Origin of the sequence: Streptomyces xiamenensis, assembly GCF_000993785.3 — a bacterium.
GTDB lineage: Bacteria > Actinomycetota > Actinomycetes > Streptomycetales > Streptomycetaceae > Streptomyces > Streptomyces xiamenensis.
Genome location: NZ_CP009922.3, coordinates 3685119 through 3739103, shown reverse-complemented (window position 1 = coordinate 3739103; position 53985 = coordinate 3685119). Strand labels below are relative to the sequence as shown.

At 71.1% G+C, this 53985-nt stretch carries 61 protein-coding genes and 1 riboswitch (2 of these 62 running past the window's edge); of the genes, 26 read left to right on the top strand and 35 right to left on the bottom strand.

Features of this window, described 5'->3' with window-relative positions; all coding sequences use genetic code 11:
• From SXIM_RS17345 to SXIM_RS17330, 4 genes are all read left to right on the top strand, one after another.
• Positions 1-487: the 3' portion of a response regulator transcription factor gene (locus tag SXIM_RS17345; protein ID WP_030728672.1), read on the top strand. The gene continues 191 nt to the left of window position 1, outside the view; the window shows 487 of its 678 coding nt (coding positions 192-678); its start codon lies off the left edge, out of view; its stop codon occupies positions 485-487.
• The gene (locus SXIM_RS17340) at positions 385-2064 is read left to right on the top strand and encodes an ATP-binding protein (protein ID WP_375878097.1); all 1680 of its coding nucleotides are present in this window, start codon (positions 385-387) and stop codon (positions 2062-2064) included. Before SXIM_RS17345 ends, SXIM_RS17340 begins: the two co-directional genes overlap by 103 nt.
• Complete coding sequence (locus SXIM_RS17335; protein ID WP_030728678.1) at positions 2061-2714, top strand: hypothetical protein; 654 nt, start codon at positions 2061-2063, stop codon at positions 2712-2714. The genes SXIM_RS17340 and SXIM_RS17335 overlap by 4 nt, the downstream gene beginning before the upstream one ends.
• A gap of 61 nt (positions 2715-2775) precedes the next feature.
• Positions 2776-3423: a VanZ family protein gene (locus SXIM_RS17330; protein ID WP_052385087.1), complete on the top strand. Its 648-nt coding sequence runs from the start codon at positions 2776-2778 to the stop codon at positions 3421-3423.
• A gap of 156 nt (positions 3424-3579) precedes the next feature.
• Here SXIM_RS17330 and SXIM_RS17325 read toward each other — a convergent pair whose 3' ends face one another.
• The 3 genes from SXIM_RS17325 to SXIM_RS17315 all read right to left on the bottom strand — a co-directional run bounded on the left by SXIM_RS17325 (position 3580) and on the right by SXIM_RS17315 (position 6536).
• Positions 3580-3915 carry a hypothetical protein gene (locus SXIM_RS17325; RefSeq protein ID WP_030728684.1) on the bottom strand — a complete coding sequence of 112 codons (336 nt, stop codon included), beginning with the start codon at positions 3913-3915 and terminating at the stop codon, positions 3580-3582.
• A gap of 340 nt (positions 3916-4255) precedes the next feature.
• Positions 4256-5404, bottom strand: coding sequence for an adenosine deaminase (locus SXIM_RS17320; protein ID WP_030728688.1), 1149 nt, complete (start codon positions 5402-5404; stop codon positions 4256-4258).
• 115 nt (positions 5405-5519) lie between these two features.
• Entirely contained in the window at positions 5520-6536 is a 1017-nt protein-coding gene (locus tag SXIM_RS17315) for a LysR family transcriptional regulator (RefSeq protein ID WP_030728690.1), read from the bottom strand.
• Positions 6537-6629: 93 nt separating this feature from the next.
• Between SXIM_RS17315 and SXIM_RS17310 the strand changes: the two genes are divergently transcribed.
• The 4 genes from SXIM_RS17310 to SXIM_RS17295 all read left to right on the top strand — a co-directional run bounded on the left by SXIM_RS17310 (position 6630) and on the right by SXIM_RS17295 (position 10711).
• On the top strand, positions 6630-7958 hold the full coding sequence (locus tag SXIM_RS17310) for an MFS transporter (RefSeq protein ID WP_030728693.1): 1329 nt from the start codon (positions 6630-6632) through the stop codon (positions 7956-7958).
• A gap of 212 nt (positions 7959-8170) precedes the next feature.
• Entirely contained in the window at positions 8171-8659 is a 489-nt protein-coding gene (locus tag SXIM_RS17305; protein WP_148236129.1) for a hypothetical protein, read from the top strand.
• Between the two features lie 149 nt (positions 8660-8808).
• A complete protein-coding gene (thrS, locus tag SXIM_RS17300; RefSeq protein WP_046724627.1) occupies positions 8809-10035 on the top strand; it encodes a threonine--tRNA ligase in 1227 nt (408 codons plus the stop codon).
• Positions 10036-10090: 55 nt separating this feature from the next.
• Positions 10091-10711 (top strand): AAA family ATPase, encoded by a 621-nt coding sequence (locus tag SXIM_RS17295; protein ID WP_078635250.1) that lies wholly within the window; start codon positions 10091-10093, stop codon positions 10709-10711.
• A 53-nt stretch (positions 10712-10764) separates the two neighbouring features.
• On the opposite strand, the gene SXIM_RS17290 is transcribed toward SXIM_RS17295, so the two are convergent.
• Together SXIM_RS17290 and SXIM_RS27485 are read right to left on the bottom strand one after the other, a co-directional pair.
• Positions 10765-11079, bottom strand: a complete 315-nt coding sequence (locus SXIM_RS17290) for a DMT family transporter (RefSeq protein WP_046724626.1) — start codon at positions 11077-11079, stop codon at positions 10765-10767.
• A 12-nt stretch (positions 11080-11091) separates the two neighbouring features.
• Positions 11092-11165: riboswitch (guanidine-III (ykkC-III) riboswitch) on the bottom strand.
• Positions 11166-11200: 35 nt separating this feature from the next.
• Positions 11201-11341, bottom strand: coding sequence for a hypothetical protein (locus SXIM_RS27485; protein ID WP_158707989.1), 141 nt, complete (start codon positions 11339-11341; stop codon positions 11201-11203).
• Between the two features lie 506 nt (positions 11342-11847).
• On the opposite strand from SXIM_RS27485, the gene SXIM_RS17285 reads away from it, so the two are divergent.
• Complete coding sequence (locus SXIM_RS17285) at positions 11848-12093, top strand: DUF7848 domain-containing protein (RefSeq protein ID WP_078635252.1); 246 nt, start codon at positions 11848-11850, stop codon at positions 12091-12093.
• On the opposite strand, the gene SXIM_RS17280 is transcribed toward SXIM_RS17285, so the two are convergent.
• Positions 12047-12520: a winged helix-turn-helix transcriptional regulator gene (locus SXIM_RS17280; RefSeq protein WP_078846958.1), complete on the bottom strand. Its 474-nt coding sequence runs from the start codon at positions 12518-12520 to the stop codon at positions 12047-12049. The two genes, SXIM_RS17285 and SXIM_RS17280, sit on opposite strands and share 47 nt — an antisense overlap.
• Positions 12521-12618: 98 nt before the next feature.
• Between SXIM_RS17280 and SXIM_RS17275 the strand changes: the two genes are divergently transcribed.
• Positions 12619-14067 carry an MFS transporter gene (locus tag SXIM_RS17275; RefSeq protein WP_046724624.1) on the top strand — a complete coding sequence of 483 codons (1449 nt, stop codon included), beginning with the start codon at positions 12619-12621 and terminating at the stop codon, positions 14065-14067.
• On the opposite strand, the gene SXIM_RS17270 is transcribed toward SXIM_RS17275, so the two are convergent.
• Genes SXIM_RS17270 through SXIM_RS17260 form a run of 3 tightly spaced genes read right to left on the bottom strand, consistent with a single transcriptional unit; the run spans position 14048 to position 15692 of the window.
• Entirely contained in the window at positions 14048-14791 is a 744-nt protein-coding gene (locus SXIM_RS17270; RefSeq protein WP_046724623.1) for a cation efflux transmembrane domain-containing protein, read from the bottom strand. The two genes, SXIM_RS17275 and SXIM_RS17270, sit on opposite strands and share 20 nt — an antisense overlap.
• Positions 14791-15126, bottom strand: coding sequence for an ArsR/SmtB family transcription factor (locus SXIM_RS17265; protein WP_030728717.1), 336 nt, complete (start codon positions 15124-15126; stop codon positions 14791-14793). The genes SXIM_RS17270 and SXIM_RS17265 overlap by 1 nt, the downstream gene beginning before the upstream one ends.
• Positions 15127-15182: 56 nt before the next feature.
• Positions 15183-15692, bottom strand: coding sequence for a tetratricopeptide repeat protein (locus tag SXIM_RS17260; protein WP_030728720.1), 510 nt, complete (start codon positions 15690-15692; stop codon positions 15183-15185).
• Positions 15693-15743: 51 nt separating this feature from the next.
• Here SXIM_RS17260 and SXIM_RS17255 point away from each other — a divergent pair, with 51 nt between their 5' ends.
• Positions 15744-16160, top strand: a complete 417-nt coding sequence (locus SXIM_RS17255; RefSeq protein WP_046724622.1) for a GNAT family N-acetyltransferase — start codon at positions 15744-15746, stop codon at positions 16158-16160.
• A 144-nt stretch (positions 16161-16304) separates the two neighbouring features.
• Here SXIM_RS17255 and SXIM_RS17250 read toward each other — a convergent pair whose 3' ends face one another.
• Both SXIM_RS17250 and SXIM_RS17245 read right to left on the bottom strand, forming a co-directional pair.
• Positions 16305-17684, bottom strand: coding sequence for a GntP family permease (locus tag SXIM_RS17250; RefSeq protein WP_030728726.1), 1380 nt, complete (start codon positions 17682-17684; stop codon positions 16305-16307).
• Between the two features lie 57 nt (positions 17685-17741).
• Positions 17742-18251 (bottom strand): gluconokinase, encoded by a 510-nt coding sequence (locus SXIM_RS17245; RefSeq protein ID WP_030728730.1) that lies wholly within the window; start codon positions 18249-18251, stop codon positions 17742-17744.
• 164 nt (positions 18252-18415) lie between these two features.
• Between SXIM_RS17245 and SXIM_RS17240 the strand changes: the two genes are divergently transcribed.
• Positions 18416-19150: a FadR/GntR family transcriptional regulator gene (locus SXIM_RS17240; RefSeq protein ID WP_234306792.1), complete on the top strand. Its 735-nt coding sequence runs from the start codon at positions 18416-18418 to the stop codon at positions 19148-19150.
• Between the two features lie 42 nt (positions 19151-19192).
• Here the strand turns inward: SXIM_RS17240 and SXIM_RS17235 are convergent, their stop codons facing one another.
• From SXIM_RS17235 to SXIM_RS17190, 10 genes are all read right to left on the bottom strand, one after another.
• A complete protein-coding gene (locus SXIM_RS17235; RefSeq protein WP_046724621.1) occupies positions 19193-20053 on the bottom strand; it encodes an LppU/SCO3897 family protein in 861 nt (286 codons plus the stop codon).
• A gap of 72 nt (positions 20054-20125) precedes the next feature.
• Positions 20126-21451: a magnesium transporter gene (mgtE, locus tag SXIM_RS17230; RefSeq protein ID WP_030728735.1), complete on the bottom strand. Its 1326-nt coding sequence runs from the start codon at positions 21449-21451 to the stop codon at positions 20126-20128.
• 271 nt (positions 21452-21722) lie between these two features.
• Positions 21723-23006 carry a thymidine phosphorylase gene (locus SXIM_RS17225; RefSeq protein ID WP_030728736.1) on the bottom strand — a complete coding sequence of 428 codons (1284 nt, stop codon included), beginning with the start codon at positions 23004-23006 and terminating at the stop codon, positions 21723-21725.
• A 4-nt stretch (positions 23007-23010) separates the two neighbouring features.
• The gene (locus tag SXIM_RS17220; RefSeq protein WP_030728742.1) at positions 23011-23400 is read right to left on the bottom strand and encodes a cytidine deaminase; all 390 of its coding nucleotides are present in this window, start codon (positions 23398-23400) and stop codon (positions 23011-23013) included.
• Positions 23401-24711: an ABC transporter permease gene (locus tag SXIM_RS17215; RefSeq protein ID WP_030728744.1), complete on the bottom strand. Its 1311-nt coding sequence runs from the start codon at positions 24709-24711 to the stop codon at positions 23401-23403.
• Positions 24708-25853: an ABC transporter permease gene (locus SXIM_RS17210; RefSeq protein ID WP_030728747.1), complete on the bottom strand. Its 1146-nt coding sequence runs from the start codon at positions 25851-25853 to the stop codon at positions 24708-24710. The genes SXIM_RS17215 and SXIM_RS17210 overlap by 4 nt, the downstream gene beginning before the upstream one ends.
• Positions 25850-27436 (bottom strand): ABC transporter ATP-binding protein, encoded by a 1587-nt coding sequence (locus SXIM_RS17205; RefSeq protein ID WP_046724620.1) that lies wholly within the window; start codon positions 27434-27436, stop codon positions 25850-25852. Before SXIM_RS17205 ends, SXIM_RS17210 begins: the two co-directional genes overlap by 4 nt.
• Positions 27437-27540: 104 nt before the next feature.
• Complete coding sequence (locus SXIM_RS17200) at positions 27541-28593, bottom strand: BMP family lipoprotein (protein ID WP_030728753.1); 1053 nt, start codon at positions 28591-28593, stop codon at positions 27541-27543.
• A gap of 212 nt (positions 28594-28805) precedes the next feature.
• Positions 28806-30044, bottom strand: a complete 1239-nt coding sequence (locus tag SXIM_RS17195; RefSeq protein ID WP_030728756.1) for a M20 family metallopeptidase — start codon at positions 30042-30044, stop codon at positions 28806-28808.
• Positions 30045-30147: 103 nt separating this feature from the next.
• The gene (locus SXIM_RS17190) at positions 30148-31305 is read right to left on the bottom strand and encodes an oxidoreductase (protein ID WP_046724619.1); all 1158 of its coding nucleotides are present in this window, start codon (positions 31303-31305) and stop codon (positions 30148-30150) included.
• Positions 31306-31366: 61 nt separating this feature from the next.
• Between SXIM_RS17190 and SXIM_RS17185 the strand changes: the two genes are divergently transcribed.
• Positions 31367-31741: a MerR family transcriptional regulator gene (locus tag SXIM_RS17185; protein WP_030728765.1), complete on the top strand. Its 375-nt coding sequence runs from the start codon at positions 31367-31369 to the stop codon at positions 31739-31741.
• 88 nt (positions 31742-31829) lie between these two features.
• Here SXIM_RS17185 and SXIM_RS17180 read toward each other — a convergent pair whose 3' ends face one another.
• From SXIM_RS17180 to SXIM_RS17120, 12 genes are all read right to left on the bottom strand, one after another.
• Positions 31830-32867, bottom strand: coding sequence for a hypothetical protein (locus tag SXIM_RS17180; RefSeq protein WP_046724618.1), 1038 nt, complete (start codon positions 32865-32867; stop codon positions 31830-31832).
• 38 nt (positions 32868-32905) lie between these two features.
• A complete protein-coding gene (locus SXIM_RS17175; protein WP_030728776.1) occupies positions 32906-33841 on the bottom strand; it encodes an N-acetylneuraminate synthase family protein in 936 nt (311 codons plus the stop codon).
• Positions 33838-35013 carry an acylneuraminate cytidylyltransferase gene (locus tag SXIM_RS17170; protein WP_030728778.1) on the bottom strand — a complete coding sequence of 392 codons (1176 nt, stop codon included), beginning with the start codon at positions 35011-35013 and terminating at the stop codon, positions 33838-33840. Before SXIM_RS17170 ends, SXIM_RS17175 begins: the two co-directional genes overlap by 4 nt.
• A 74-nt stretch (positions 35014-35087) precedes the next feature.
• Complete coding sequence (locus SXIM_RS17165) at positions 35088-36359, bottom strand: DUF6716 putative glycosyltransferase (protein ID WP_046724617.1); 1272 nt, start codon at positions 36357-36359, stop codon at positions 35088-35090.
• Between the two features lie 733 nt (positions 36360-37092).
• Positions 37093-37731: a GTP-binding protein gene (locus tag SXIM_RS17155; protein WP_046724616.1), complete on the bottom strand. Its 639-nt coding sequence runs from the start codon at positions 37729-37731 to the stop codon at positions 37093-37095.
• Positions 37709-38071 carry a DUF742 domain-containing protein gene (locus SXIM_RS17150; protein ID WP_030728787.1) on the bottom strand — a complete coding sequence of 121 codons (363 nt, stop codon included), beginning with the start codon at positions 38069-38071 and terminating at the stop codon, positions 37709-37711. Before SXIM_RS17150 ends, SXIM_RS17155 begins: the two co-directional genes overlap by 23 nt.
• 6 nt (positions 38072-38077) lie before the next feature.
• The gene (locus SXIM_RS17145) at positions 38078-38488 is read right to left on the bottom strand and encodes a roadblock/LC7 domain-containing protein (RefSeq protein WP_030728791.1); all 411 of its coding nucleotides are present in this window, start codon (positions 38486-38488) and stop codon (positions 38078-38080) included.
• 6 nt (positions 38489-38494) lie between these two features.
• Entirely contained in the window at positions 38495-39481 is a 987-nt protein-coding gene (locus SXIM_RS28575) for an ATP-binding protein (RefSeq protein ID WP_053116234.1), read from the bottom strand.
• Positions 39367-40161 (bottom strand): hypothetical protein, encoded by a 795-nt coding sequence (locus tag SXIM_RS17135; RefSeq protein WP_148236128.1) that lies wholly within the window; start codon positions 40159-40161, stop codon positions 39367-39369. The genes SXIM_RS28575 and SXIM_RS17135 overlap by 115 nt, the downstream gene beginning before the upstream one ends.
• Before the next feature lie 199 nt (positions 40162-40360).
• Positions 40361-41944 (bottom strand): acyl-CoA mutase large subunit family protein, encoded by a 1584-nt coding sequence (locus tag SXIM_RS17130; protein ID WP_030728795.1) that lies wholly within the window; start codon positions 41942-41944, stop codon positions 40361-40363.
• Between the two features lie 181 nt (positions 41945-42125).
• Positions 42126-42809 (bottom strand): RNA polymerase sigma factor, encoded by a 684-nt coding sequence (locus SXIM_RS17125; RefSeq protein ID WP_046725735.1) that lies wholly within the window; start codon positions 42807-42809, stop codon positions 42126-42128.
• A gap of 397 nt (positions 42810-43206) precedes the next feature.
• On the bottom strand, positions 43207-44808 hold the full coding sequence (locus SXIM_RS17120) for a family 20 glycosylhydrolase (protein WP_078846955.1): 1602 nt from the start codon (positions 44806-44808) through the stop codon (positions 43207-43209).
• 212 nt (positions 44809-45020) lie between these two features.
• On the opposite strand from SXIM_RS17120, the gene sdhC reads away from it, so the two are divergent.
• The 4 genes from sdhC to SXIM_RS17100 are packed head-to-tail and all read left to right on the top strand — an operon-like array spanning position 45021 to position 48425.
• On the top strand, positions 45021-45401 hold the full coding sequence (sdhC, locus tag SXIM_RS17115) for a succinate dehydrogenase, cytochrome b556 subunit (RefSeq protein ID WP_078635258.1): 381 nt from the start codon (positions 45021-45023) through the stop codon (positions 45399-45401).
• A gap of 6 nt (positions 45402-45407) precedes the next feature.
• Entirely contained in the window at positions 45408-45869 is a 462-nt protein-coding gene (locus tag SXIM_RS17110) for a succinate dehydrogenase hydrophobic membrane anchor subunit (protein ID WP_030728806.1), read from the top strand.
• Between the two features lie 22 nt (positions 45870-45891).
• The gene (gene sdhA, locus SXIM_RS17105; protein WP_030728809.1) at positions 45892-47646 is read left to right on the top strand and encodes a succinate dehydrogenase flavoprotein subunit; all 1755 of its coding nucleotides are present in this window, start codon (positions 45892-45894) and stop codon (positions 47644-47646) included.
• Complete coding sequence (locus tag SXIM_RS17100; protein WP_030728811.1) at positions 47646-48425, top strand: succinate dehydrogenase iron-sulfur subunit; 780 nt, start codon at positions 47646-47648, stop codon at positions 48423-48425. Before sdhA ends, SXIM_RS17100 begins: the two co-directional genes overlap by 1 nt.
• A gap of 106 nt (positions 48426-48531) precedes the next feature.
• On the opposite strand, the gene SXIM_RS17095 is transcribed toward SXIM_RS17100, so the two are convergent.
• Positions 48532-48882, bottom strand: a complete 351-nt coding sequence (locus tag SXIM_RS17095) for a hypothetical protein (protein ID WP_078635341.1) — start codon at positions 48880-48882, stop codon at positions 48532-48534.
• On the bottom strand, positions 48879-49295 hold the full coding sequence (locus SXIM_RS17090; protein WP_342783605.1) for an ATP-binding protein: 417 nt from the start codon (positions 49293-49295) through the stop codon (positions 48879-48881). Before SXIM_RS17090 ends, SXIM_RS17095 begins: the two co-directional genes overlap by 4 nt.
• A gap of 183 nt (positions 49296-49478) precedes the next feature.
• Here SXIM_RS17090 and SXIM_RS17085 point away from each other — a divergent pair, with 183 nt between their 5' ends.
• The 9 genes from SXIM_RS17085 to SXIM_RS17045 all read left to right on the top strand — a co-directional run.
• Complete coding sequence (locus tag SXIM_RS17085; RefSeq protein WP_043177059.1) at positions 49479-50312, top strand: helix-turn-helix domain-containing protein; 834 nt, start codon at positions 49479-49481, stop codon at positions 50310-50312.
• The gene (locus tag SXIM_RS17080) at positions 50309-50512 is read left to right on the top strand and encodes a DUF397 domain-containing protein (RefSeq protein ID WP_030728819.1); all 204 of its coding nucleotides are present in this window, start codon (positions 50309-50311) and stop codon (positions 50510-50512) included. Before SXIM_RS17085 ends, SXIM_RS17080 begins: the two co-directional genes overlap by 4 nt.
• Before the next feature lie 112 nt (positions 50513-50624).
• Positions 50625-50846 carry a hypothetical protein gene (locus SXIM_RS28190; protein ID WP_078635260.1) on the top strand — a complete coding sequence of 74 codons (222 nt, stop codon included), beginning with the start codon at positions 50625-50627 and terminating at the stop codon, positions 50844-50846.
• Positions 50830-51354: a DUF6879 family protein gene (locus tag SXIM_RS17070; protein ID WP_046724615.1), complete on the top strand. Its 525-nt coding sequence runs from the start codon at positions 50830-50832 to the stop codon at positions 51352-51354. Before SXIM_RS28190 ends, SXIM_RS17070 begins: the two co-directional genes overlap by 17 nt.
• Positions 51344-52177 (top strand): helix-turn-helix domain-containing protein, encoded by an 834-nt coding sequence (locus tag SXIM_RS17065; RefSeq protein ID WP_046724614.1) that lies wholly within the window; start codon positions 51344-51346, stop codon positions 52175-52177. The genes SXIM_RS17070 and SXIM_RS17065 overlap by 11 nt, the downstream gene beginning before the upstream one ends.
• 163 nt (positions 52178-52340) lie before the next feature.
• Complete coding sequence (locus tag SXIM_RS17060; RefSeq protein ID WP_053116335.1) at positions 52341-52838, top strand: glycine-rich domain-containing protein; 498 nt, start codon at positions 52341-52343, stop codon at positions 52836-52838.
• Between the two features lie 31 nt (positions 52839-52869).
• Complete coding sequence (locus tag SXIM_RS17055; protein WP_078846954.1) at positions 52870-53151, top strand: hypothetical protein; 282 nt, start codon at positions 52870-52872, stop codon at positions 53149-53151.
• Positions 53152-53405: 254 nt separating this feature from the next.
• The gene (locus tag SXIM_RS17050) at positions 53406-53948 is read left to right on the top strand and encodes a CYTH domain-containing protein (RefSeq protein WP_078847099.1); all 543 of its coding nucleotides are present in this window, start codon (positions 53406-53408) and stop codon (positions 53946-53948) included.
• 10 nt (positions 53949-53958) lie between these two features.
• Positions 53959-53985: the 5' end (the start) of a radical SAM protein gene (locus SXIM_RS17045; RefSeq protein ID WP_046724611.1), read on the top strand. Its footprint extends 1095 nt past the window's final position; 27 of the gene's 1122 nt are visible here — the first part of the coding sequence; its start codon is at positions 53959-53961; the stop codon falls past the right edge of the window.

Below are 53985 nucleotides of genomic sequence, written 5' to 3'. Positions count from 1 at the left end.
TCGTCGCATTCGCCGCACCGACCAGCTGCCCATCATCCTGCTCACCGCGCGCAGCGACGACATCGATGTCGTCGTCGGCCTCGAATCGGGCGCCGACGACTACGTGGTCAAACCCGTCCAGGGCCGGGTGCTGGACGCCCGGATCCGCGCCGTCATGCGACGCGGCGAGCGCGAGTCCCACGACGCGGCCACCTTCGGCGCCATCGTCATCGACCGCGCCGCCATGACCGTCACCAAGAACGGCGAGGACCTCCAGCTCACCCCCACCGAGCTGCGGCTCCTGCTCGAACTCAGCCGCCGCCCCGGTCAGGCGCTGTCCCGGCAGCAACTGCTGCGCCTGGTGTGGGAACACGACTACCTCGGTGACTCCCGGCTGGTGGACGCCTGCGTCCAGCGGCTGCGCGCCAAGGTCGAGGACGTGCCGTCCTCCCCGAAGCTGATCCGCACGGTGCGCGGCGTGGGCTACCGGCTGGACACTCCTTCGTGACACGGCGCGCCAGGGGCAGGTTCATACGGAGCGCACTGCGGCTCACCTCGCTGCGACTGCGCCTGGTCACGGTGTTCGCCCTGGTGGCGCTGGTCGCCGCCGTGTCGGTGTCCGGCATCGCGTACTGGCTCAACCGCGACGCCGTCCTCACCCGCGCGCAGAACTCGGCCCTCAAGGACTTCTCCCAGGCGCTGGGCGACGGCGCGGGCGGGCTCCCCGAGGATCCCGCCTGCGAAATGCTGCGCGACATGGGCACGATCATGACCAGCGGCAACCAGACCTATCAGGTGGTGCTGGTCGACCGGGGCGGCGAGGACGGCGACTGCGTCATCGAGACCGCCCCCAAGAGCTTCCGGCTCGACATGGTGCCGGCTTCCCTCGTCGACGCGGTGCACCAGCGGCGCGAGGACACCGAAGCCCCGTACCACCTGTACTGGCAGCGGGTGGAGATCGACGGCGACCCGTATCTCATCGGCGGCGCGCAGGTCATCGACGGCGGCCCGACCGGCTACCTGCTGGCCTCCCTCATACCGGAGCGCGACGATCTCAACTCGCTCGCCTGGTCGCTGGGCATCGCCACCGCGCTGGCCGTCATCGGCTCGGCGCTGCTCGCCCAGGCCGCCGCCACCACGGTGCTGCGGCCCGTGGCCCGGCTGAGCAACGCGGCGCAGCGGCTGGGCGAGGGCAAGCTGCACACCCGTCTCGAGGAGCGCGGCGCGGACGAACTGGCGGAGCTGTCCCGTACGTTCAACGCCGCCGCGGAGTCCCTGGAGCGCCGGGTGGAGGATCTGCGGGCCCGGGAGGCCGCCAGCCGCCGCTTCGTCGCCGACATGTCGCACGAACTGCGCACCCCGATGACCGCGATCACCGCCGTCACCGATGTGCTGGAGGAAGAGGTCGACAGCCTCGACCCGATGGTCGCCCCGGCCGTCCAGCTGGTGGTGAGCGAGACCCGCCGCCTCAACAGCCTGGTCGAGAACCTGATGGAGGTCACCCGCTTCGACGCGGGCACCGCCAAGATGGTCCTGGACGACGTCAACATCGCCGATCAGCTCACCCACTGCATCGACGCCCGCGCCTGGCTGGACGCCGTCGAGCTGGACGCCGACCGCACGATCACCGCCCGGCTCGACCCGCGCCGCCTGGATGTCATCCTCGCCAATCTGATCGGCAACGCCCTCAAGCACGGCGGCGGCCGGTCGGTACGCGTCTCGGTGCGCGAGGAGAGCGACGAGGCGCTGGGCCGTGACGATGTCGTGGTGGAGGTCGCCGACCAGGGGCCCGGCATCCCGCAGGAGGTGCTGCCACACGTCTTCGACCGCTTCTACAAGGCGAGCGCGTCGCGACCGCGCTCCGAGGGCAGCGGTCTTGGGCTGTCGATCGCGCTGGAGAACGCCCATCTGCACGGCGGCGAGATCTCGGCGGCGAACGCCCCGGGCGGCGGTGCGGTGTTCACCCTGCGGCTGCCGCGCCAGCCCCCCAGTGAGAACGACGAGGACACGGACACCGACGGCGGGGACGACGGGGATGGCGGCGGCGCCGAGGGCGGCCGTCCGGGAGAGGAACGCAGCAGGTGAGGGCAGGTACGGAACGCACACGGCGGACGCGGCGCACCGGGCGGGCGGGCCGGACCACCGGGCTCGGTGTGGCCGCCGCGCTCCTCGCGCTGGCCGGCGCCACCGGGTGCGGCATCCGCTCCACCAATGTGCCGGTGGACGCCGGACCCGCCCCCTCCCGAGCGAGCTGCGACACCACCATGGAGACCTCCGGCACCGCCGGGACGGTACTCACCGGCGGGGCCGAGGTGTTCCTGGTCTGCGGCACCCGGGTGGAGGCCGTCTCGCGCACCGTGGACACGGCGGAGGTCGGCTCCGACCGGCTGCGGATGGCCGCCGCCCTGCTGACCGAGTTGCAGAACGACCCGGGCGGGGACGAGCAGGCGGCCGGGTTCACCAGCGCCGTGCCCCTGGATCTCGCCGTCTCCGGCCCGGTCGGCGACGACCCGGAGACGGTGCTGCGGCTGAGCCAGCGCCCCAGCGAACTGCCGGCGTTCGCCCTCGCCCAGATCATCTGCACCTTCGCCGGGGTGGAGGGCCTCGGCAACGGCCACGCCGTGGTGCTGGGCGGCCCCGCCGACTCCCCCGACCCCCGCCCGCAGACGTACCCGTGCAGCGCGGCGATGCGGCACAGCCCCGAGTCGGCGCCCTCGGTGGGCCGCTCGCTGTAGGCGCCGCAGGTCACATCGAGCGCGGGGAACCGTACCGGGGGGCAGGGGCGTCCTGGAATCCGTGCACCGTCATCACGGCGGCCCGGCGGGGCTCGCCAAGCGCGAAAGCGGTCATCGCGGCGAGATCCGCGACCAGAAGGTCGACCCGAGGGTTCGGGTGGTGGCCTTCGTCCTGCTCACCGTGTACCTCGCCGTCGTGGGCTGGCTGATGCTGCGCCCGCGGTCCGTGATGTGGGTGTCACCGCCCAATCTGGAGCCGCTGGCCACCATCCGCGCCGACCTCGCGGCGGGGCCCGGGCAGGCGCTGCGCACCATCGGCACGGGCCTGGGTGTCTTCGCCCCGCTGGGGGTGCTGCTGCCGCTGCTGGGCCGGCGGCTGGGCGGCACCCGCTTCGTCTCGCTCTTCCGCACGGTGTTCGCGGCGGCGATGATCTCGCTCGGGATCGAACTCATGCAGTCGCTGGAACCCACCCGGGTCGCCGATGTGGACTCGCTGCTGCTGAACGCCTCCGGGGTCACCCTCACGCATCTGCTGTGCTACGGGAAGCTGCGGGATCTGCTGCTGCGCGACACCACTCCGCCCTCGCCGTCCCCGCGTCCCGAACCCGACGCCGTGCCGGCGCCGATCGGTTCGGCGGCGCCGTTCCGGCGGCCCGAGCCGCGGCGCGGTACGGCCCACCGGGTCGGACTCGCCCCCGGCGCGCGGTAGCGTGGAGGGCAGCACGGCAGCACCACGAACGAGAAGGGCCGCACCCCACGGCTGGGGGTACGGCCCTTCTTTCGTGCGTGTCCCGGGTCCGGGACCGGGTGGCCCCGGACCCGGCTGCGCCCCGGTCCCGGCCCGGGGAGCGGGGAGCGGCTGGTGTCAGCCGAGCAGCCCGCCCTTGAGCGCGCCCGCGGGCAGCCCGCCGAGCAGACCGCTGGTGGCCTGGTTGAGCACATCGCCCTGGCCGCCGAGCAGGCTGTTGGCGTCGGTGGTGCCGTTCAGCGGCTTGGTGACCTCCTGGAGGCCGGCGGCGGCGTTCCCGCCGTTACCGGTGAGACCGCCGGCCACCTCGCCCAGCGGCACGGCCTTCACGACCTGACCGGTGGTCCCGGCCACCAGCTCCTCGCCCAGCGCGTGGGCGGAACCCGCACCGGTGGCGGCGAGCGCGGCACCGACAGCGGCGGCACCCAGGGTCTTCACGGTGGTGTGCTTCATGAGTCACTACGTCCTTGTGTGGGGTGGGATGTCAGCGGCGAGGCCGTGTCCGACACATAGCGCCGGTCAGGCCCGCGGCGGCTGGTGCGGTGCATCGCAAGGCAGAGAGTCGCCCTCATAGCGGGTTATTCGGGCGATTCGACAACGCAGCGAGGTGCCGTGCCAGGCGTCGCGGGCCAGGCGGGATGTGTCAGACGCGGCCTAGGGCCCGAGGGCGAACGTAGCCACTGAAAGCCCGCGCCGCAAAGGATCGAAATGTCTCGCGCGTCCCGCCCGCCGGTCGGATCAACTGCCTTTCGCGGCAGGCCCACACGCCGCGGCACGTCACCATCCGGCCAGGTCAGGCAGGGTTCTCCGACACGGATGGGAACAGCCACTCGGAGCGTAGTGCGGCATATCCCGGCTTGATCACCTCGTTGATCATCGCCAGACGTTCATCAAAAGGAATGAACGCCGACTTCATGGCATTCACCGTGAACCACTGAAGATCGTCGAGCGAATACTGGAACGTCCGTACGAGATGCTCGAATTCACGGCTCATGCTCGTATCGCTCATCAGCCGGTTGTCGGTATTGACCGTCACCCGGAAACGCAGCCGCCGCAGCAGACCGATGGGGTGCTCGCCGTACGAGGTCGCCGCCCCCGTCTGGAGGTTGGAGGTCGGGCACATCTCCAGCGGGATCCGCTTGTCACGGACGTACGCCGCCAGCCGCCCGAGCCGTACCGCGCCGTCGTCGCCGACCTCGATGTCATCGATGATCCGCACCCCGTGGCCCAGCCGGTCGGCGCCGCACCACTGGAGCGCCTGCCAGATCGAGGGCAGCCCGAACGCCTCGCCCGCGTGGATGGTGAAGTGGTTGTTCTCGCGCTTGAGGTACTCGAACGCGTCCAGGTGACGGGTGGGCGGGAACCCGGCCTCGGCGCCCGCGATGTCGAAGCCGGCCACGCCGCGATCGCGGTAACGGTTGGCGAGTTCGGCGATCTCGAACGCGCGGGCGGCGTGCCGCATGGCGGTGAGCAGCGCGGCGGTACGGATGCGGTGGCCGGCCGCGGCGGCGCGCCGTTCACCCTCCCGGAACCCCTCGTTGACGGCCTCGACGACCTCCTCCAGGGTGAGCCCGTCCTCCAGATGCTGCTCGGGGGCGTACCGGATCTCCGCGTATACCACCCCGTCGGCCGCCAGGTCTTCCACGCATTCGGCCGCCACCCGGACGAGCGCGTCCCGGCGCTGCATCACGGCGCAGGTGTGTGCGAACGTCTCCAGATAGCGCGGCAGCGAGCCGGAGTCGGCCGCCTCGCGGAACCAGACCGCCAGCTTGCCGGGATCGGTGGCCGGAAGCCGGTCGTAGCCCTGCTCGGCGGCGAGTTCGACGATGGTGGCCGGGCGCAGCCCGCCGTCGAGGTGGTCGTGGAGCAGGACCTTGGGGGCGCGCAGGATCTGTTCCCGGTTCGGCACCGGGGCATGGCGGGACGGAGAACTCTGAGTCATCCCGGCACTGTAGCGCCTACGCGCGTAGATGAGGGGGAGGAAACCCGTCGTCCCGCGGCCGCGGGGCGGGCGGTCCGGGGCCGGGGCGGGGGCGCGCCCGCGGCTCCCGCTCGGCCTACGCCTCCCGCCCCGGGTCCGGATCCATGCGGCCGGTCCCCGCGAACCGGCCGCGCCGCCCCAGCAGGAACCGCTTGAAGTCGGCGACCGGACGGGTGTCCGGGTGCCCCGCCAGCCAGGCGACACCGATCTCGCGCACCGCCCGGGGAGCCGTCACCACCAGATCGCGGGCGGTGGGCCGGGGCACCATGGGCGGCGGCAGCAGCGCCACCCCCAGCCCGGCGGCGACCAGGCCGCGCAGCGTCTCCGGCTCCTCCCCCTCGAAGGCGATCTTCGGTATGAACCCGGCCCGCGCGCACAGCACATCCGTCAGCTTCCGCAGTCCGTAACCGGGTTCGAGGGTGACGAAGGGCTCGTCCGCCGCCTCGGCCAGCCGCACCCGTTTGCGGTTGGCGAGCCGGTGCCCGGCCGGTACGACCAGGAACAGCCGCTGCTCGTCCAGGCGCCGCGTCACCAGGTCGGGGGCCTCGGGGATCGGGGAGGTCAGGCACAGGTCCAGCTCGCCCAGCCGCATCCGCTCGATCATGTCCTCGCCGTAGCTCTGGACGAGCGCGAACCGCACCCGGGGGTGGTCCACGCGGAACTCCCGGATGAGGGCGGGTACGGTTTCCGGACCCATGGTGTGCAGGAACCCGAACGCCACCTTGCCGGCCGCCGGATCCGCGTCCGCGCGCACCGCCTCCGCCGCGCGGCCGATCTCGCCGAGCGAGCGCTCCACGGAGCGGGCGAAGGCCCGGCCCGCCGGGGTGAGGCTGACGTTGCGGCCGTGCCGGGCGAGCAACGCCACCCCCAGGTCGGCCTCCAGCCGGGCCATGGCACGGCTGAGCGTGGACTGCGGTACGCCGAGTTCGCGCGCGGCCTGGGTGATGTGCTCGTGCCGGGCGACGGCGGCGAACTGGGCGAGGCGCGGGCTGAGCAGCGCGGCCCACGCCTCGGGCGGTACGTCGGCACCCGCCGCGATACCGCCGCCCGCGCTTGTTACACGAATGTCTTTTCCGTTGCCCGGATATGACATGGACCCCCACCACCTGCATTGATGCACTGGAGCATCAATCATCGCAGCTTTGTGCATTGGACGCATGAAAGGCGCCGTCCTAATTTTGACGACATGCCCACCGCAGCAGCCACGAAGGTGTCGGCCACCGCCGACCCCGCTCTAGTCCAGGCCCCGAGCCCTCACCCGAAGCCCACCCCGGCACCGACCACGACCGCGACCGTCCCGGCGACCCGCACCCCGGCCGCCGCCCCGGTCCCGCGCCTCCGCGTCAACCTGGCCCTCTTCGCCCTCGGCGTGGCCACCTTCGCGCTGCTGTTCTCCACCCAGGCACTCCTGCCCGACCTCGCCACCGCCTTCTCGGTGGCCCCGGGCCAGGCCAGTTGGACCATCTCGGCCACCACCATCGCCCTGGCCGCCGCCGTCCTGCCGCTGAGCGCGCTCAGCGAACGCTTCGGCCGCCAGCAGCTGATGACGGTCTCAGTGGCCGTCGCCGTGGCCCTGGCCCTGGTCATCCCCTTCGCCCCCGACCTCACCACGCTGATCGCCCTGCGCACCCTCCAGGGCGCGGCCATCGCCGGCATCCCGGCCTCCGCCGTCGCCTACCTCTCGGAGGAGCTGGACGCCCGCTCCACGGTCGGCGCGGTCGGCCTGTTCATCGCGGGCAACAGCGTGGGCGGCATGCTCGGCCGCATCCTCACCGGCTGGGTCGCCGAGGGCTGGGGCTGGCGCGCCGCGCTCGCCGCCGTCGCCGTCCTCGCGCTGGCCGCCGCCGTGCTCTACCGGCTGCTGCTGCCCCGGGCCCGCAACTTCACCCCCACCGCGCTGCGGCCCCGCGCCCTGCTCGCGACGGTGCGCACCCACCTGTCCGAGCCGCTGCTGGTGCGGCTGTTCGCGATCGGGCTGCTGCTGATGTCGGCGTTCAGCGCCGTCTACACGGTGATCGGCTTCCGGCTGGTGGCGGAGCCGTTCGGCCTGTCCGCCGGGCTCATCGGCTCGGTGTTCGTCATCTACCTGGTGGGCACCTGCTCCTCCTCGGTGACCGGCCCCATGGTCGAACGCCTCGGCCGGCGCGGCGCCCTCTACCTCGCCATCACCACCGTGACCGGCGGGCTGCTGCTGAGCCTGGTCGACAACCTGGCGACCGTGCTGCTCTCCCTGGTGCTGATCACCGGCGGCTTCTTCTTCGGCCACGCCGTCGCCTCCGGCTCGGTGAGCCGGGCCGTGACCCACGGGCGGGCGCAGGCCTCGGCGCTGTACCAGGTGGCGTACTACCTGGGCAACAGCGCGGGCGGCACGCTCGGCGCGGTCATCTTCCACCGGGCCGGCTGGGAGGGTGTGGTGGCCTTCGGTCTCGTCGCGCTGCTGACCACCGCGGGCATCACGCTGTACGCCACTGGGCGCGCCCGGGTGGTGCGCCGGCGCGAGGCCGCCCTCGCCTGACACAACGGCACAAGGGCGGAACCGCCCGCCCCCGGGGGACGTGATAGAGGCCACACTCCTTCCCCCGGGGGGACTTCGATGGCCAGTGGTACATCGCGCGGCGCCGTCGCCGCACTGCTCAACGCCAGCGGGCCGGGTTACCCGACCGTGGCAGGAAGCGCTCCCCTCAACGGGGTGCGCGGAAGTCAAGACATCGAGACGAGCCTGTGCTGATGCGCGTCGAGCCGATGGGACCGGTGCTCGCCGCCCTCGCGAACCTCTTCGGTACGGGCCTGCTGGGGGGCGGCGGGTGGCTGGCGGTGTCCTTCGCCCACGGCGCCCTCGCCGACGCCGCGACGACGGTGGACGCCGTCGTCTTCGGGGCCGTGGCGCTGTTCGGGGCACTCGTCGCGTACGTGGGCCTGGGCACGCTGCTCCACAACCGGGACCGGCGGCGCTCCACCCGCCGACTGGCCACCCAAGGGGTGGACGGGGCCGCCGAGGTGATCGCCATCGGCCCCGAGGACATCACCCCGGACGGCCTGAGCACCCAGCACGAGCTGCGGCTGCGCGTCACGGGTCCCGGCTTCGAGCCGTTCGAAGCGAGCAGCACGGAGCCGGACGCCCACTTCCCCGGCCTGGTGGTGGGCAGCCGCCTGGCCGTCGTCGTCCATCCGCCCAGCCGGGAATTCACCCTGCACCGGGCCGACCCCGTCTGTTAGGGTCCGCGGCATGAAGCGCGCTGCCAGCACGACGACGCCGGAGAGTGTCCCGGCGCGCTGACCCATGTCTGAGTCCGAAGCCCCGGGGCGAGTGCCCCGGGGCTTCGCCGTGTGGTCACCCGCCCCTCCCCCGGAGGGAGACCACCACCATGACCACCGACGCACCCGATCACCGCACCCTGGGCCGCGCGCTGGGCCTGTTCGACTCCGACAAGCTCATGGGCGCGGGTCTGCCGTACTGGCTGCCCGCGGGCGCGGCCGTACGCCACGCGCTGGAGCGCTACATCCACGAGGCCGAACGCCGGGCCGGCTACCGGCATGTGTACTCGCCGGTGCTGGGCAAGCGCGAGCTGTACGAGATCTCCGGCCACTGGGACCACTACCGCGAGGACATGTTCCCGCCGATGGACCTGGGCGGCGGCGAGCAGATGCTGCTGCGGCCCAGCCTGTGCCCGCACCACGCGCTCATCTACCGCTCCCGCGCGCACAGTTACCGCGAGCTGCCGCTGCGGATGGCCGAGCTGGGCGGGATGTACCGGTCCGAACTCTCCGGCGTGCTGGGCGGACTGACCCGGGTGCGGGCCATCACCCTCAATGACGCGCACATCTTCTGCACCGTCGAGCAGGTGGCCCACGAGGCACGGGCCGCGCTGGAGATGATCCGCCGGGCGTACGAGGCGCTGGACATCCGGCCGGCCCGGTACCGGCTTTCGCTGCCGGGCGGGGGCGGAAAGTACGTGGCGGCGCCGGAGATGTGGCGGCGCTCGGTGGTGCTGCTGCGGGAGGTGCTGGACGATTCCGGCCTGCCGTACGAGGCGGCGGAGGGCGAGGCGGCCTTCTACGGGCCGAAGATCGACGTACAGATCGCCGACCCGGCGGGGCGCGAGTCCACCCTGTCGACCGTGCAGGTCGACTTCCACCAGCCGGAGCGGTTCGATCTGCGCTACACCGGCGCGGACGGGGCCGCGCACCGCCCGGTGATGGTCCACCGCAGCATCATCGGCAGCGTGGAGCGCGTGGTGGCCCATCTGATCGAGCGGCACGGTGGCGCGTTCCCGGCCTGGCTGGCGCCGGTGCAGCTGGCGATCCTGCCGGTGGGCGACGACCAGCTGGCGCTGGCGGACGACGTGCGGTCCCGGGCGCTGGACCTCGGTCTGCGGGTGGAGCTGGTTCCCCGGTCGCACGGCACCCTGTCCGCCCGGATCCGCGCGGGCCGGCTGATCCCCTACCAGGCGGTCATCGGCACCCGGGAGGCGGCGGCCGGCGGGCTCTCCCTGCGTCTGCGGAACGGCGAGCGCCTGCCGGCCGAACCCGCCGGGGCCGCACTGCGGCGCGTCGCCGGGGCATGCGCGCCGGGCGGCGGGGCGGCCGGGTAGCGGCGGGTGGGCCCCCGCCTCCACCCCACCGACCGCACCGGGGAGAATCCGTGGAATGACCACCCGTTCACTCGGTTCCTCCGTTGTCCTGATCACCGGAATCATGGCCGCCGGGAAGTCCACCGTGGCGCAGCTTCTCGCCGAACGGCTGCCCCGGGCCGCGCACGTGCGGGGCGATGTGTTCCGGCGGATGATCGTGTCGGGGCGCGAGGAGATGCGGCCGGGGGAAGCGGCCGAGGCGCGGGCGCAACTGGAGCTGCGGCACCGGCTGTCGGCACTGGTGGCCGACGAGTACGCGCGCGAGGGCTGGACCGCGATCGTTCAGGACATCGTGCTCGGTGAGGATCTGCCCCGGTACCTCGCCCGGTTGCGCACTCGTCCCGTGTACGTGGTGGTGCTGGCCCCGTCCCCGGAGTCGGTGCACCGGCGGGAGGCCGGCCGGGCCAAGAACGGGTACGGACCGGGCCCCTGGACGGTCGAGGTCCTGGACCGGGGGCTGCGCGCGGAGACTCCGCCGATCGGTCTGTGGCTGGACAGTTCGGACCTGACCCCCGAGGAGACGGTGACCGCGATCCTCGACGGACTCGATGCCGCCCGTGTCCTGGAGGGCGGGGATGACCGCGTCCCCGCCCAGGAGGGCAGCACAGGTCCGGGTGGCGGGAGCCCGCGGGAGTGACCCGCGGGCTCCGGGCGCGGGTCCGGCACCGGCCGGCACCGGGACCGCATCGCTCAGTGGGCGGCCTTGAGCCCGACCACTCCGCCGACGATCATCGTCAGGAACACGATCTTCGCCACGCTCACCGACTCACCGCCGGTGACCATGGCGTACGCGACGGTGAGGGTGGCGCCGATGCCCACCCACACCGCGTACGCCGTTCCGATGGGAAGATCGCGCATCGCGTACGCGAGGCCGGCCATGCTGCCGACGAGTCCTACGGCGAAGACCACGGACGGACCGGGCTTGGTGAAGCCTTCCGACCGGCCCAGCGCGGTGGCCCACACCGCTTCCAGCGCACCCGAGATCACCAGAATCAGCCATGCCATGACGAGCCCTCCTGCGGGCCGTCTTGTCGCACACCGGGTACGGCACCCCTCGTCCGGGAGCCCACCTGACTGACCGGGGGCTCCGTGTCAACGTCTCACACCCGCCCCCACCGGGCAAGCGTCACCCCGGCGGCGTGATCAACCCCTGCTCGGCCCGGCCCGCCATGACCGCCGCCTTCTTCTCCACCTCGATCACCAGCGCGGGCGGGGCGCCCTCCACGACGTAGCCCTCCGTGGGGTCATACTCCCGGGGGCGCTCCATGCGACGCCCCGCCGATAGCGGTTCCCGTCGGCGGGAGGGGGTCGGTCTCTTCATGGGGCGGGGTCAATTGCTGTGGGCATGGCGGCACTTCTCTCGTTGACGGCGAAAGGCCCTTTCGCTCTCGACGGTAGCGGGGTCTGGCTGCCACGCGTTGGCGTTTCACGGAAAAGCGCGGCGAAATGCCCCTGGAGAGTGATGACTTCTCGGGAAGGCGACGTCCGGACTTCGTCAACTCCACTCCACGTCCGGGGAATGAGCTGACGAGGGCGGGGGTACATCTGCCCGCTGTGATGCCCATCGCTGAGTCCAGCACCGACCCCGGGGCCGCCGGCCCGGCCCCCGCTGTCCGGTCGGTGACCTGCCGTCCGTACGCCGTGCGGCGACTGATCGAGGTGTTCCGTGGCGGAGAGTGAACAGCAACGGCGCCGGAAAGAACTCTTGGACAGACTCAGGGAGGCGAATGTGCGCAGCGTGCTGCACCGGACGTTCAAGAGTGGAGGCATGCGGTGAGTGTGCGGCGATTGCTGCGGTACCGGAACTGGACGCTGGAGCCCGATGTGGAACCGGACTCGGAGCCGACCAAGTTCGCGATGCGCTGCGCGGTGTGCCGTAAGAAATCACCGGTGTCGGTGGAATTCGAGGCGCTCAGCCGCTGGGTTTTCCATCACGTCGGGCGCAATCCCTCCCACCACTCCTATCAGGAGATCATCGTCCGTCCGTGGCGGGCCTGGATGGGGCCGATGGCGCGCTGACCTCCGCGGCAGCGGCGGCGGCCCGGTCGTACGCGGTGCGGGCCGCCGCGATCGCGTCCTGGTGGGTCTCGGTCCAGATCACGAGGGACTGGATGGCCTCGTGCAGGGTGCAGCCGAGCGGGGTCAGCGCGTACTCGACGCGGGGCGGGACCACCGGGTACACCGTCCGCCTGACCAGTCCGTCGCGCTCCAGCTGGCGCAGGGTGACGGTGAGCATGCGCTGGCTGATGCCGTCGATGTCGCGGCGCAGCTCCATGAAGCGCATGGTGCGGTGTTCCAGGAGCGCGACCACCATCAGGGACCATTTGTCGGCGACCCGGTCGAGGATCTGCCGTACTTCGCAGTCCTCGCGGCGGTCCCACTGAAGTGCCTGGTCGGGGATGGTTACCCGGCAGGTACGGGGTGATTCGAAAGTGCCTTCTTCCACAGCGATCCAGGGTGCCGCAGGATCGGGTCGGTATCAAGAAGGAACTGGCGTGCTGATCGGTAAGCGCTCGCACGTCCCGCACCCGCCCAGGAGCCCCGTTGCCCACCTCACCCTCCCCCGCATCCGCCGCGGGCCGCCTCGGTGGCCGTGAGTGGGGCGTGCTCTTCGTGCTCTGCGGAGCGATATTCCTCGAAGGCATCGACATCGCCATGCTCAATGTGGCGCTGCCGTCCATCCGCGCCGATCTCGGCCTGTCCACCGGCACGCTCCAGTGGGTGATGAGCGCCTACGTGCTGGGGTACGGCGGGTTCATGCTGCTCGGCGGCAGGGCGGCGGACCTGTTCGGGCGGCGCCGGATGTTCCTGTTCTGGCTCACGGTCTTCCTGCTGTTCTCCGGGCTGGGCGGGCTGGCGGACGACGGCTGGACGCTGATCGCCGCCCGCTTCGTCACGGGGGTGGCGGCCGCGTTCATGACGCCCGCCGGGCTGTCGCTCGTCACCACCACCTTCGCCGCCGGGCCGCAGCGCGACCGGGCCCTGCTCATCTACTCCGGGACGGCCGCCGGCGGGTTCTCCACCGGGCTCGTGGTCGGCGGGTTGCTGACCACCGCCGGGTGGCGCTGGGTGTTCTTCGCCCCGGTGCTGCTGTCCGCGGTGATCCTGCTTGCCGCCCTGCGGTTCCTGCCGACCACCGCCGACGCGGCGGGCGGGCCCCGTACCGAACGCCTGGACGTGCTGGGCGCGATCACCGTCACCGCCGCGATCGTGCTGCTGGTGCTGGGCGTCGAGCGTGCCGCGCACACCGGGGGCCGGCAGACCGCCGGGACACTCGGCGCGGCCCTGGCGCTGCTGGCCGTCTTCGTCCTCGTGGAACGGCGCACGACCGTGCCGCTGGTCCGGCTGGGAATCTTCCGCAACACGGCCCTGGTGCGGGCCAATCTGATCGCGATGCTGCTGTTCGGGGCGTTCTTCGGGTTCCAGTTCGTCGCGGTGCTCTACCTGCGCGAGTACCGGGGCTGGTCCGAGCTCCGGACCAGCTTCGCGCTGCTGGTGATCGGCCTGGACGCGATCCTGTCCCCGACCCTGACCCCGCGCCTCATCCGCCGGTTCGGCAGCGCCCGGGTGATCTTCGCCGGGATGCTGACGGCGGCACTCGCGTACGCGCTGTTCGCGCGGGTCGGCGCCGACTGGACCTACGCGGCGATGTTCCCGGCCTTCCTGCTGCTCGGGCTCTCGTTCGCCCTGGTGTACGGGCCGCTCACGATCGTCGGCACCGAGGGCATCGCGGCGCGGGAGCAGGGTCTCGCGGGCGGGCTGTTGTACACCTCGTTCCAGTTCGGGGCGGCGCTCGGGCTGTCCGCCGTGACCGCCGTCAGCGCCTCCGTCGGCGGCGGGGACCCGCTGGACGGCTATCACGCCGCGCTGCTGGTGCCCCTGGCCGCCGCCCTGCTCGCCGCCGCGATCTCGGCGTTCGGGCTCGCCCGGGGCCGGGGCACGGGCAGGTCCCCGGAGCCCGCGCCCGCTCCGGTCAGCGCGCCGGTGAGCTGAGCCGCTCCCCCGCGCAGCACGCGTCGGGCGCCGCCGGCTCCGCCGCCCGCCCCGGGTCCGGAGGCGGCGGTGTCGCGCAACAGGCGTCTCCGCGCCAGGCGTTCCGCCCCTCCTTGACGGCGATGGCGGCGATGACGAGGGCGACGACGGGATCCGCCCAGGACCAGCCGAGGGTGGCGTTGGCGAGGAGGCCCGCCAGGAGGACGGCGGACAGGTAGGTGCACAGCAGCGTCTGCTGGGAGTCGGCGACCGCCGAGGCCGATCCGAGTTCGCGCCCGGCACGCCGCTGGGCGGCGGACAGGAACGGCATGATCGCGAGCGACAGGGCGGCCAGCACGATTCCGGTCATCGAGTGGTCCGCCTCGTGGCCGCCTGTAAGGGCACGGACGGCGTCGACGCTCACGTAGGCGGCGAGCGCGAAGAAGGACACCGCGATGATCCGCAGCGCCCGCGCCTCCCGGGCCTGGCGCACCGCGCTGTCGGCGGCCGAGAATTGCCAGGCGACGGCGGCGGCCGAGGAGACCTCGACGAGCGAGTCCAGGCCGAAGCCGACCAGGGCGGCGGAGGAGGCCACGGTCCCGGCGGTGATGGCCACCGCCGCCTCGATCACGTTGTAGGCGATGGTCGCCGCCACCAGCCACCGCACCCGGCGGGTGAGGAGGTCACGGCGCGCCGGGACCAGGGGCGGGGCCGGGGGCGGGGAGCCGGATATGCCGGTGGTCATCAGCAGCAGCCGTCCCGTTCGGCGTCCGGGCAGGTGCGGTCCGCCTCGACGGCGACGACGGCGGCCCGCAGATCGTCCAGCGCGTGGCCGAGCCGGTGGTCGGCGAGTTCGTAGCGGGTGCGGCGGCCGTCCGGGACGGCGCTCACCAGGCCGCAGTCGCGCAGGCAGGCCAGGTGGTTGGAGAGCCGGGTGCGGGAGATGGCGAGGGCGTCGGCGAGGTCGGAGGGGTAGGCCGGAGCCTCGCGCAGGGCGAGGAGCAGCCGGCAGCGGATCGGGTCGGCGAGGGCGCGGCCGAACCGGGCCAGCACCTCGATGTCGGGGGCGGTGGTCAGCATGAAATGACAGTACAGCCATTCCTGAATTCACGAAAGCCTGAACCGATTCGGGCCGATCACTCCACCAGCAGGCGCGCGTAGGCCGCCATCGACCGCTGGTAGCGGGGCAGATGCGGGGCCAGGGCGGTCAGCGCGACCGAGACCGCCTCCCGTTCGCGGCCCACACCGGTCAGCGCGAGCGCCAGGGTGGCGCGTACCGCGTCGTCCAGGTGGTCGGAGCCGGCCGCCAGTTCGGCGGTGAGCAGGTCCACGGCCTCCTGCGGGTGGCCGAGGTTGCGCAGCGAGCTGGCGAGCTGGATCACCGCGCGGCGGCGCCGTTCGCCGGGCAGGCCGCCGGTGGCCAGGGCCCGCCGGTAGTGCTCCACGGCGCGGTCCGGGTGGCCGGTGGAGTCGTACGCGCAGCCGCGCTCGAAGTCGGCGACCGCGCTGCCCGGCGGCAGTTCGGCGGCCAGCTCCGCGACGGCGGCGCGGAACTCCGCCGCGTCCTCGTAGCTGTCGATGGCGGCCCACAGTGCGGCGTTGCGGCGTTCCCAGCCGGGGGGAAGGTGCTCGTCCTCGGTCGTCATGCGGCCATATTCGCTGGTCGGACGGGAGACGGGTACCCAATAATCCCCGCCATGGACGACTACGAGTTCTCCACCGACCCCGCTCGCCTGGACCCGGCCCTGGTGCACCACTGGCTGTCCACCGACGCCTACTGGGCACTGGGGCGCACCCGCGAGAAGCAGGACGCGGCCATCGCCGGGTCGCTGAACTTCGGGGTGTACGAGCGGGCTTCGGGCGCGCAGGTCGGGTACGCGCGGGTGGTGACGGACCGTGCGACCTTCGCCTGGCTGTGCGATGTGTACGTGGCTCGCGCGGCGCGCGGGCGGGGCCTGGGGACGGCACTGGCGCGGGCCGTACGGGATCACCTGGCCCCGTACGGTCTGCGCCGGATCATGCTGTGCACGCAGGACGCCCACGGCGTCTACGAGCGGGTCGGCTTCGCGCCGCTGGCCGCGCCCGAGCGCTGGATGAGCCTGGGCCTGCAGTAGCGGCGCGGGCTCAGTCCGCCGGCCGCGGCGACGCGGGAGAGGCCGGGGGACGACGTGGGCCCCGCGGGCTGCGTCGGCCGCGTCCGCCCCAAAGGCCGGGGCGGCGGGATCGTCGCCGATCCCGCCGCCCCGGTGGCCGCTGACTCAGGCGATGGCGTAGATGGCCGCCGCCAACGAGAAGCCCATCACACCGAAGATGGTCTGGAGCACGGTCCAGGTGCGCAGCGTCGTCTTGACGTCCATGCCCATGAACCGGCCCACCAGCCAGAAGCCGGAGTCGTTGACGTGGCTGGCGACGACGGAGCCGGCCGCCAGGGCCAGCACGATGGCCGCCACCTCGACGGAGTTGAAGTCCCCCGCCAGGACGACTCCCTGGATGAGGCTGGCCGCCGTGATGAGCGCGACCGTGGCCGAGCCCTGGGCGATGCGCAGCGCGGAGGCGACCAGGAAGCCCACCACGATGACGGGCAGGCCCAGGTCGGAGAGGGAGTCGGAGAGCGCGTCACCGATGCCGCTGGCGCGCAGCACCCCGCCGAACATGCCACCGGCGCCGGTGATCAGGATGATCGAGGCGATCGGGCCCAGCGCGGAGTCCGTCAGCTTCTCGATGACCTCGCCGCCGCGTCCGCGGCGGGTGCCGAGCACGTAGCTGGCGACGAACACGGTGACCAGCAGGGCGATCGGGGTGGCGCCGATGGCGCGGGCGAACTGGTACCAGCCAGCGTCGCCGTCCACCCAGCCCGCGGCGCGGGCCATGTCCAGACCGGTGTTGGCGAAGATCATGACCAGCGGGAGCAGCAGCAGGCCGATGACGGTGCCCGGGGACGGCGGGTTCTTGTCGTGCTCGACCTGCTCACCGCCGGTCAGGATGTCCGGCACGGGGAGGACGAAGCGCTTGCCGACCCACAGGCCGAAGAGGTAGCTGCCGACGTACCAGGTGGGGATGGCGACGACCAGGCCGAGCAGGATCACCAGGCCGATGTCGGCGCCCATGAGTTCGGAGGCGGAGACGGGGCCGGGGTGCGGGGGCACGAAGATGTGCATCGCGGAGAACGCGCCGGCGACCGGCAGGGCGTACCGCAGGATGCCGCCGCCGAGCCGTCGGGCGACCGTGAAGACGATCGGCAGCATGACGACGAGGCCGGCGTCGAAGAAGATCGGGAAGCCGAACATGAGGGAGGCGAAGCTGAGCGCCAGCGGGGCGCGGTCCTCGCCGAAGCGGCGGATGAGCGCGTCGGCGAGTGCCTGGGCGCCGCCGCTGACCTCGATCAGCCGGCCGAGGATGGCGCCGAGCCCCACAAGGAGGGCGACGCCGCCGAGAGTGGTGCCGAACCCCTGGACGAGGGTGTCGACCACGTGTGCGGAGGGGATGCCGGTGGCGAACGCGGTCGCCAGGCTGACCACGATCAGGGCCAGCAGGGCGTGCACCCGCAGCTTCATGATCAGGAAGAGCAGCACGCCGATGGCGCCGGCGGCTATGCCGAGCAGCGGGCCGGCGCCCATCGTTTGAGTCCAGGTGTCCATGCGGAAGCTCCGTTGCCTTCGGGACGGTGGGGAGGGGGAAGTGCCGGGTGGCAGGGGTTACGGGCGCAGGCCCAGCGCGGCCAGGGCGTCCTCGGTGATCTGCTCCGGGGTGCGGTTCAGGTCGACGGTGACGCCGTCCTCGTCGTCCTGGAGCGGCTCCAGGTCGGCGAACTGGGAGTCCAGCAGCGAGGGCGGCATGAAGTGGCCGGTGCGCAGGTGCAGCCGTCCGGAGATCAGCTCGCGGGAGCCGGCGACGTGGACGAAGCGGACCCGGCCGTTCGCCTCGCGCAGCAGGTCGCGGTAGCCGCGCTTGAGCGCCGAGCAGGCGACGACCGCGGATTCGCCCTGGTCGGCCCGCACCGTCATCCAGTCGCGGATGATGCCCAGCCACGGCAGCCGGTCGGCGTCCGTGAGGGGGGTGCCGGCCGCCATCTTGTCGATGTTGGCCTGCGGGTGCAGCAGATCGGCCTCCGCCATCGGCCAGCCGAGGCGGTCGGCGAGCAGCGCGGCGACGGTGGTCTTGCCGGCGCCGGAGACTCCCATGACCACGAGCGCGGTCGGCGACATCGGCCTCTCCTCACTGAAAGGTGTTACCAATTGACGGGAAAGGTAACACCAATGTTGACGGCGAGAAAACCCCCCGCGACGTACCTCACAACGGCACCTCGGTGCGTACTCCCGTGCCTGCGGTGGGTCACCGGCCGCGCGGGGCGCCGGGATAGGCTTCCGGGGTGGGGAGCGACAAGATCAACGGCAATGGTCAGGGCGAGTCCAAACACCACGAGGTGCTGGACACCCTCGGCCTGGAGATCACTTCCGGCGTGCTCCCCGAGGGGCGCGTGCTGACGCTGGACGCCATCCAGGAACGGTTCGGGGTCTCCCGCACGGTCGCCCGCGAGACGATGCGGCTGCTGGAGTCCAAGGGCCTGGTCGTCTCCCGCCGCCGGGTGGGCATCACCGTGCAGCCCGCGGGCTCCTGGCAGGTGTACGACCCCCGGGTCATCTGGTGGCGGCTGGAGGGCCCCGGCCGCGACTCCCAGCTGCGCTCGCTCACCGAACTGCGGATCGCCGTCGAACCGCTGGCCGCGGCGGCGGCGGCCAAGCACGCGGGGCCGGCCGAGCGCGCCCGGCTGGTGGAACTGGCCACCGCCATGCGCCCGCTGGGCGAGGCCGGCCGGCTCGAACCGTTCAACCACCTCGACGTGGAACTGCACTCCCTGGTGCTGAGCGCCAGCGGCAACGAGATGTTCGCCGCGCTCACCGACGTGGTCGCCGCCGTGCTGCGCGGGCGCACCCAGCTGGGGCTGATGCCCGACCGGCCGGTCCCCGAGGCGCTGGACCTGCACGAGGCGGTCGCCCTGGCCGTCGCCGAGGCGCGGCACCAGGACGCGGAGGAGGCCATGCGGCTGCTGCTCTCCGAGGTACGTGACGCGATGGTCCCGCTCGGCGCCCAGAACGGGCGCTGAAGGGGACCACCGCGTCGCGTCAGCGGGTTCGGAGCGCGGGGCTCAGCTGCCGTACACCGTCATGCACAGCACATCGCCGTCGCCGCCGTCGAGGTTCTGGTACCAGTACGTGTTGTAGTCGCTGCCGCCCTGGCGGCAGACGTCACCGCCCCAGTCGCCGTTCGCGGCGGGCACACCGGAGACCTGCATGATCTGGTTGTACGGGACCGGAACCTGGGAGGCCGAGCAGTTGATCGCCGTCATCAGCCCGGTGCGCATGGTCGCGTCGTCGCCCTCGCCCTCCTGCTCCGACATCAGGCACTCGCCGACCCGGTACTGCCGTTCCACGCACAGAGTGGTGTAGGTCGTCGCCCAGGTCTCCTCGTCCGTGAACGAGTGGGTCCAGGTGGTGGCGTTCAGCTCGAAGCCGTCGCAGAAGCCGTAGTCGTCCATGACCTCGACGACCTTGAGGTACGCGTCGTCGGCCGCGCAGTCCACCGGCTCGGGGGTCTCGGCGTTCCAGGTTCCGTCGTTGTCGGTCTGGTAGTTGGCCAGACAGTCGCCGGAGCTCACGGCGGCGAACGCCTCCGAGACCGGGTCCGCGGGGGCACCGCCCCCGCCGGCGTCGTCCGCGTCGTCGCTGTCCGCCGGGTCCGTACCGGTGTCCAGACCTTCCGGCAGTTCGATCTCCGGCATCTCCGGGGCGGGGCCGGCCAGGCCGCCCCCGTCGTCACCGCTGTTCATCCCGAGGGGGATGACGATCGCCGCCAGCACCACGAAGGCCGCCGCCGTGGCGAGCGTTCCCTTCAGGGTGTTGTCCTGCTGATGGGGGTGGGGGTGGGGCTGAGGCTGGGGATACGGGGCGTGCGGAGGACCGTAACCCCCGCCGTAGCCGCCGTTGTAGCCCCCGTGGCCGTTGTTCATGGGCTGGACTCCTCTTCCTGCCCATGTCAGGACGCGGCCGGCCCCGTTCCGGTTCCTTTGTCAGACCATCATTCAGATACCGAGGATGACTTTGGCGATCGAGAAGTAGATGACCAGACCCGTCGCGTCCACCAGCGTCGTCACCATCGGGGCCGAGACCACCGCCGGGTCGATCTTCAGGCGCTTGGCCAGCAGCGGCATCGTGCCGCCCACCGTCGAGGCCCAGCCACAGATCACGATCAGCGTCAGGGCGATCACCGCCGCCACGTCCCATCCCACGAACAGCGAGCCCACCAGCAGGCCGACCACCGCCAGCATCGACCCCAGCAGCAACCCGGTACGGCACTCGCGCCAGATCACCTTCAGCAGGTCACCCACCCGTACCTCGCCGACCGCCAGGGCGCGCACCGCCGCCGTCGCCGCCTGGGCGCCCGCGTTGCCGCCCGCGCCGATCAGCAGCGGGATGAACAGCGCCAGCTGGGTCACCGACTCCAGCTCGCCCTCGAACGCCCGGGTCACCATCACCGTCAGAATGGCCGCCACCAGCAGCAGCATCAGCCACAGCACCCGGGTGCGGGAGAGCTGGAAGACGCTCGCCGACATGTAGTGCCGCTCCAGCGGTTCGGCACCGGCCTGCCGCGCCACGTCCTCGGTGTCCGCCGCCTCGATGACCTCGAACGCGTCATCGCTGGTGAGCAGGCCCACCAGCCGGTCCTCGCTGTCCACCACCGGCAGGTCGAGCACGTTCGTCTCACGCATCAGCCGGGCCGCGTCCTCGGCGCGGTCGGTCGCCTTCGCCATCGGCGGCTCGGTCTCCACCAGCGCGGCGACCATCGTCTCCGGCTCGCTCAGCACCAGTTCGCGCAGCTCGACGATGCCGGTCAGCCGGCGCCCCGCGTCCACCACCGGCAGCGTGTAGATGGTCTCCGCCCGCGCCCCCCGCCGGCGTACCGTCTCCAACGCCTGAGCCACCGTCAGATCCTGCTGGAGCGCGACCGTCTCCGGCGTCATGTAGCGGCCGACCGAGCCCTCCGGGTAACCCAGCAGCGCCGCCGTCATCTGCCGTTCGTGGGCGCTGAGTCCGGCCAGCACCCGCTGGGCGACCTTGGCCGGGGCCTCCTTGAGCATCCGGGCCCGGTCGTCCGGGTCCATGTTCTCCACCAGATCGCGGAACGCCTGGTCCCGCAGCCCCTGGAGAATCTGCTGCTGGTCTACCGGGTCCAGCTCCTCGAAGACCTCCAGCGCGCGGTCCTTGTCCAGCAGCCGGAAGCTGATGACGGAGTTGACGGCGTCCATCCGCGCGAGTTCGTCGGCGATGGCGTAGGGCGGCTGGGTCTCCAGCCATTCGAGGGCGCCCGCGAGGTTGTGGTCCTCAAGCAGGGCAGGCAGATGGGTCATGACGGGATGTCCCCCTGGAGATGGTGCGCGAACGGCTGGCAGGCTCGGGGCGCGCACACGCCAGTCGTCCCAGGGGGTACGTGGCTACCTGGGCGGACGGACGCGGCGCGGCGGATGGTGACTGGGGGGTTCACTGCGCATCGCAGCCACACCTCCCGCCGTGCCGTTCCGTCAAGACCATCCCTCAGGGTACACACCATCGACGACGATGATGGCAAAGGGTTGACCACATCCCGGTGAAGGTGTTAGAGGGTGTCGGTCGGATACCGGCCTACGCGATCCTGTCCAAAATCGTCGGGGGTACGGCCACCCGGGCCTCGTCGCTGACCTCGATCGCGTCCCCGGACAGCGACTCCAGGGCCGCGCCGAACCGTTCGGGGGTGTCGGTGTGCAGGGTCAGCAGCGGCTCCCCCGCGCGCACCGTCTGCCCCGGCTTGGCGTGCAGTTCGATGCCCGCGCCCGCCTGCACCGGGTCCTCCTTGCGGGCCCGGCCCGCGCCCAGCCGCCAGGCCGCCACCCCGACCGCGTACGCGTCCAGCCGGGTGAGCGTCCCGGAGGCCGGGGCGGTCAGCACGTGCGTCTCGCGGGCCACCGGCAGCGGGGCGTCCGGGTCACCGCCCTGCGCCTTGATCATGCGGCGCCAGTGGTCCATCGCGCTGCCGTCCGCCAGCGCCCGCGCCGGGTCGGCGTCGGTCAGCCCGGCCGCGTCCAGCATCTCCCGGGCCAGCGCCAGGGTCAGCTCGACCACATCGGCCGGACCGCCGCCCGCCAGCACCTCCACCGACTCGCGCACCTCCAGCGCGTTGCCGGCCGTCAGCCCCAGCGGCGTGGACATGTCGGTGAGCAGCGCCACCGTCCGCACCCCGTGGTCGGTGCCCAGCGACACCATCGTCTCGGCCAGCTCACGGGCGTCGGCCCGCGTCTTCATGAACGCGCCGGAGCCCACCTTCACGTCCAGCACCAGCGCGCCGGTGCCCTCGGCGATCTTCTTCGACATGATCGAGGAGGCGATCAGCGGGATCGCCTCCACCGTGCCGGTCACATCGCGCAGCGCGTACAGCTTGCGGTCCGCCGGGGCGAGCCCGTCGCCGGCCGCGCAGATCACCGCGCCCGCCTCGCGCAGCACCGACAGCATCTCGTCGTTGGACAGCCGCGCCCGCCAGCCGGGGACGGACTCCAGCTTGTCCAGGGTGCCGCCGGTGTGCCCGAGCCCGCGCCCGGACAGCTGCGGCACGGCAGCGCCGCACGCCGCCACCAGCGGGGCCAGCGGCAGCGTGATCTTGTCGCCGACGCCGCCCGTCGAGTGCTTGTCGGTGGTGGGCAGCGGCAGGGAGGAGAAGTCCATTCGCTCCCCGGAGGCGATCATCGCCGCCGTCCAGCGGGCGATCTCGGCCCGGTCCATGCCGTTGAGGAGGATCGCCATCGCCAGCGCCGACATCTGCTCGTCGGCCACCTCGCCCCGGGTGTAGGCGTCGATGATCCAGTCGATCTGGGCGGGGGTCAGCGTGCCGCCGTCCCGCTTGGCACGGATGACGGAGATGGCGTCGTGGCTCATGAGATCAGAAGTTCCAGGATTCGGGGAGCAGATCGGACAGCGGACGGATGCCGCCGGCGGGGGTGTCCACCAGCAGCTCCGGGCCGCCGTTTTCCATCAGCAGCTGGCGGCAGCGGCCACACGGGGTGATGATCTCCCCCTTGCCGTTGACGCAGGTGAAGTGGGTGAGCCGGCCGCCGCCGGTGGCGTGCAGGGCGGAGACCAGGCCGCACTCGGCGCACAGCCCCACGCCGTAGGAGGCGTTCTCCACATTGCAGCCGACCACCGTACGGCCGTCGTCCACCAGCGCCGCGGCGCCCACCCGGTAACGGGAGTACGGGGCGTACGCCCGGCCCATCACCTCGCGGGCCGCGCCGCGCAGCGCCTCCCAGTCCACCTCGGTGGTGTCCGCCATCTAGCCGCCCTCGCCTCTCCGGTAGGGCTTGCCCACCGCCTTGGGTGTCCGCAGCCGCTGGGCGAACAGTGTCAGGACCAGCAGCGTCGTCAGATACGGGCTGGCACTCACCAGCTCGAGCGGCATCGTGTCAGTGGTGGCGTACCAGATCCACAGCGCCGCTCCGACGACGGCCACGATCAGCGCGGTGAGGCGCTTGCCGCGCCACAGCTGCCAGATCGCGACGCCCGCCAGGGCCAGGGCGAACAGCAGCAGCGTGGCGTGCACGGTCGCGCCGCCGTCGCGGGTCTGCAGGGCGTCCATGAAGCCGAACAGGCCGGCGCCGGTGGCGACACCGCCGGGACGCCAGTTGCCGAAGATCATGGTCGCCAGGCCCAGGTAGCCGCGCCCGCCGGTCTGACCGTCCTGGTACATGCGGATCAGCACCGCCAGGTACGCGCCGCCGAGCCCGGCGAGGCCGCCGGAGACCAGCAGGGCGACGTACTTGTACGCGTAGACGTTCACCCCGAGCGACTCGGTGGCCTGCGGGTTCTCACCGCAGGAGCGCAGCCGCAGCCCGAAGGACGTCTTCCACAGCACCACGTACGTGCCCACGAACAGCAGCACCGCGAGCAGGGTGAGCCAGGAGACGTTGTTGACGCCGGCGCGCAGGATGCCCGCCAGGTCGGAGATCAGGAACCAGCGCTTGCCCGCGATGTCGCCCAGCCAGTCGGCCACGCCCGGCACCGAGAACGGCTGGAGGATGTCCATCTGCGGCGACTGCTTGTCGTTGCCGCCGGCGTCCTTGGCCGGGCTGCCGTCGGCGCCGAACCACAGCTTGGCGAGGAACTGCACCACGCCCAGGGCCAGGATGTTGATGGCGACACCGGAGACGATGTGGTCCACGCCGAAGGTCACGGTGGCCACCGCGTGCACCAGGCCGCCCAGCATGCCGCCGATGATGCCCGCGAGCACGGCGGCCCAGGGCCCGTACTGCCAGCCGATCCAGCCTGCCGCGAACAGGCCGAGCATCATCATGCCCTCAAGGCCGATGTTGACGACGCCGGAGCGCTCGGCCCACAGGCCGCCGAGTCCGGCGAGGCCGATCGGCACGGCGAAGCTCAGCGCGCTCGCCCACTGGCTGGTGGCGGTCAGCGAGTCGGCGCCGGTCATCACGCGGACCACGGACAGCAGCACGAGGCCGCCCGCGATCAGCAGCAGCACCATGGGGTAGGTGAGCCTGCGGCGCGGCGTGCCACTGCTGGTGGCTCCCGTGCCCTTGCCCTTGTCGCTGCCGGGTTTTCCGGCGGGGGTCTCCACGGTGGTGGTCACGCCGTCACCTCCGCGTCCTTCTCCGCGCTGTTCTTACGGGCCTGGGCGGCGAGCTGTTCGCCGACGATGCGCTGTTGGCGTTTGATGCCCCAGCGGCGGACGAGTTCGTAGGCGACCACGACGGACAGCACGATGACGCCCTGCATCACGCCGACGATCTCCTGGGCGTAGCCCTCGAACTCCAGTTGGCCGCCGGTGCGCTCCAGGAAGCCCCACAGCAGCGCCGCGAAGGCCATGCCGACCGCGCTGTTGCGGCCGAGCAGGGCGATGGCGATGCCGGTGAAGCCGATCCCGGTGGGGAAGTCGTTGCCGTAGTTGCCGGAGATGTTCAGCAGGGTGGGCATGCCCACCAGGCCGGCCACCGCGCCGGAGAGCAGCATCGCGGTGATCACGGTGCGCTTGACGGAGACACCGGACGCCTCGGCGGCCGGCTCGGAGGCCCCGACGGCCCGCAGGTCGTAGCCGAAGCGGGTGCGGCTGAGCACGAACCAGTAGCCGATGCCGACGATCACCGCGATCACGATGGTGCCGTAGATCGGCTGGACGTTGGTGGGGATCTCGAAGAAGAAGCTGGAGTCGGGGATGTCGGTGGTGTGCACGAGGTTGCCCTCGCGCTCCGCCAGCCGGCCTTCCTTGAGGAAGTAGCCGATGAGCGAGCCGCCGATGAAGTTCAGCATGATCGTGGTGATCACTTCGCTGACGCCCCGGGTGGCCTTCAGGTAGCCGGCGATGCCCGCCCACAGCGCACCGACCAGCATGGCGGTGATCAGGATGACGGGGATCTGGATGATGCCGGGCAGCGCCAGCGCGCCGCCGACGGCGGCGGCGAAGAAGGCGGCGACCCGGTACTGGCCGTCGACCCCGATGTTGAACAGGTTCATCCGGAAGCCGATGGCCACCGCGACGGCCGACAGGTAGTACGGGATCGCCTTGTTGACGATCCAGACCTGGCTGTCGCTCTTGGAGCCGAAGTCCAGCATCACGGAGAACGCCTGGAAGGGGTTCTGCCCGGTGGCGGTCATCACCAGCGAGGTGATGATCACGGCGGTGACGATCGCCAGCAGCGGGGCGGCGAGCCCCAGGACGATCTTCTCCCGGTCGATGTTCTTGATCCGGGTGGTCACGGCGGTCACGGCGCTCATGACGGGGTCTCCGTCTGCGCGTCGCCCGTCAGGTGGCCGGTGGCGGCGCCGGTCATGGCGGTGCCCAACTCCTCGGGGGTGATGGTGGCGGGGTCGGCGTCGGCGACCAGCCGGCCCCGGTACATGACGCGGAGGCTGTCGGACAGGCCGATCAGCTCGTCCAGGTCGGCGGAGATCAGCAGCACGGCGAGCCCTTCACGGCGCGCGGCCCTGATCTGGTCCCAGATCTGGGACTGGGCGCCGACGTCCACGCCCCGGGTGGGGTGGGCGGCGATCAGCACCTTGGGGTGGTGGCTCATCTCGCGGCCGAAGATCAGCTTCTGCTGGTTGCCGCCGGACAGCGACGCCGCGGTGACCTCGATGCCGGGGGTGCGCACGTCGTACTCGCGCACGATCCGCTCGGTGTCGGCGCGGGCGTCCCCGGCGGTCAGCCACGGGCCCTTGCTGTTGGGGCGCTGGGTGACGTGGCCCAGCATCCGGTTCTCCCACAGCGGGGCGTTCAGCAGCAGGCCGTGCCGGTGCCGGTCCTCGGGGATGTAGCCGATGCCGTCCTCGCGGCGGCGGCGGGTGGAGCGGCGGGTGATGTCCTCGCCGTCCAGCGAGATCGTGCCCGCGTCCAGGCCGCGCACGCCCATGATGGCCTCGACCAGTTCGGCCTGGCCGTTGCCCTCGACGCCGGCGATGCCCAGCACCTCACCGGCGTGGATGGTGAAGTCGACCTCGGAGAGCACGTCGCGGCGCACCCCGTCCGAGTCGGTGCCCGACTGCCGCAGCCCGGCGACGGTGAGCACCGGCCGGTCGGTGACGGTGGACTCGCGGGTCTCGGGGGTGGGCAGCTCGGAGCCGACCATCAGCTCGGCCAGCTGCTTGGGGGTGGTCGCGGAGGGTTCGACGGCGGCGACCGTCGTACCGCGCCGGATGACGGTGATGTCGTCGGCGACCGAGAGCACCTCGCCCAGCTTGTGCGAGATGAAGATGACGGTGAGGCCCTCGGCGGTCAGCTCGCGGAGGTTGCCGAAGAGCGCGTCCACCTCCTGCGGCACCAGGACGGCGGTGGGCTCGTCCAGGATGAGGGTCCTGGCGCCCCGGTAGAGGACCTTGAGGATCTCCACCCGCTGCCGGTCGGCGACGCCGATGTCCTCGACCAGCAGGTCGGGACGTACGCCCAGGCCGTACGCGTCGGACAGCTCCTTGATGCGGGCGCGGGCGGCGCCTCCGATGCCGTGGAGCTTCTCGGCGCCCAGGACCACGTTCTCCAGGACGGTGAGGTTGTCCGCGAGCATGAAGTGCTGGTGCACCATGCCGATGCCGCGCGCGATGGCGTCGGCCGGGGTGGCGAAGGAGACCTGGTCGCCGTCGATGGTGATGGTGCCCTCGTCCGGCTTCTGCATGCCGTAGAGGATCTTCATCAGCGTGGACTTGCCGGCGCCGTTCTCGCCCACGAGGGCGTGCACGGTGCCCTTGCGCACGGTGATGTCGATGTCGTGGTTGGCCACGACGCCGGGGAAGCGTTTGGTGATCCCGCGCAGCTCAACGGCCGGGGTGGTGCCGCTGGGCTCGGGGGAGCTGCTGGAGGCTGGGATGGCGCACTCTCCTCGCGCGGGACGGTGAAGCGAGCGGAGGGCCGGTGGGGAGAGAGTCCCCCACCGGCCCCGTACGGCCGCCCCGGGGGGCGGCCGTCACTGTGTTACGGGGTCTCCTGGACGGTGACCTCGCCGGAGACGATGCGGGCCTTGGCCGCCTCGATCTGCTCGGAGATGTCATCGATGAAACCACCCGAGGTGGCCAGCTGGACACCCTCCTCGGCGAGGTTGTAGGAGTGCGGGCCGCTCAGCGGCTCGCCGTCCTGGACCGACTTGATCAGGTCGAAGACGGCGACGTCCACGCCCTTGACCACGGAGGTGAGGATGGAGTCCTTGTACTCGGCGAGGCCGGGCTGGACGTAGGCGTCGGAGTCGACACCGATCGCCCAGGCGCCCTCGACACCGGCGACCATCTCGATGGAGCCCTGGCCGGACTGGCCGGCGGCGGTGTAGATGATGTCGGCGCCGCGGCCGAGCATGCCGTCGGCGGTCTCGCGGGCCTTGGCGACATCGTTGAAGCCGGCGTCGTTGTCCTCGTAGAGGTACTGGACATCGACGGTGACGTCGGTGCCCTCGGCGTCGTTGGTGTCGAGCACACCCTGGACGAAGCCGGCCTCGAACTTGTTGATCAGCGGGTTGTTCACACCGCCGATGAAGCCGACGGTGCCGCTCTCGGTCTTCAGCGCGGCGGCGACACCGGCGAGGTAGGAGCCCTCGTGCTCGGAGAAGACCATGCTGTAGACGTTGTCGCCCTCGGCGACGGAGTCCACCACACCGAAGGTGATGTCGGGGTAGTTCGCGGCGACCTTCTCTATCGAGTTGCCGTAGAGATAGCCGACGCCGATGATCGGGTTGAAGCCGTTCTCGGCGAGGGACGTCAGCCGCTGCTCGCGGTCGGCGTCGGTCTCGTCGTTCTTGGCGGTCATCTCCTTGAACTCGACGCCGAGCTCCTCGGCGGCACGGTCCAGGCCACGCGCGGCGGACTCGTTGAAGGAGTGGTCGTCCCGGCCGCCGACGTCGAAGGCCAGGCCCACGCCCGCGTCGCTCTTGCCGGATCCGGAGGAGGAGGAGGTGGAGCTCTCACCGCACGCCGTGGCGGTCAGGGCGAGGGTCGCCGTGACGGCGACCGATGCTGCGAGCTTGGATACGCGGCGCAAGAGGACGATCCCTTCGGTCTGAAAGCGCCTCTTACGGCGCTGTTGCCAGGATCGTAACGCGCGTAGACATGCGGTAAAGACGGGCTAAGGACCCGTTATCAGATCGTCGTGAACGCAACCAGTACGCAACATTGCTCGGTGTGTCGGCACCGGCACCCGGGGCTGCGGCAGAACCCCGGGTGCCGGTGGTGTTCACGGGCGCGCGGAGGCGTTCAGGGGCGCTGGGCGGCGTCCAGCAGTGCGGCCGAGGTGAGCAGTTCCACACCGACCCCGATCGCGGACTCGTCCACGTCGAAGTCGCCCTGGTGGATGTCGCGTGGCGCGGCACCGGGCCGGTCGCCGTCGCCGGGCGGCCTGACCCCGAGGCGGGCCATGGCACCGGGGACCTGCTCCAGGTACCAGGAGAAGTCCTCGCCGCCCAGGGACTGCTCGGTGGGCTCGACCGCGTCGGCCCCGTACCGGCTGGTCATGGCCGCCGCCAGCAGCGAGGTGACCTGCGGCTCGTTGACCACCGGAGGGACACCGCGGATGTAGTCGATCTCGTACTTGGCCTGGTGCAGCCGCGCGACCTCGCCGACCGCCTCCTCGACCAGGTCCTTGGCGTCCCGCCAGGCGGACAGCTCCAGGCAGCGCATGGTGCCGGAGATCTCGGCGCGCTGCGGGATGACGTTGGAGGCGTGGCCGGTGGTCAGCCTGCCCCAGGTGACCGCGAGCCCGGCGCGGGTGTCGACCCGGCGGGCGAGCAGCGCGGGGACATCGGTGATGACCCGCGCGGCGGCGGTGACCAGGTCGGTGGTGAGGTGCGGGCGGGCGGTGTGGCCGCCGTCGCCGGACAGCCGGATCTCCAGCCGGTCGCAGGCGGAGGTGATGGGCCCGGACTTGAGCCCGATCTTCCCGGCGTCGACCTTGGGGTCGCAGTGCAGGGCGAGGATGCGGCCGACGCCGTCCAGCACGCCGGAGTCGATGGCGTCGGTGGCGCCGCCCGGCAGCACCTCCTCGGCCGGCTGGAAGATCAGCCGCACCGGCTGCGGCAGCTCGCCCCGGGCGGCCAGCCCGGCGAGGACCAGACCGGTGCCGAGCACCACGGTGGTGTGCACGTCGTGGCCGCAGGCGTGCGCCCGGCCGGGGACGGTGGAGCGGTACGGCACGGTCTTGGTGTCGGGGATCGGCAGCGCGTCGAGGTCGGCGCGCAGCGCCAGCACCGGGCGGCCGGATCTGCCCGCCCGTGCGTCACCGGTGGGGTGGATGTCACATACCAGGCCGGTACCGCCGTCGAGTACGCGTGGTGCGAGACCCGCGCGCTCCAGGCGCTCCTTGATGACGGCGGTGGTACGGACCTCCTGGTGGCCCAGCTCGGGGTGCATGTGGAGATCCCGGCGGACGGCGATCAGTTCGCGCCGCAGGGCATCGCTCAGCACACCGGCGGACTCCGGTGACAGCTGTTGACTCACGCCTCCGACACTATCTCTGTTTCGCCGCTCAACCGGCGCCGATCACGCAAAGTTCACACGCCGGGAACGCGTGCGGTCGCAACTGACTGGGTATGACTGTTTTTTATTTCTTCCGGTCCGCGGTGCGCCCCGACGGGAGCACGGGATAGTCGGTGTAGCCGAGGGCGCCGCCGGTGTACATGGCGTAGCGGTCGCGTACGGGATTGACCGGGGCGCCGGTGCGCAGCCGCTCGACGAGGTCGGGGTTGGCGAGGAAGGGGCGGCCGAGCGCGACGAGGTCGGCGCCGGCGGCACGCAGCGCTCGGGCGGCGGCCAGGCCGCCGTCCGCCGGGATCCGGTCGGCGGGCAGCACCGGGTTGGCGATGAGGGTGCCGGCCCACAGCGCGCGCAGCCGGGCGAAGAGCGGGTGCGCGGGGTCGGCGAAGGCGAGGTGCAGGTAGGCCGGGCCGGCGCCGGCGGTGGCCGCCAGCAGGGCGGGGTAGAGCGCCGCGGCCTCGGTCTCGGACTCCTCGACGCCGTTGACGGCGTGCAGGGGGGAGACGCGCAGCCCGGTGCGTTCGGCGCCGATGGCGTCGGCGACGGCGGCCACCACCTCGGCGGTGAAGCGGATCCGGGCCGCGACGGTGCCGCCGTAGGCGTCGGTGCGCCGGTTGGTGCCGCCGGCGAGGAACTGGTGCAGCAGGTAGCCGTTGGCGCTGTGCACCTCGACCCCGTCGAAGCCGGCGTCGACGGCGCGGCGGGCGGTGGCGGCGAAGTCGCCGACGGTCTGCCGGATGTCGGCGGCGGTCATCTCGCGCGGGGTGACGGCGGCCCGGCGCCCGGTCGGGGTGTGGATGGTCTCGGGCAGCGGGAGCGGCGAGGGGGCGATCGGGGTGTGGCCGCTGGTGGCGGGGTGGCCGACCCGGCCGCCGTGCTGGATCTGGAGGAACAGCGGGCCGCCGCCGGCCGCCCGGACGGCGTCGGTGACGCGGCGCCAGCCGGCGGTGTGCCGGTCGGTGTACAGGGCGGTGATGTTCGGGTACGTGTGGCCGACGGGGCTGGGGGCGGACGCCTCGGCGATGATCAGTCCGGCGGAGGCGCGCTGGGCGTAGTACTCGGCCATCAGCGCGGTGGGGGTGCCGTCGGGCTCGGCGCGGTTACGGGTCATGGGGGCCATGACGAGGCGGTTGGCCAGCGGGTGCGCGCCGAGCCGGGCGGGGGCGAGCAGGTCGGACGCGGCGGCGGTTCGGGCGTCGGTGGCGGTACCGGTGTCGGTGGTCATGCCGGTACCGTAGAACTTCTCATCGATGTCAGATTCAAGCCCGGAAGGTGTGACCTGCGTCATGCGTATCGGTGAACTGGCCCGCCGCACGGGAGTGAGCGAGCGCTCGCTGCGCTACTACGAGCAGGAGGGCCTGCTCTCCGCCGGGCGGACCCCCGGCGGGCACCGGGAGTACGCCGAGGGCGCGGCGGACCGGGTCGCCCGGATCCAGACGCTGTACGCGGCGGGGCTGTGCAGCGAGAAGATCGCCAAGCTGCTGCCCTGCATGCGCGACAGCGACGGGCGGGCCGCCGCGACGGCGGACACCTATCTGATGACCGAGCTGACCTGGGAGCGCGCCCGCATCGACCGCATGATCGAGGACCTGCGGCGCTCCCGGGCCCTGCTGGACGAGGTGATCGCGACCGCCGCGCGACCGGCGGACGAGCAGCCGTAGCCGCCGGTCCCGCGCCGGCCGCCGGGCCGGCCGGGCTCAGCGCGGGTCGGGTGTCGCGGGTCTCTCGTGTTCCTCCGGGGCCCCCTCCTCAGTGAGGGGCGGGGAGAAAGCTCAGTCCGTGGGCGCCGCGCGCCGTGTTGGTGACGGCGGACAGGAAGCCGCTGGCCCGCTCGGTGACCCGGTCCGTGAACCAGCCGGGCGACACGTCGCACACCACGATCTCGGTGCTGGTGTCCGACAGCACCAGCGGCAGGGTGTGCACGACGGTGGAGGGGAAGGAGAGGATCTTGGAGCCGACGGGACCGCGCCGCGCGACCAGTTCCAGCGGCAGGTCGGGCCGGACGATCTCCAGGCCGGCCTCGCGCTCCACCCGGCGCAGCTTCTCGGCGCTCTCCTTGCGGTGCGCGTAGTAGCGGGCCACGCCGTGCCGGTCGGCCAGTTCGGCGACCGCGCTCAGATAGCGGTCCTCGTGCAGCACGCCGGTCTCCACCAGCGAGGTGCCGACCAGGTCGGCGCCCTCGGCGACCCGGGGCGGGCCGAAGCGGTCCCGGGTCCAGGCCAGGGTGTTGGCGGTGACGGCGACGCCCTCGGGGGGATCCACCGGCATCGCGGTGAAGACCTCCACCCCCACCCCGGTGGCCGGGGTGAGGCGCCGCACCGCGCGCTTGGCCACCGGCGCGAACAGCGCGGCGCGCGCCCCGGAGGGTGCGGTGCGGTGCCAGCGCACCAGCCGCTCGCCGCGAGCCAGCTGCGCGGTGAACTCCATGGTGGCGGTGCCGTCGTCCACCACGACCACGTCGCAGCGCCGGGCCATGGACAGCAGCAGCTGGAGGTAGCGGGAGAACGGGTCCCCGATCAGCAGCAGCTTCGCCCGGCGCAGCGGCCCGGCGAGGGCGGCCAGGGCGCGGGAGGGCTTGACCGCCCCGCCGCGCGCCTCCTGCCACAGCACGCGGTGCCCCTCGTCCCGGGCCAGCTGGGCCATCCGGCGCAGCTGGCCCCGGGAGATGGGGTCGTGCGGGGGCAGGATGACGACCGTGCGGGCGCCGGGGTGGACGTGCGCCCACTCCAGTATGTTCAGCAGCTGGACCGGGCTCTCGGCGAACGCCAGCGTCTCGTCGGTCGTCATCTTCTCCGCCCTTCCGTGGGTTGCGGTGGTGCTGCGGGTCAGGCGTTGGCGGGCTCGCGCTCGCCGGTCTCGGCGCCCTCGGCGACCACGCCCTTGACGCGGCGCAGCTTCTTCATGGGGGCCAGCTCGCTGTCGTACACCTTCTTGACGCCGTCGCCCAGGGACTCCTCGATGGTGCGGATGTCGCGCACCATGCGGGTCAGGCCCTGCGGCTCGACGGAGGCGGCCTGGTCCGAGCCCCACATGGCGCGGTCCAGGGTGATGTGGCGCTCGACGAAGACGGCGCCGAGGGCGACCGCGGCGAGGGTGGTCTGCAGGCCGGTCTCGTGGCCGGAGTAGCCGATCGGGACGTTGGGGTACTCGGCCTGGAGGGTGTTGATGACGCGCAGGTTCAGCTCGTCGGCCTTGGCCGGGTAGGTGCTGGTGGCGTGGCAGAGCAGGATGTTCTGCGAGCCCAGGACCTCGACCGCGTGCCGGATCTGCCGCGGGGTGGACATGCCGGTGGACAGGATGACGGTCTTGCCGGTGGCGCGCAGGGCCCGCAGCAGGTCGTCGTCGGTGAGCGAGGCGGAGGCCACCTTGTGGGCGGGCACGTCGAACTTCTCCAGGAAGTCGACGGCCTCGGTGTCCCACGGGGAGGCGAACCAGTGGATGCCGTGCTTCTTGCAGTACGCGTCGATGGCGGCGTAGTCGTCCGCGTCGAACTCGACCCGGTGCCGGTAGTCGATGTACGTCATCCGGCCCCAGGGGGTGTCGCGCTCGATGTCCCACTGGTCGCGCGGGGTGCAGATCTCCGGGGTGCGCTTCTGGAACTTCACGGCGTCGCAGCCGGCCTCGACGGCGGCGTCGATCAGGGCGAAGGCGTTGTCCAGGTCACCGTTGTGGTTGATGCCGATCTCACCGGTGACGTACACGGGGCGGCCGGGGCCCACGACACGGTCGCCGAGCTGACGGAGGCGGTTGCTGGTGGTCATGAGGTGTGGAGTTCCTTTCCGAGGATCCACGAGGCGATCTCGCGGATCGCGCCGTATCCGCCGGGGGCGGTGGTGACGGCGCGGGCGGCGGCGGTGACGACGTCATGGGCGCCGGCGACGGCCACCGGCCAGCCGACGAGGCCGAAGCAGGGCAGGTCATTGACGTCGTTGCCGGCGTAGAGCACGCGTTCGGGGTTGATCCCGTGCTCCTCGCACCACTGTTTGAGTGCGAGGTCCTTGCGGTCGATGCCGTGCAGAACCGGAATGCGCAGCTTGCGCGCCCGGGCGGCGACGACCGGGTTCTGTTCCGTGGACAGGATCAGCAGCGGCAGCCCCGCGCGGCGCAGCGCGGCGATGCCGAGGCCGTCGCCGCGGTGCACGGCGACCAGTTCCCGTCCCTCGGAGTCGATCAGCACCCGGTCATCGGTCTGGGTGCCGTCGAAGTCGATGACGACCGCGTCGATGTCCTCGCGGCCGGGCAGGCGTCCGCCGGTGCCGTCCAGCAGCGGGGCGAGCGCGCGGGCCCGGTCGAGATCGTGCGGATCGTCGATCTCCAGGACGCGGGCGGGGTCGGCGGGCACCAGGGAGGTGCGGCCGAAGAAGCGGTGGCGTTCGGTGCGGAAGGCGGGGGCGCGCATGGCGTACGCGGCGCCGGTCTCCAGCCAGTCCTGCGGGCGGTCCTGGCGGCGCGGCCGGTACGCCTTGTCGTGGTTGACGCCGTGTCCGCCCTGGTCGCTCTCGCGCCACACGAACCCGTGGAAGGGGGCGGCGGTGAAGGCGGAGTCGGCTCCGTCGAGCACCGCGCGGGTGACGCCGTCCAGGTCGCCGGGGGTGATGAAGGGGCTGGTGCACTGCACGAGCAGGACCACGTCCAGGGGGGTGCCGTCGCGCTGTTCGACGGTGTCCATGGCGTGCAGGACGGCGGCCTCGCTGGTGGCGGTGTCCCCGGAGATCCGCGCGGGGCGTTCGACGACGCCGGCGCCCGCGGAGCGGGCCAGGGCGGCGATGCCGGGGTCGTCGGTGGAGACCACGACCTGCCCGATCAGCCGCGCGGCCCGGGCGGCGCGGACGGCGCGGACCACGAGCGGGGCGTCGGCGATGGGTGCGAGGTTCTTCCCGGGCACCCCCTTGGAGCCTCCGCGCGCGGGTATGACGGCCAGGACGTTGGGCATGACATCGCTTTCGTGGTCGTGGTCGTGGTCGTGGTCGGGAGTGCGGGGCCCGGGGGTGCCGGGTGCGGGGGCGGTCACAGCTGCCCCCAGCGGCGGATGATCGGCGCGATGCGCTGGGCCGCCGTGCGGTACGTGGCACGGGCGGCCTGCCGCAGCAGGCGGTGGGTGGAGGCGGGGGCCACCGTGTCGTGGCGGGCGAGGATGCCGGGCAGATAGCCGGGGGCGGTGCGCCGCGTGTAGTACGGCGTCAGCGGCGGGCGCGGCGCGCCCAGCAGGGCGCTCAGCCGCTCGCGGGCCGGGCCGTACGCCTGCTCGGGGTCGGCGGCCAGCCCCTGGTCGGCCAGCCACTCCGTCTCGGGCTCGGGCCGGTACCCGGCGTCGAGTTCGTCCCAGGAGGCGAAGCAGCCCGAACCGGTGAAGTAGTGGTTGCCCAGCGGCTCGCGGATGCCCAGGTCGGTGAGGATCGCGGTGGGGATGCCCCGGTGCAGGGACTCCAGCGCCGCGGTGGAGGAGACCGTCACCAGCAGGTCGGTGGTGTCCAGGACCTCGCCCATGTTGCCGTAGGCGAGGGAGAAGTTGTCGGGCCGCCGGTCGCGGGCGCGCTCCGCCAGCCGCTGGTAGGGCAGTTCCTCCACGTGCGTGGTCTGCTCGCCCGGCCTGCTGCGCAGTTTGACGATCACCTCGCGTCCGGGGTGCCGGCGGGCGTGCGCCATGGCCCGCTCCAGCAGGTACGCGCGGTCGGCGCGGCTGCCGGGGACCGAGGGCTGCACGGCGAACACCAGCCGGTAGGGACGGTCCTGCCCCCGCGGGCGCACGTCGTGCCGTGCACCGCCGAGGAAGGGCAGCGCGCACTCGGTGACGGCGGAGGCGTCGGCCCGTACCCCCTCGTACACCGCGCGGAAGCGCCGTACGTCGTAGGGGCTGTTGGCCAGCACCATGTCGGCGCCGTGCCGCAGCAGCAGGCCGTCGGTGAGCTTCTCGTAGACCACGCCCACGTAGCCGGTGACGACCACGGGCCGCTGCTGGTCGCCCTTCCACACGTCCGCGAGGGCGTGCAGCAGCGCCTGGACGGTGCCGCCCACGCAGGCCAGGATCAGCACCTGGTGGGTGCCGCGGCCCAGTTCGGTCAGGAAGTCGGCGGCCGTGATCTCGCGGGCCTCGCCCGCGTCCGCGCCGCTCTCGGCCAGCTGCCGGGCGGTGGGGGTGGCCCGGCCGCGCAGCAGAAAGCCCTGCGGGATCGCGCCGGGGACCAGCCGGCGGGCGGTGTGAGCACCCCATTTCCACCGGGTGTCGGAGTCCGCCAGGACGGCGACGCGGGGCGGGTCGTGGGGGGAAGGACTTGGCACATCAGGGAACCTAGGCAGCGCGCCCCAGGAAGGGGCCAACTGATGACCAACAGAGGGTGAACGGATCGGCACCGTGCGACCAACTGGGTTACGGGACAGCCCCCGTTCACCTTGCGGTGGGGAGCCGTTCAGCCACGGCGCCGGAAGGTGACGGCGCGGGGCGAGGCGGGGCGTGCGGCGCGGGGTGGCGGCCCGCGCGGCCGGGCCCGCGACGCCGGGCGCGCCGGGGAGCCGCACATCCGGGTGACCTCGCGATCACCGCGCCCGGCGGGAGGGGAGGAACAGGTGGGGGCGGTTGACCCACCAGATTCCTTGCTCCTTGTGGAGGTCGCGATGGTACGTCGCATGTCGGCCATGACGGCGGCGGTGGTGGTGGCGGGGGCACTGATGCTGGCGCTAGCGGCCCCGGCGGTGGCGCGCAGGGCACCCTGACGGTCGGCGACACCCGGTACACCGACCCCGGTGAGGGCTGCTACCCGGGGACGGTCCGGCCGCTGACGGTGGCGAACGGCACCGACATCACCGTCCTCGTCTTCGCCACGGAGGACTGCCGGGGCCGGGTGCTGGGCGCCGTCCATCCCGCGCCGACGATGTCTTCAGCCGGGGAGCGAGCCTCTACGTCCCCGGCTGACCGGGGGCCCGGCCCCGGACGCGGGACGCGACGGGTACGGGGCGGACGGACGGCTCCCGGTCACCGCCGAGGTGAAGCGGTGCGGCCCCGGCGGTGAACAGGTCACCCGGGGGCGGCGGCGGGGGCGGGGACGCCCTGGGGGTGGGCTGGGCCCGATATGTACTCGACGAGGGTGACCAGCGCGTCCATCGAGGAGGCCCGGTCCCGGGCGTCGAAGGTGACGACGGGGGTGTCCTCGGTCAGATCCAGGGCCCCGCGCAGTTCCTCGGTGGCGTACACCGCGCTGTCCGGGAACTGGTTGACGGCCACGGCGAACGGCAGTCCGCGCAGCTCCAGTTGGGCCAGCACCTCGAAGCTGTCGGCCAGCCGGCGGGTGTCCACCACGGCCAGCGCGCCGAGCGCGCCCTCGGCCAGCCCCTCCCACAGCTCCCAGAACCGCTGCTGTCCCGGGGTGCCGAACACGTACATCACCAGCTGCGAGTTGAGCGTGAGCCGGCCGAAGTCCATGGCGACGGTGGTCATCCGCTTGCCGTCGATGCCGGTGAGGTCGTCGACGCCGACCCCGGCCTCGGTCAGCGCCTCCTCGGTGCGCAGGGGCTCGATCTCGCTGACCGAGCCCACCAGCGTCGTCTTCCCGACCCCGAAGGCGCCCACCACCAGGACCTTCACCGCCCGGCGCACCGAGTCCGGCAGATAGCGGTCAGCGGCGGGCGCGGACTCAGCGGAGTCGGCGAAGACCATCCAGAACCTCCTGTAGCAATTCCCTGTCGGGGCGTACCGCCTGCGGGATTCCCGAGCGGGCGATCAGATAACCGCCGTCCACCAGTTCCGATGCGAGCACCTTCACCAGGCTGAGCGGCAGTTGGAGACGGGCGGCCGCCTCCGCGAGGGAGAGCAGTCGCTCGCACATCCGCACCAGGGCCCTGATCTCCCGGGTGGCCGTCACCGGCAGCGGTCCGGCGGTGTCCGCCCGCACCAGAAGTGTCTCCACCCCCATGGTGGTACGGCTCGGACGCGACTTCCCCCCGGTGATCACATAGGGCCGCAGCGCCCTCTCACGGTATCCGCCGTTCTCACTCATCGGCGATCAGGCGTTCCGTCGCGGGGGCGGGCCACCGCCGGGGCGCACGGCGGCGATCCTGAGAATCTGGGCCTGCATCCGCTGGGCCACCAGGCCCGGGTCCACCACCGGACCGGTGACGGCGGCCAGATGGGTGCCGGCCGCGCTGCGCATGAACAGGTAGCCGCCCCTGAAGTCGACCATCTGCTGGTTGACGGCGCCGTCCTCCTCGCCGAAGTCCCGGCCCAGGCTGCGGCCCAGGGACTGCAGCCCGGAGCAGTTCGCGGACAGCCGGTCGGCGCTGTCCCGGTCGATGCCCTCCGAGCAGGCGAGCAGCAGCCCGTCCGAGCTGAACACGATGACATGTCTGACGCCGGGCACGGTGGACACCTCGGAGATCATCCAGCTCTGCCGCTCGGGGCTTTCGACGTACTGCATGCGCGTTCAGCCTTTCGGGTGGGTGGTGGGGTCGGTGTGGCCGGCCGGGGTTCCGGCGGCGCCACCGGCGAGGAAGGTCTCCATCCAGTCCCCCGCCTCCTCGGGGGTCTGTTGCGGTTCGGGCGGTGCGCTCCACGGCTGCCGGGGCAGCGTCTCGCCGCGGCGGGAGGCGCGTTGGGGCAGTCCGGAGGGGCGTACGGGCGGGGGTGCCGGGTCCTGGCCGTGCTGCGGGGTGGGCTCCGGGGCCCTGGCGTGCCGGGGGACGGAGCCGGAATGTTCCGGCCGGGGCTGCGGTACGGGCTGCGTACCGGGGCGGGGTTCGGAGCCGGAGCCGGGTGCGGGGCCAGGACCGGGGCGGGGGCCAGGTGCGGAGCCGAGACCGGGAGCGGAGCCGGAGCCCTGGACGAGCCCCCGGCCGGAACGGGGAGCGGTGCCGGGCCCCCGGCCGGTCCCCCGACGCGGCGCGCGGCCCGGGCCGGGGAGCCGGCCCGGTGCCGGGCCGAGCTCCCGCCGGCCCCGGCCGCCGCCGGCGCCCAGCGGCTCCACCGTGGCGAGATCGGACCGGCCGATGAGGATCACCACCCGCACCCCGCCGTACGGGGAGGGCGACAGGTCCACCTGGAAGCCGTGCCGGGCGGCGAACCGCCCCACCACCGCGAAGCCGGTGCGCGGCACCTCCCCCACGTCGGCCAGCGCCACCGGCCGCCGCCCCGAGACGATCTGCCGGGCCCGGTCCATGCGGTACTCGTCCATGCCCAGGCCGCCGTCGTCGATCTCGATGACGGCGCCGCGCTGCACGGTGCGCACCATCACCGGGACGACGGTCCGGGGCGGGGAGTGCTCGGTGGCATTGGCCAGGAGTTCGGCGATCAGATGGATCAGCGGCTCGACGACCCGGGCGGCGGCGCCCACGTCCTGCTCGCCCGCCACCTCCACCCGCCGGTAGGCGACGATCCGGCCGGAGGCGGCGCGCACCACGTCCACCAGGGCCATCGGCTCCTCCCAGCGCTGGCCCGGCCACTCCCCCCGAGCACCTGGAGGCTCTGGGCGTGCCGCGCCTGCTGGGTGGCGGCGTGGTCCACCCACATCGCCGCCTCCAGGATGTCCGGGTCGTGGCCGTGCCGTTCGGACAAGGTGGTGACGGCGGCCTGGATGCGGTGCGCCGAGGTCTGTACGCGGCCGGCCAGCGCCACCATGGCCAGGCGCTGCGACTCCGAGCGCTCCGCGAGCCGTTCGGCGATCTCCGCGACCACCCGCTCGAAGTCCCGCACCACGGTCTCGGGCAGCTGGGCGCGGTACTTGACGGGCGGCACCTCGCGGCCGCGGAAGACCGCGGGCAGCCGTTCCGTCAGCAGGTGCTCGCACTCCTGCCGCAGCAGCGCGGCCTGCTGGTCGGTGAAGGAGCGCCACTGCTTGTCGCGCCGGGCCAGTTCGGCCAGCCGCCGGGCGGTCTCCGCCCGCTGGTGGGCCAGTTCGGCGGCGGTGGCGCGGTGCGCGCGCCACAGGGCGAGCAGCAGCCCGAGCAGCGCCGCGGCGCCGGTGCCGCACGCCGCCGCCATCGCCCACCGGGACGGGGCGGCCAGCAGCGCGAGGACCAGCGGCGCGGCCGGCGCACACGGCGCGACGACCATGGCCACGGGCCACAGTGCCGAAGTGGACGGAGGACGTGCCATGGAGAGCCTTCACGGTCGTGCGGGAGCGTGCCGCGACCGCCGCGCGGTCACCGCACGGAGCCGCGAAGTCACCTTTCGTGAGCGGGTGTCAGGGATCGGATCCTATCGACCGGCACGCCGTGCTCCCGCACGGCGCGGCCGGGCCGCGTCCGCGCAACTTCCGTACCTCCCGCACACCTTCCGCCACACCGCGGCCCCCTCAGAAGGTCTCCGAGGGGATGTACGCCCCCCACACCTCCCGCAGCGTGTTGCAAACCTCGCCCACCGTGGCGCGGGCGCGCAGCGCCTCCTTCATCGGGTAGAGGACGTTCGCCCGCGGGTCCTCGGCCGCCGCGCGCAGCGCCGCCAGCGCGCCGTCCACCGCCGGCTGGTCGCGTTCGGCGCGCAGCGCGGCGAGCCGGGCGGCCTGCTGCGCCTCGATGGCCGGGTCCACGCGCAGCGGTTCGTACGGTTCCTCCTCGGCGAGCTGGAAGCGGTTGACGCCGACGACGACCCGCTCCCCCGCGTCCGTCTCCAGGGCGACCCGGTAGGCGCTGCGCTCGATCTCCGTCTTCTGGAAACCCTGTTCGATGGCGGCGACGGCGCCGCCGCGCTCCTCGATCCGCTCCAGCAGCTCCACGGCGGCGTTCTCCACGTCGTCGGTCATCGACTCCATGACGTAGGAGCCGGCGAACGGGTCGACGGTGGCGGTCACATCGGTCTCGTACGCGAGCACCTGCTGGGTGCGCAGCGCCAAGCGGGCCGACTTGTCGGTGGGCAGCGCGATGGCCTCGTCGTAGGAGTTGGTGTGCAGCGACTGGGTGCCGCCGAGCACCGCGCCCAGCGCCTGGACGGCGACCCGCACCAGGTTCACCTCCGGCTGCTGCGCGGTGAGCTGGACCCCGGCGGTCTGGGTGTGGAAGCGCAGCATGAGCGACTTGGGGTTCTCCGCGCCGAACTCCTCGCGCATCACGCGGGCCCAGATCCGGCGCGCGGCCCGGAACTTGGCGATTTCCTCCAGTATGGTGGTGCGCGCCACGAAGAAGAACGACAGCCGGGGCGCGAAGTCGTCCACGGCCATCCCGGCGGCGACGGCGGTGCGCACGTACTCGATGCCGTCCGCCAGCGTGAACGCGATCTCCTGCGCGGGCGTCGCCCCGGCCTCGGCCATGTGGTAGCCGGAGATGGAGATGGTGTTCCACTTGGGCAGCTCCGCCTTGCAGTAGCGGAAGATGTCCGACACCAGCCGCAGCGAGGGCTTGGGCGGGAAGATGTAGGTGCCGCGGGCGATGTACTCCTTGAGCACGTCGTTCTGGATGGTGCCGGTGAGCCGCTCGGGCGGCACTCCCTGTTCCTCCGCCACCAGTTGGTAGAGCAGCAGGAGCAGCGCGGCGGGGGCGTTGATGGTCATCGAGGTGGAGACCTCGCCCAGCGGAATGCCGTCGAACAGGACCCGCATGTCGTCGATGGAGTCGATGGCGACCCCGACCTTGCCGACCTCGCCGTGCGCGATCGGGGCGTCCGAGTCGTGCCCCATCTGGGTGGGCAGGTCGAAGGCGACGGACAGGCCCATGGTGCCGTTGGCGATCAGCTGCCGGTAGCGGGCGTTGGACTCGGTTGCGGTGCCGAAGCCGGCGTACTGGCGCATGGTCCACGGCCGGCCGGTGTACATGGAGGGATAGACACCGCGGGTGTACGGATAGCTGCCCGGGGTGCCGAGTTTTTCGGCTGGATCCCAGCCCTTGAGAGCTTCCGGGCCGTATACCGGATCGATCGGCTTGCCCGACTCAGACTCACGCGTCATGGCAGGGACTTTAACGAGCGCCGCACCGCGCGGGGAAGGAGCGGAGGAGTCGGAGCGGCGTGGAGGAGGGAGTGCGCGGACGGGGCTAGGGGGAAAGCTACCCCGCCCGCGCGAGGGGCCTACCCAGAGGTACGGGGGGACCTCGGGTCGACCCGGGGCCGATGACCAGTCGGCCTGCCTCTTACTGCGCCGCGCGCCCGGATTTCGTTACCGGGGCCGGAACGGCGGGTGCCCCGGAGGCCGCCGAGGACGCTCCCCTGGCCTGCTGAACAGCCGGGGAGGCGGGAAGCGACGCGCCCGCCGGCTCGTGCTCGGGCCGCTCGGCGACCAGTTGGGCGAGCCGGCGCAGCCCCCGGTGGGTGGCGGTGCGCACCGCGCCGGGGCGGCAGCCCAGCACGACGGCGGCCCGCTTGGCGTCCAGGCCCAGCATGGCGCGCAGCACGACGGCGCCCGCCTGCTCCCTGGGGAGGGTGGCGACCAGGTCGAAGACGCGGGAGGTGGCAACGGCCTCCATGGCGGCCTCGGCGGTGTCCACCCCGGCCGGCAGCTCGATCAGTCCGGCGTCCTCCACCCCGCACTCCTGGGGACGCCGCCCGCGTGCCCGCAGGTGGTCCAGGGCGCGGTTGCGCGCGATCCGGTGGGTCCAGCCGCGGAACCGGTCGGCGTCGCCGCTGAAGCGCGACAGGTCCCGGGATATGTGCAGCCAGGCCTCGGCGGTCACGTCCTCGGCGTCGGGACCGGTGACCATGGTGCGCACGTAGCCCAGTAACCGTGGATGGACCGCGTGGAAGACCTGGCGGAAGGCGCTCTCGTCACCCTCCTGCGCGGCCTGTACCGCGGCGGTGAGCCGGCGGTCGGCCACCACCGCGCGGTCGGGTCGCCGCCGTGGTTCCCCCACCTGTTCGTGAACCTGGTCCTGCGAGTGAACCTGCGCCTGCACTCCGGCCCCCCTTAGCGGCCTCCACGCCGCACTCTTCGCCGTTCTGTTTCCAGAGCTGGTAACTGTGCGCTGTGGATACCGAACGCTACGCTTCCCGTGCTGCTCAGTCCATGGCGCATCTGTACGTATCCACCCGGTAACAGAAACCGGCCGTTGCACGCTGTACGAGGTGCGGACCCGAGCCCCGCCAGGCGTGGGTCCGCCGCGGCAGCCGGGGCCTCTCCTGTGGGGGGTGGCGGCCCTGGCTGCCATCGGCGCCCCGGGCGGTCCGCCCGGCACGCCGACCATGATCATTTTCTGTGGGCCCGAGACTAGCCCACCCTCATCCGACGTCATCCACCCGCTGGGTGAACTCCGCCCAGGTGCCGCTGGGTTCCCCGGCGTGCCAGGTCTTCTGCGCCATGGCGGCCAGCGGGAGCCGGATGCCCTCGGCGACCTGCTCGGGGGTCTGGGCGTCGGCAAGGTCGCACCAGATCGCGAAGCGGGCGCCGAGCACGTTCTGCGGGCCGCCCTGGCCCTCGGGCAGCGCGGTGGAGCCGCGCACCACGTCGGGCGTCCACTCGTTGTAGATGGCCTCACCCGTGGGATAGGTGAACTCGTTGGGCTCGCCGAGCACGTAGTAGAGATAGGCCGAGTTGAGGTTGATCAGAGGGAAGCCCTGGTCGAGGTACTCCTGCGGCTCGCGGGCGCCGATCTCGCGGCCGGTCCAGTACGTGACCTGCCGGTCCTCGCTGGGCTGCACCTTGCCGCCGGCGTGCATGCCGTCGTTCCACACCTGCGGGGTCTTGCCCAGCTCGCGGGCGGTCGCGGCGCGGTCGTTGATCCAGCCGGTGGCCAGGTCCCGTACGGTCGCCCCGGCCCCGTACTGCTCCTCGGCGGCCCGGGCCAGGTTCGGGTAGGTGGCCTCGGGGTCGGAGGCGTACAGCGCCGGGTACTCGTCGCCGCCGACGTGGAAGTACGCGCCGGGGAAGAGCGGGGCGTACTCGCGCAGCAGATCGTCGATGAGGGCGGCGGAGTCGGGGTTGGAGATGTCGATGGCGCCCTCGGAGACCGAGCCGTCCGCCCGCTTGAGCTGAAGGTCGGGGTTGGCGTCGAGCACCGCGCCCAGGTGTCCGGGCGAGTCGATCTCGGGGATGACGGTGATGTGCAGGGACTCGGCCAGCTCGACGATCGAGGTGACCTCGTCCTTGGTGAGGTGCTCCCGCGAGACGATCTCGGGGTGGCTCTCGCTCTCGATGCGGAAGCCCTGGTCGTCGCTGAAGTGCAGGTGGAACTCGTTGAGCTTGAGGTCGGCCAGCTCGTGCAGCCGCTCCTCGATCCACGCGGCCGAGTAGAACTTCCGGGCCGTGTCCAGCATCAGGCCACGCTGCTCGCGGTCGGGGGCGTCCTGGACGGAGCCCTCGGGGAGGCCGCCGTCCGCGCGCACGGACTGCACGAGGGTGCGGGTGCCGTAGAAGGCGCCGGCCCCGGTCTCGGCGGTGATCGTGACCTGGTGGTCACGGATGGTGAGGGAATATCCCTCGGGGCCCGTTCCTGCGTTCGGGTCAATCGTGAGCAGGACGTCCGAGGCGCGGGCGCCGTCGTCGGCGCGGTCCACGGAGAGGTCGTCGGCCAGCCGGTCGGCGGCGCCGGTGGCGTCCGAGCCGGACTCGGTGACCACCCGGGTGGTGTCGGAGGGGGCCCAGCCGGGGCCGTCGGCCGGCTCCCAGGTAGTGACCTGGGGAACGGTCTGGAGGTCACCGGTGGGGCCGTCCGCCAGTACGGGGTCGGGCAGATTCGCCGCGGGGGAGGTCTGGGTGGGGTCCGGATGATCCGAGGCGGTGTCGCCGCCGTCGGACCGCTGCGTGACGACAAGTGCCGTCGCGGTGGCTATCAGCCCCACGACGGCGACAATCGCCCATATCCGCCATACCGTGCTTTTCATACTCACGACGGTAACCGGATCAGCGGATGGCTCACGCGAAAGGATGAGATCCATGCGCGATTGATCACACCCTAGACCCCGCGTCCGACACGGGGTCCCCCGTCGATAGCATGGCGGGCGGCCGGTGGACCGTACCCGGCCGGGCCCGACGGAGACCCTTCGACAGACAGGAGTGCCGCCGCAGGCCCCGAATCGCTTCGGAGGGTTCTTCCGTGCCGGCAGGAACGCTGTACCGCGGCCGGGAAGGCATGTGGTCATGGGTGGCTCATCGAGTCACCGGTGTCCTGGTGTTCTTCTTCCTGTTCGTTCATGTCCTCGACACCGCACTCGTGCGCGTCTCCCCCGACGCCTACGACGACACCATCGCCGTGTACAAGACGCCGCTCGTCGCGTTCATGGAATACGGACTGGTCGCCGCCGTCCTCTTCCATGCGCTCAACGGCCTGCGCGTCATCGCCGTCGACTTCTGGAACAAGGGCGCCCGCTACCAGAAGCACATGCTGTATTCCGTGGTGGGCGTCTGGGTCGTGCTGATGGCGGGGGCCGCGTACCCCGTCCTCTCGCACGCCTTCCGTGAGCTGTTCGGGAGCTGATGCACGATGTCTTCCACTGATTCCATCACCGTGGACGAGGGGTACGACGCCGACCACCCCGCCCCGGTCATCGAGCCGCCCCGGGCCCGCACCGGCAAGACGCCCAAGGCCACCCGCACCAACTTCGAGCTGTACGGCTGGCTGTTCATGCGCCTGTCCGGCATCCTGCTCGTCGTCCTGGTGCTGGGCCACCTGCTGATCCAGCTGGTGCTGGACGGCGGCGTCTCCAAGGTCAGCTTCGCCTTCGTGGCCGGCCGCTGGGCCTCCCCGTTCTGGCAGGCGTGGGACCTGATCATGCTGTGGCTCGCCATGCTCCACGGCGCCAACGGGCTGCGGACGATCATCAACGACTACGCGCAGCGGGACAACACCCGTTTCTGGCTGAAGATGCTGCTCTACACGGCGACCATCTTCACCGTCCTGCTGGGCACGCTGGTGATCTTCACCTTCGACCCGAACATCACCTGACCGCACCGGGGCTGACGAACACATGCAGATCCACAAGTACGACACCGTCATCGTCGGTGCGGGCGGCGCCGGGATGCGCGCGGCCATCGAGGCCACCAAGCGCAGCCGTACCGCCGTACTGACCAAGCTCTACCCCACCCGCTCCCACACCGGCGCGGCGCAGGGCGGCATGGCCGCCGCCCTCGCCAACGTCGAGGAGGACAACTGGGAGTGGCACACCTTCGACACCATCAAGGGCGGCGACTACCTGGTCGACCAGGACGCCGCCGAGATCCTGGCGAAGGAGGCCATCGACTCCGTCCTCGACCTGGAGAAGATGGGCCTGCCGTTCAACCGCACCCCAGAGGGCCGCATCGACCAGCGGCGCTTCGGCGGGCACAGCCGCAACCACGGTGAGGCGCCGGTGCGCCGCTCCTGCTACGCGGCCGACCGCACCGGGCACATGATCCTCCAGACGCTGTACCAGAACTGCGTCAAGGAGGGCGTGGAGTTCTACAACGAGTTCTACGTCCTGGACCTGCTGCTCAACGAGGTCGACGGGGTCAAGAAGACCGCCGGCGTCGTCGCCTACGAGCTGGCCACCGGCGAACTGCACGTCTTCCAGGCGAAGGCCGTCGTCTTCGCCTCGGGCGGCAACGGCAAGTTCTACAAGGTGTCCTCCAACGCCCACACCCTGACCGGCGACGGCCAGGCGGCGGCGTGGCGGCGCGGGCTGCCGCTGGAGGACATGGAGTTCTTCCAGTTCCACCCGACCGGCATCTGGAAGATGGGCATCCTGCTCACCGAGGGCGCGCGCGGCGAGGGCGGCATCCTGCGGAACAAGGACGGTGAGCGCTTCATGGAGAAGTACGCGCCCGTCATGAAGGACCTGGCGTCGCGTGACGTCGTCTCCCGCTCGATCTACACCGAGATCCGGGAAGGCCGCGGCTGCGGCCCCGACGGCGACCACGTCTACCTGGATCTCACCCACCTGCCGCCGGAGCAGCTGGACGCGAAGCTGCCGGACATCACCGAGTTCGCGCGCACCTACCTGGGCATCGAGCCGTACACCGACCCGATCCCGATCCAGCCGACCGCGCACTACGCGATGGGTGGCATCCCCACCAACATCGAGGGCGAGGTCCTGGCGAACAACACGGACGTCGTCCCCGGCCTGTACGCGGCGGGCGAGGTCGCCTGCGTGTCGGTCCACGGCGCGAACCGTCTTGGCACCAACTCGCTGCTGGACATCAACGTCTTCGGCCGCCGGGCCGGCATCGCCGCGGCGGAGTACGCGGCCACCGCCGACTTCGTCGACCTGCCGGAGAACCCCGAGCAGTTCGTGTCCACCGAGGTGGAGCGGATGCGGGAGTCCACCGGCACCGAGCGGGTGCACGACATCCGCCGCGAACTCCAGGAAACCATGGACAAGAACGCCATGGTCTTCCGCACCGAGGAAACGCTCAAGGAGGCCGTGGAGACCATCGCGGCCCTGCGCGAGCGCTACCAGCACGTCTCGGTCCAGGACAAGGGCCGGCGGTTCAACACCGACCTGCTCGAAGCCCTGGAGCTGGGCAACCTCCTGGAACTGGCCGAGGTCCTGGCCGTCTCCGCGCTGGCCCGCAAGGAGTCCCGCGGCGGCCACTACCGGGAGGACTATCCCGACCGCGACGACGTCAACTTCATGCGGCACACCATGGCTTACCGCGAGGTCGACGCCGAGGGCAACGAGTCGATCCGGCTGGACTACAAGCCGGTCGTCGTCACCCGCTACCAGCCGATGGAGCGTAAGTACTGATGGCCACCCCGACACTGGACAAGGTGTCCTCCCCCGGGCAGGACTCCAGCCACCTCGTCACCGTCACCTTCCGGATCCGCCGGTTCAACCCGGAGGTCTCGGCCGAGGCGAGCTGGCAGGACTTCGAGATCCGCATCGATCCGAAGGAGCGCGTCCTGGACGCCCTCCACCAGATCAAGTGGGAGAACGACGGCACCCTGACGTTCCGCCGCTCGTGCGCCCACGGCATCTGCGGCTCGGACGCCATGCGCATCAACGGCCGCAACCGGCTGGCCTGCAAGACCCTGATCAAGGACATCACCGAGATCAAGGACGGCGTGGCCACCAAGCCGGTCCTGGTCGAGGCGATAAAGGGTCTGACGGTCCTGAAGGACCTCGTGGTCGACATGGACCCGTTCTTCCAGGCGTACCGCGACGTGATGCCGTTCCTCATCACCAAGGGGAACGAGCCCACCCGCGAGCGCCTCCAGTCCGCCGAGGACCGTGAGCGGTTCGACGACACCACCAAGTGCATCCTGTGCGCCGCGTGCACCTCCTCGTGCCCGGTGTTCTGGAACGACGGCCAGTACTTCGGCCCGGCGGCGATCGTCAACGCGCACCGCTTCATCTTCGACTCCCGGGACGAGGGCGGCGAGCAGCGCCTGGAGATCCTCAACGACCGCGACGGTGTGTGGCGTTGCCGCACCACCTTCAACTGCACGGACGCCTGCCCGCGCGGTATCGAGGTCACCAAGGCCATCCAGGAAGTGAAGAAGGCCCTGATCACCCGCCGCTTCTGAGCTGAGCGGGACGGCAGAGCCGTTCGACCGTGACGGGCCGGGCCCGGCATCCACACCCTGTGGACGCCGGGCCCGGCCCGTCTCACACCCCGGCCCACCGGCCGCGTCACCGCGCCCCCAGACACAACCCGGCCGCTACACCGCTGAGGGACAGCACCCCGGCAATGGTCACGGCCGCGACGGCGTTGACGGCGGTCTCGTACCCCCGAGAGAACCCCGATGCCCCGTGCGTGGCGGCGGTCGGCTCACAGGGCTCGGGCTCGGCCCCCCGCACCCACCGCGCCAGGCGCACGGCACACGGTTCGCAGGCGTGGAACGGCCGGCTCCGCCCGAACCCGACGACCGGCCCCAGCCACATCACCAGTACCTCACCCCGACCGCACATCAGGCACTCCCCCTCCTCCGCCCACCCGGAGATCACGTCGGTCTGCATCCACACCTGCGTCGAGACGTTCACAGCGCGCACCGGAACCAGACGATCTTCCCGGCACACCGGACGGTCCGCTCACACCCGAACGCGCACGCCATCTCCCGCAGCATCCACAACCCGCGCCCACTTTCGGCGCCCCAGGCGGGCGCCCGATGCCCCAGCACCGGCAACCGCACCGACCGGTCGAAGACCTGCACCGTGACCTCCACCCCGATCCGCGTCATCCGCAGATAGCAGCGCGGGTTCTCGACATGCTTCGCCACATCGCCGAGCAGCTCACTGACCCCCAACCGCACCAGATCGACGGCGTCCCGCGACCCGCCCCATGCCCGGGTCACCTCCCCAGCCACGGACCGCCACCGCTCCACCTCCACCGCGCAGGCGATTAACGAGCACCCGTACACGTTCTTTCGGTAACCGACCTGCACCGGATTCCTCATCACACCTCCAGGGCGAGGGAAGAGCGGTGCGCTCTCCGGCGCGCCGACATCACAGCGCGCCATGGAGCAGATGCGCACCGTCGCAGATCAGCATGCTCCAATTGCAGGCTTGAGTGCAACACCACATCCTCATGCAATTGCATCTTGGTATGACGGCACCTCAACTGGTGGCACACTGCTGCCGTGACAACATCCAGCCCTGTGGTGCGGCGACGACGCCTCGGTCTCGAACTGAAGCGGCTCCGGGAGGGAGCCGGCCTCAAGGGGAACGACGCGGCCAAGTCCCTGAAGTGGTCGGCCTCCAAACTCTCCCGCCTCGAAGCGGGCCGCTCGACACCCACCCCGGCCGACGTGACCAAGCTCCTGGACCTCTACCAGCTGAACGACGAGGCGCAGCGGGAGAAGCTGGCGATACTCACGAAGGAAGCCCGGAAGAAGGGATGGTGGCAGCTCTACAGCGACATCCCCTACACCACCTTCATCGGCCTGGAGGCTGAGGCGGAGACCATCCTCACCTACGAAACGGTGATCCCCGGACTCCTCCAGACCAGCCAGTACGCCGAAGCCATCAACCGCGCGACCGGCCCCGGGCTCACCGACGAGGCACTGGAACAGCGTCTCGATGTCCGCATGCAGCGGCAACAGTTGCTCACGCAGCACAACCCCATCCAGCTTCGCGCCGTTCTGGACGAATCCGCGCTGTGCCGCCTGGTGGGCGGTCCCGAGGTCATGCGCGCCCAACTCGCCCACCTCCTCGACATGGCCGACAGCCCCAACGTTCTGTTGCAGGCCATCCCCTTCTCCATCGGCGCCCATCCGGGGACACTGGTGGGACCGTTCATCATCCTGCGGTTCACTCATCAAGAGGATCCGGACGTGGTGTACGCCGAAGCCAATGACGACCCTTATAGCGGCGATCCGCAGGCGTACCAGGTCGTGTTCGATAATCTCCGGGCCAACGCGGCCAGTGTGCCGCAGACACTTGGGTTGATCCGAGACAGGATGAGGGAACTATGAGTACCCAAGAGGGGCAGAGCGCCGATCTCGACGACGCCATATGGAGGGCCTCGCGCAGGAGCCAGGCCAACGGCGCCTGCGTCGAGGTCGCCGACGGCTTTCCCGGCACGGTCCCGGTCCGGGACAGCAAACAGCCCCATCAGATTCTCCTGATCCCCACCGCCGCCTGGACCACGTTCCTCACCAGCCTCAGGGGCTGACGGGATCTACCCGACAACGCGAATATGCGTAAGGTGCGGTGGACCCGGCGTCTCCGGTCGACCTACCTTTCTTGTGACCGGGAGCAACGTCTCGGCCTCGCAAGGAGGACGCATGGCACGTGAAGGGCTAATCCGCCTGACAGGTAGCGGCAGCGGGAACGGCGACGACACACCTTGTGACAGCAACGACTGTCCGAATGTCTATCGGACTCAGAGTGGTTCATTTCTCATCCAGGGCGACGTTTCCAGCGCCTTCACCACTCCTGCTGGTGAGAGCCTGGTCGAGGTCCCCGAGCACGTGCTGAGGGAGGCCGTCCGTGCACTTGGATGGTGAGGATTGGGAGAAGTACTTCGACGCGTTCGATCAAGAGGCGTGGCGGTTCGAGGCACAGCCCACGTACACCATGCCCAAAGAGCAGGAGAACGTTGCCCGTTTCCTGCGGGGCGAGCCCAAGCCCCATGAGCACAATGCGCGGTGGCACGAACGGGTACAGGGCTACATCTCATCCGGCCGACGCATCGGGAGAGTCCGCATCGTGCGCCAGCCGCTCACCGACTACCAGCGATACCAGTTCGCATGGGGCATCCCCGGCAACATCGCGGCCGGCGAGGACATCCGCGTGCTGGACGTGACTGCGGAGGACTACGGCCTGCCGCTCTCCGGCCAGGACTGGTGGATGTTCGACGGAACACGCATCGCCCAGCTCAACTTCCGCCCGGACGGAACACAGATCAACCGCGAGACATACGAGGGCGATCCGGCCCCCTATCGCGAGTGGAAACGTATCGCCCTGGAACATGCCGTGCCCTTCAAGGAGTACGTGAAGGTCCTTGGCGTTTGAACCCGCGCAGCTCGGACAGTCAAAGGCTGATCTGGCGGAAACCCTTCGCACGATGCGCAAGCGAGCCGGCCGGACGCAGGTCTGGCTGGCTCGGCGCTGCAACATGTCACAAACCAAGCTCAGCAACATCGAAACCGCTCGGGCTACTCCTGGACTTGTCGATGTTGAGTTGATCCTTGGGGCTCTCTCAGCGCCCCAAGAGATCGTGGCGGAGGTCACCGCACTCGCACGCCTCGCCAACACGGAATGGCAGAGCAACCGTGCCTCTTGGCGCAGGGGGTTGGAGAGACGACAAGGGGAGCTGGCGGTACTGGAGACAGAGGCCACAGAACTCCGCTACTTCCTGCCTGCCATGGTGACGGGCCTGTTGGCGACGCCCGAGTACATCAGGGCGAGCCTTGAACACGCTCCCGTGGACGCCGCCAAAACGGTCGCGAAGAAGCTTGAACGGCAGGCAGTGCTCTACGACTCGACCAAACGATTCACCTTCTTGCTGACCGAACAGGCGATCCGATGGTCGATTGTTCCGCGTCTCGCGATAGCTGTGCAGATCGACCGCATCGTATCGCTGTCGCGACTTCCCAATGTGCGCATCGGCGTCATACCCTTCGGCTCACCAGTGAGCCGTGGCCCTTTGAACACCTTCACGGTCTATGACCGGCGACTGGCGACGGTCGAGAATCTCACCGGAAGAATCGTCTTTCAAGACCCTCGTGACATTGCCGAACATCTGAACATTTTTGAGCTGTTCGAGAGGCAAGGGCTCTTCGGCGACGAAGCTCGGAATATGCTGAGCCAGTGGGCGGAGGAATACCGGTCGTGATAATTACCCAAGAACGTGAATATTCCTGTCTCTTCCGGAACGCAAGGCGGATCATGGCTACAGAGGCGGCCCCATTCCAGGGACCGTAACCCCCGGCGGAGAATGCGTGATCGGTTGTTCCGCCTGGAGGGGCATGACGTGCCACAACAGGGAGGAAGACACCATGCACGGCGTACGAGCGTTACTCACCCCCGCCGCGTTCACGGGAGTCGTCGCCACCGTCATCGACAACAACCCCGGCATGGAGAAACGTACAGCCGAGAGGATCGTCACGGAAGCGCTCAAGTTCGTGGAAGCCGCAGCGCAGTTCCCGAACGACAGAATCACGCCCTCCAATGTGGTGGACGAGGGATGGCATGCCCTGATTCTGCACACCAACTTGTACAAGAAGCTCTGCGCGAACCTCGGGCGATTCGTTCACCACTGGCCCGAGCGCCCTGACGCCGAGCGCCACGACCGACGCGCACTCGTCCACACGGTGACCATCATCGAACGCGCCGGGCACAGCGTGGACACGGAATTGTGGACGGGACCGACCGCACCTCTGATTCCGACAGCGGCCCAGTGTTCCCACACGCCGAAGCCCGGGGGATGCGGGCCGATCAACCCGGGCAATTGCGCATCGCATTGCTCAGGAGGCGACGGGGGAAGCAGCCAGTAGTCTGCTCACCTCCATACTGGAAGGAGATCGCATGGACGCGCAGCAGGCCCGTCGAGTGCAGGCCGTATTGCGGCAGCTCAACATTCCCGGCGTAGTAGCCCCGGAAGATCCGAATAATCCCGCCGTCGCCTGGCGCGTGTACAACAGAACCGACCACGCGACGCGCTGCGATGTAACCGCTGACGCCCTGGCTGCTCTGGCGGCCACGTTTCCCGATGAAGAACCCGCCCCTGGCCCGAAGCGGGGATTCGTCATCCCAACCAATGGCGAGAAGGGAACGGAGATCCCACCAGATGACGGCGCCGGCGATTGACGCGTACTAGGCACGTAGGCCCGACTTCCAGGAACGAGGGGGTTTCGTTCTGCCGTCCCCCGACAACTGAACGACGTCTTTCGCATGCCGGCGCCGGAGACCGAGGCTGCAAGCACGATTGCGACCCAGCTCCCAGCGGCGGCGACAAGAAGGACTCGCAGTCAGCCGGTAGGCGGCGCTGGGAGCCTGTGCACGATCCCCGTAAACCCAGAACAGGGCTCCCCCGCGCAGAGAAGCACAAGATGGGAGACGCTGTGAGCACCACGGAGTACGAGGCCAAGGCACTGGACATCGACGTTCAGGCCATCACCGCACGGATCAGAAATGAAGGTGGCCTGCATGTCGCCGACCGGCTTATGCGGCGGTACGTGTACGACGTCGTGCCGGGCGAACGAGGGCGCTGGGTCAGGCTGCGGGACACAGGAACCGAGGTCACGTTGTGCGTCAAGCAGATCGTTTCCGATGCGATCGACGGCACGCACGAGGAAGAGGTCACGGTCTCCCATTTCGAGGACACGCACGCCCTTTTGAACCTGATGGGCTTCACGGCGAAGGCGTACCAGGAGAACCGGCGCGTGTCATACGTGCTGGACGATGTGCGTCTTGAGATCGACTCGTGGCCGCTGATCCCGCCGTACTTGGAGATCGAGGGCGACAGTGTCGAGGACGTCATCTCCACATCGAAGATCCTCGGACTGGACCCGGAGAGTCTGACTGCTGTGAACGCCCTCGGAATCTACGCCCGGCATGGAATCGATCTCACGCAGATCGAAGAACTGCGTTTCCCGCCTCTATGAGAGGTACGCCGTGTATGCGGAAGATCTGACCGGCCTG

What these genes read in the sequence shown, in the direction of transcription:
- SXIM_RS17235 (WP_046724621.1), bottom strand. Translation starts at nt 20,053, where the DNA reads ATGAACAACGGCCACGGGGGCTACAACGGCGGCTACGGCGGGGGTTAC.
- SXIM_RS17120 (WP_078846955.1), bottom strand. Translation starts at nt 44,808, where the DNA reads ATGAAAAGCACGGTATGGCGGATATGGGCGATTGTCGCCGTCGTGGGG.
- SXIM_RS17250 (WP_030728726.1), bottom strand. Translation starts at nt 17,684, where the DNA reads ATGGACACCTGGACTCAAACGATGGGCGCCGGCCCGCTGCTCGGCATA.
- SXIM_RS17290 (WP_046724626.1), bottom strand. Translation starts at nt 11,079, where the DNA reads ATGGCATGGCTGATTCTGGTGATCTCGGGTGCGCTGGAAGCGGTGTGG.
- SXIM_RS17220 (WP_030728742.1), bottom strand. Translation starts at nt 23,400, where the DNA reads ATGGCGGACACCACCGAGGTGGACTGGGAGGCGCTGCGCGGCGCGGCC.
- SXIM_RS17185 (WP_030728765.1), top strand. Translation starts at nt 31,367, where the DNA reads ATGCGTATCGGTGAACTGGCCCGCCGCACGGGAGTGAGCGAGCGCTCG.
- SXIM_RS28575 (WP_053116234.1), bottom strand. Translation starts at nt 39,481, where the DNA reads ATGGCCCTGGTGGACGTGGTGCGCGCCGCCTCCGGCCGGATCGTCGCC.
- sdhA (WP_030728809.1), top strand. Translation starts at nt 45,892, where the DNA reads ATGCAGATCCACAAGTACGACACCGTCATCGTCGGTGCGGGCGGCGCC.
- SXIM_RS17190 (WP_046724619.1), bottom strand. Translation starts at nt 31,305, where the DNA reads ATGACCACCGACACCGGTACCGCCACCGACGCCCGAACCGCCGCCGCG.
- SXIM_RS17180 (WP_046724618.1), bottom strand. Translation starts at nt 32,867, where the DNA reads ATGACGACCGACGAGACGCTGGCGTTCGCCGAGAGCCCGGTCCAGCTG.
- SXIM_RS17080 (WP_030728819.1), top strand. Translation starts at nt 50,309, where the DNA reads ATGAGTACCCAAGAGGGGCAGAGCGCCGATCTCGACGACGCCATATGG.
- SXIM_RS17135 (WP_148236128.1), bottom strand. Translation starts at nt 40,161, where the DNA reads ATGGCACGTCCTCCGTCCACTTCGGCACTGTGGCCCGTGGCCATGGTC.
- SXIM_RS17155 (WP_046724616.1), bottom strand. Translation starts at nt 37,731, where the DNA reads ATGGTCTTCGCCGACTCCGCTGAGTCCGCGCCCGCCGCTGACCGCTAT.
- SXIM_RS17170 (WP_030728778.1), bottom strand. Translation starts at nt 35,013, where the DNA reads ATGCCCAACGTCCTGGCCGTCATACCCGCGCGCGGAGGCTCCAAGGGG.
- SXIM_RS17090 (WP_342783605.1), bottom strand. Translation starts at nt 49,295, where the DNA reads ATGAGGAATCCGGTGCAGGTCGGTTACCGAAAGAACGTGTACGGGTGC.
- SXIM_RS17175 (WP_030728776.1), bottom strand. Translation starts at nt 33,841, where the DNA reads ATGACCACCAGCAACCGCCTCCGTCAGCTCGGCGACCGTGTCGTGGGC.
- SXIM_RS17210 (WP_030728747.1), bottom strand. Translation starts at nt 25,853, where the DNA reads ATGAGCGCCGTGACCGCCGTGACCACCCGGATCAAGAACATCGACCGG.
- SXIM_RS17060 (WP_053116335.1), top strand. Translation starts at nt 52,341, where the DNA reads ATGCACGGCGTACGAGCGTTACTCACCCCCGCCGCGTTCACGGGAGTC.
- SXIM_RS17310 (WP_030728693.1), top strand. Translation starts at nt 6,630, where the DNA reads ATGCCCACCGCAGCAGCCACGAAGGTGTCGGCCACCGCCGACCCCGCT.
- SXIM_RS28190 (WP_078635260.1), top strand. Translation starts at nt 50,625, where the DNA reads ATGGCACGTGAAGGGCTAATCCGCCTGACAGGTAGCGGCAGCGGGAAC.
- SXIM_RS17295 (WP_078635250.1), top strand. Translation starts at nt 10,091, where the DNA reads ATGACCACCCGTTCACTCGGTTCCTCCGTTGTCCTGATCACCGGAATC.
- SXIM_RS17315 (WP_030728690.1), bottom strand. Translation starts at nt 6,536, where the DNA reads ATGTCATATCCGGGCAACGGAAAAGACATTCGTGTAACAAGCGCGGGC.
- thrS (WP_046724627.1), top strand. Translation starts at nt 8,809, where the DNA reads ATGACCACCGACGCACCCGATCACCGCACCCTGGGCCGCGCGCTGGGC.
- mgtE (WP_030728735.1), bottom strand. Translation starts at nt 21,451, where the DNA reads ATGACCCATCTGCCTGCCCTGCTTGAGGACCACAACCTCGCGGGCGCC.
- SXIM_RS17265 (WP_030728717.1), bottom strand. Translation starts at nt 15,126, where the DNA reads ATGCTGACCACCGCCCCCGACATCGAGGTGCTGGCCCGGTTCGGCCGC.
- SXIM_RS17270 (WP_046724623.1), bottom strand. Translation starts at nt 14,791, where the DNA reads ATGACCACCGGCATATCCGGCTCCCCGCCCCCGGCCCCGCCCCTGGTC.
- SXIM_RS17255 (WP_046724622.1), top strand. Translation starts at nt 15,744, where the DNA reads ATGGACGACTACGAGTTCTCCACCGACCCCGCTCGCCTGGACCCGGCC.
- SXIM_RS17320 (WP_030728688.1), bottom strand. Translation starts at nt 5,404, where the DNA reads ATGACTCAGAGTTCTCCGTCCCGCCATGCCCCGGTGCCGAACCGGGAA.
- SXIM_RS17325 (WP_030728684.1), bottom strand. Translation starts at nt 3,915, where the DNA reads ATGAAGCACACCACCGTGAAGACCCTGGGTGCCGCCGCTGTCGGTGCC.
- SXIM_RS17145 (WP_030728791.1), bottom strand. Translation starts at nt 38,488, where the DNA reads ATGCAGTACGTCGAAAGCCCCGAGCGGCAGAGCTGGATGATCTCCGAG.
- SXIM_RS17305 (WP_148236129.1), top strand. Translation starts at nt 8,171, where the DNA reads ATGCGCGTCGAGCCGATGGGACCGGTGCTCGCCGCCCTCGCGAACCTC.
- SXIM_RS17055 (WP_078846954.1), top strand. Translation starts at nt 52,870, where the DNA reads ATGGACGCGCAGCAGGCCCGTCGAGTGCAGGCCGTATTGCGGCAGCTC.
- SXIM_RS17225 (WP_030728736.1), bottom strand. Translation starts at nt 23,006, where the DNA reads ATGAGCCACGACGCCATCTCCGTCATCCGTGCCAAGCGGGACGGCGGC.
- SXIM_RS17260 (WP_030728720.1), bottom strand. Translation starts at nt 15,692, where the DNA reads ATGACGACCGAGGACGAGCACCTTCCCCCCGGCTGGGAACGCCGCAAC.
- SXIM_RS27485 (WP_158707989.1), bottom strand. Translation starts at nt 11,341, where the DNA reads ATGGAGCGCCCCCGGGAGTATGACCCCACGGAGGGCTACGTCGTGGAG.
- SXIM_RS17150 (WP_030728787.1), bottom strand. Translation starts at nt 38,071, where the DNA reads ATGAGTGAGAACGGCGGATACCGTGAGAGGGCGCTGCGGCCCTATGTG.
- SXIM_RS17110 (WP_030728806.1), top strand. Translation starts at nt 45,408, where the DNA reads ATGTCTTCCACTGATTCCATCACCGTGGACGAGGGGTACGACGCCGAC.
- SXIM_RS17100 (WP_030728811.1), top strand. Translation starts at nt 47,646, where the DNA reads ATGGCCACCCCGACACTGGACAAGGTGTCCTCCCCCGGGCAGGACTCC.
- SXIM_RS17130 (WP_030728795.1), bottom strand. Translation starts at nt 41,944, where the DNA reads ATGACGCGTGAGTCTGAGTCGGGCAAGCCGATCGATCCGGTATACGGC.
- SXIM_RS17245 (WP_030728730.1), bottom strand. Translation starts at nt 18,251, where the DNA reads ATGTCGCCGACCGCGCTCGTGGTCATGGGAGTCTCCGGCGCCGGCAAG.